Origin of the sequence: Gordonia sputi NBRC 100414, from assembly GCF_000248055.1 — a bacterium.
Classification (GTDB): Bacteria; Actinomycetota; Actinomycetes; order Mycobacteriales; family Mycobacteriaceae; genus Gordonia; species Gordonia sputi.
Genome location: NZ_BAFC01000005.1, coordinates 1 through 45,605, shown reverse-complemented (window position 1 = coordinate 45,605; position 45,605 = coordinate 1). Strand labels below are relative to the sequence as shown.

Sequence of the window (45,605 nt, the reverse complement as noted above, 5' to 3'; positions counted from 1 at the left end):
CTAGGCACCTTCTCAACAGTCTTGATCCTGAGTGCGGATGCCGCCACCGGCTCACCGGTCTCATTGTCCACCCACCCGACCGACCATTCGGAATGCAGCAAGTCGTTGCGGAAAGCCACCTGATCGGCGACGTCCCGGCGAAGCGCGTTAAGTATTCGCTGCTCATCAGCGTCGAGCGACGCGACGTGCATCGCCAACCCGAAGAACGCGTCGCTCATCGGCTTCGCTGTCATGGTCGCGAGCAGGATGTCGAGCCGGTCATCACCCATAACTATCGGCTTGTCGACTGGAGCAAGAAAGGCATGAATGGCGGTCCGCATTGTCGATATCAACTCCGAGAAAACCGTCACGTAACCGCCGATGGCCCGATGAAGCTGCATCACATCTGGCAGCTCGTGATACGGCGTCGATCCGCGCTTATGAATCTCGACTTCGTGGTCGTCAGACACCGGCCACTCCCAAGCGAATCAGACCCGTTGGTGCACGGTTAGGGCACGCTGGCCAGCAATAACGCTCTGACCTGGTGGTCCCGGCTGGGATCGAACCAGCGACCTTCCCGGTGTGAACGGGACGCTCTTCCACTGAGCCACGGGACCGCGCGCGACGCGCAAAGGCGTCGGTGCACGAGGGCAAAGACTACACGGATCGACGCCGGGAACCCAAATCGCGGCCCAAGGGTGCGTCTTGGTGCCATCGCGACACTCTCCGCCTGCACACTTCCCACTTTCCGAGGCTCTGACCAGGCGATTTGTTAGAAGCGTGTCGGTCGGATAATGTTCTGCATCGCATCGCGAGCAACAAATGGTCCACAAGATCTGCTCGCGAAGCATGCGGATGTAGCGCAGCTGGTAGCGCATCACCTTGCCAAGGTGAGGGTCGCGGGTTCGAATCCCGTCATCCGCTCGGCGCGAGTCGACTCGCATCTGGTGGTGTGGCCGAGTGGTGAGGCAACGGCCTGCAAAGCCGTGTACACGGGTTCGATTCCCGTCGCCACCTCCAAACCACCAATTTCATACCCGCGCGATTAGCTCAGCGGGAGAGCGCTTCCCTGACACGGAAGAGGTCACTGGTTCAATCCCAGTATCGCGCACCATCAGATCCCGCTGTTCGCAGCGGGATCTTTTCGTTCCCCGGCCCCTTGGCGCAGTTGTGTGGGATCCACGGGTACAAAAATGCCCCCGAGGATCCCACGCAACTCTAAGCGGTGCTTGCGTTCGCCACCCGAGTGCGGTCTGATTGCCAGACTGACACGGGGTGCCGACACAAGGTCGGCTGAGATCAGACCCGCAGAACCTGCTCCAGTTAGCACTGGCGAAGGGATGGTCCGAAAATGCCTGCAGCGCTGCCTCTTTCCGAGCACGTCATTCTGATCACCGGCGCGGGCCGCGGACTGGGCGCAACGCTCGCACGCGCCGCGGCGCGTGAGGGTGCGCGTGTGGTCGTCAACTATCGACGCAGCGCCGACGCGGCCGTTGCGCTGGCAGCAGAGTTCGGCGACCGAGCACTCGCCGTCGAAGCCGACGTGACCGACCCCGACGCGGTTCAGACGATGATCGACACTGCGACAACCTATTTCGGCGCGCCTATCTCGGCGGTGGTGAACAACGCCCTGCCCGACTATTCGTTCAACGGCGACGCCCGCTCAACCGCCGACACCATCAGCACCGCAGAACTCGACGCGCAGTTTCGCGGAATCGTCGGTGGCGCACTGACAGTCGTACAGGCGGCGCTTCCGGGCATGCGCGAAGCCGGTACAGGGCGCATTGTCAACATCGGCACCAACCTCGTGCAGAATCCCGTTGTCCCCTACCACGACTACACAGCCGCCAAGGCCGCACTCCTGGCGCTGACTCGCACGCTGGCCGCCGACCTCGGCCCGGACAACATCACCGTCAACATGGTCTCCGGCGGACTCCTGCGCACCACAGACGCGAGCGCAGCGACACCCCCTGAGATCTTCGACGCCATCGCCGCGTCCACTCCCCTGCGGTCGGTCACCACACCAGAGGAATTCGCCGACGCCACAATGTTTTTCCTCTCACCGTGGTCGCGGGCGGTCACCGGACAGAACCTCGTCGTCGACGGCGGCCTCGTCAAGGACTGAACACCGGCAGGCACACTGCGAACATGAACATCGACTACCGCCCGGGCAGCTTCACCGTCGTCGACTCATCAGGTCGCGAGGCCGCATTCGACGGGGACCAGTACAAGTGGGAGATCACCGACGGCATGCTCATCGTCAACGCCATCACCACCGAGGGCCACTTTGCTGCCTACATCGCCAGCGACGAGAGCGACGTGTTGATCGCACGCACATCCGACGGCACGACGGTGGGCTATTCGCTCGTGCACCACCGGCCATCGACCGACCCCGACGTCGCAGCGGTGGTCGTCGAGACACCGTCGTCCGAGCTGTCGAAGATGTACGTACTCCCCGACCATCACTCACGCGGTCGCACCGAGCCGCCTGCACAGTTGCTGATGCGCGCCGCGATCGAGACCGCCCGTGATCGCGGCAGCGTGCTCGTCTGGCTCGGCGTCAACCAGGAAAACGTTCGCGCGCAACGCTTTTACACGAAGATGGGATTCGAGCGTGCCGGGGTCAAGACGTTCGACCTCAACGGCAGCATCGAGCACGACTTCATCCTGACCCGACGCCTTTAGACTGAGCGCGCCGGGACCTAGTCAGCGCACGGGAACGTCGAGTGCCTTCGCGATGGTCGGCCATTCGCGGTGCAGATCCTGGTTCCAGTAGCCCCAGGAGTGCAGACCCTGCCGGAAGTTGTAGGTGATCTTCACGCCCGCCTGATCGGCCTTCTGCTTGAATGCCGTCGTGCACTCGAGCGCGGCACGCTCGAGTGCGCCACCGACCGGCGAGGCGATCCCAGCGAGGCCCAGCGAGAGGTCAGGAAGTCCGTCGCCCACAGCGACATAGATCGGCTTTCCGCGCAGTGCTGCGATGTGTTCTGCGGGGTCGTGTTCGGTCCACAGCGGGTCGGTGATCGGTCCCCACATGTTGTCCGGGTTGCCGCCGCGCGTCTGTACCGTCGCCGCTGTCGCGCGACGGAAATCCGGCGTCCCCTGATCGAGGCATCCGCTGAATGCCGCGACGCCCGAATACATCTCGGGGTTGCGAACCGCGATCGACATCGCGCCGAGTGCGCCCATCGACAGCCCACCGATCGCGTTCACACCGTTGGTGTCGAAGCGCTTCGCGATCAGCGGCGGGAGTTCTTTGGTCAGGAATGTCTCCCACCGGTTGTTCTTGAGGATGGGGTCGTTCGACCGCCAATCGGTGTAATACGAGCCCGTGCCTCCGATCGGGAGCACCACATTGACCTGCTTGTCGGCCATGAACTTTTCGATGTCTGTCTGATAGGTCCAGCCGCTCTCGGTGTAGTTGGTGTAGACACCGCCGTCGATCCCGTCGAGAAGATACAGAGTCGGACGCGGCGTCGACCGATCCCGAGGCAACAGCACGCTGACTGTGATCCGCCTCTTCATCGCTGCGGAGTACGTCGTCACCTGAGCGCGCGTGGCGCTCGCCATGCTCACCGCTTCAATGCGTGACGCGTCGGTCGAGCTTAGGGGTTCCGCAGAGGCCGGAGCCGAAATCGCCACTCCCACAAAGAGTGCCGCGACCAACGCAGCAGCCGCCGTCATCACGATCCGCACAATTACCCCCAGGGTCGAGTCATACGAGACGCCGACGCACCCCGCTCATGAGCGCAGATTCCCGTCCCCCGACACCGACTACACTACTGAGGAGTAAGTAAAGCACGACTGACTTCAGTGAACACTCGAACACTGGAAATCGGCTGACAGTCGGTGCTAGCCGATCGCCGTTTCCGACGACCGCGACAGCGCGAGAAGTCGCGACGTCGCACGGAGATACTTCTTGCGGTACCCGCCGGCAAGCATCTCGTCGGTGAAGATCTCGTCGAGCTTCCCACCCGACACCGTCACGGGGATGTCGGCGTCGTAGAGCCGGTCGGCGAGAACGACCAGGCGCAGCGCCACCGATTGATCCTTGGCCGGATGCACGTCACGGATACCGACAAGGGACACACCGTCGACCAGCGCTTTGTACTTCGACGGATGCAAAGTACTCAGGTGCTCGCAGAGGGCGTCGAAATCGTCGAGGGTCGCGCCGGGCGTCGACTCTACGAGAGCGACGAGGTCGGCGTCGCTGCGCGGGTCGGGTGCAGGCGGTAGGTCGCGATGACGGTAGTCGGGTCCGTCGACGCGGATGGTGTCGAAGACGGATGCGAGCTTGCGGATCTCCCGCAGGAAGTCCTGTGCCGCGAAGCGCCCCTCACCGAGTTGCCCGGGCAACGTGTTCGACGTCGCGGCGATCGACACACCCTGCGCGGTGAGTTCGGCGAGCAGTCGCGAGATCAGCATGGTGTCGCCGGGGTCGTCGAGTTCGAACTCGTCGATGCACAGCACCGAGTGGTCGGACAACCGCTCGACGGCCTGCATGAATCCGAGCGCGCCGACGAGGTGCGTCACCTCGACGAACGTCGCGAACGACTTGGGTTCTGGCATCGCGTGGTAGATCGACGCCAACAGGTGCGTCTTGCCGACGCCGAACCCGCCGTCGAGGTAGAGCCCGACGCCCTGCTGTTGCTTGTTGCGGGAGAACAGTCCCTTCTTACCGCCCCTGACCTTGCGTGCGCGCGTCACGAAGTCGCGAGCGGCGTCGACGGCCTGCGACTGCGTAGGCTCGTTCGGGTCGGGGATGTAGGTGTCGAAGCTGACCTCGTCAAAGGTCGGTGGCGGCACCATCTCATCGATAAGAGCGTCGGGAGACACGACCGGATTGCGGTCGACAAGACTGGCCACCATACCGGGAGCCTAGCGATAACCATCGGAGGGACGAGATGCTCTACCTGCAGAAAGCGACCCAGGTCACATTATCTCCCGACGACGACCTCGACGGGATCGCCGATCTGTACGCCTATCCCACCGACCTCGACGGCCCGTGGCTCAGAGCCAACATGATCTCCACGCTCGACGGCGCGGCGTCGTTTCAGGACAAGTCCGGGGGGCTCGGCGGCGCGGGCGACAAAGCCGTCTTCCGGGTCCTTCGTGGATTGTGCGACGTCGTCCTCGTGGGCGCCAGAACAGCGATCGACGAGGGCTACGGCCAACCACAACCCGACGCTTCGTTCGCCGCGCGCCGATCAGCCGCGGGCCAGACGCCCGCTCCTCGGCTCGCCCTGGTCACCCGGTCGCTGACGGTCGACCCCGACTTCGCGCCGCTGAGCGACCCCGCCACCGTCGTCATCACCACATCCCAGGCCGACGCCACCCGTCGCGCTCGCCTGGTCGAGGCGGGTGCGACTGTCGTCGATTGCGGTGACGACGCCCTCGATCTCCACCAGGTGACCGACTACCTCACGGCGACCGGAAGCCCACGCATTCTGTGCGAGGGCGGCCCCAGCTTGCTCGGTTCGTTCGTCGACGCCGATCTCGTCGACGAACTGTGTCTCACTGTCAGCCCCAACCTGGTATCCGGCGACGCCCCACGTATCTCACACAGCGATCGCGACGCCGCGACGCTGCACCATCTGCGGCTCGTGCACCTCCTCACCGACAACGACGGCTACGTCTTCAGCCGGTGGAGCCGTTGACTACGCTCGCCCACATGCGATCTGCGCGAGGCCGACACGGACACCCCCGGCGACCCCGTCACTCCTGGAAAGTCGTGATCGGTGTCGTCTCCGCACTCGTAACGGTGCTCGTCGTGTCGTCATGCGCAGTCGGCCCCGACACCGGACCGGGGTTGGTGCCCGCGGGCGATGGCGGGGGCAACCAGTCTCCGGCGTCGTCGAGTGCCGCGCCACAGATCCCCGCACTGCAGAAGCCGCGCAACGAATTCGATTGGCGCGAGTGCGGCAGCCGGGTCGCGCGGGACTACTCGACGTCTGCGCCGAGTGGCGTGACCATCGAGTGCGCCACTCTGCCCTCGCCCATTGATCCCGACCGGCCCGGCGACACCATCGAAGTCGCGTTGACGCGCGCCCGGGCAGCCTATACGCCCGCCGACGCTGCGCCTCTGGTGTTGACGTCGGGCTCCGACGTCCCGTCGTCGCGCACACTGCTGCTCCTCGCGGGCGGCGCGGGCAAGAAGCTCCTCGCCAGCAATCCGGTGGTCGCAGTCGACAGGCGCGGGATCGAACGCAGCGGGGCACTCGACTGCCTGACGCGCGACGAACGTTCGACGATCCGGAACAACGGCCTCGAGGGTGGGTCGTCGGACACGTCTGCGCGGCTGACGCGACTCTCCGCCGCAGCGTCGTCCGCGGCCGATGGCTGCACCGAGACGCTGACCCCCAACCAACTGCACTTCGGCATCTCCTACGCCGCCTCCGATCTGGAGTCGCTGCGCGAGCGATGGGGAGTCGACAGGCTCGGGCTGATCGGCGTGGGCGAAGGGTCCGATGTGGTCATCGCGTACACCGCCCAATACGGCGGCCGGACCGGGCGCATCATCCTCGATACGCCGACACCCTTCGGTGCGAATGCTCGTGACACCGCTGCCAGCGGGGCGACCGGAGTCCAGGCCGCGTTGCGAACCTTCGCCCAGCGCTGTTCCTCGTTGCCCTCCTGCGCCTTCGGGGCCAACGGAACCCAGACGATGCAGAGCGTGCTCGACAAGGGACGCAACGGTCAGCTGGGCGGCATATCCGACACCGATGCGCTCGCCGCGATCACCACGGCACTCGCACTCGCACCCAACACCCCCGACGGAATCAACTCGGTGGCATCGGCCATCGCCTCCGCCGACCGCGGCGACACCCGCGCGCTAGCCGGATTCGCCGACGACGCCGCCTCGTTGCGCGAGTCCGACGGGCAGCTCGTCGCAGCCTGCAACGACGTCTCCGGACCGATCGGCCAGAACGAGATCCCGGGCCTCGCAACGACCTGGAGCAAACAGAATCCGCTCACCGGTAACAACTGGGCACTGTCGCTCGGTAGGTGCCTCGGCTGGGCGTCGACGCCCGTGGTCAATCCGCCGAACTCATACCCGGTCCCGCCGCTGCTGCTCAACGGCACCGGCGACCCGGTCAATGGTGGCGGCGGCATCGCGACGGTCAACACGTTGCTGACCAAGGCGGGCGCAGACTCGGTCAGTGTGACGTGGGAGGGGCTCGGCTACTCGGTGCTCGCCCGCAGCGACTGCGCAGCTGACGCGGTCTCCGACTACATCAAGCAGGCACCGCTGAGCGGACCGTCGGAACGCGGCTGCCCGACCTGACCGAGTCCTGCCGAACCCATCACAGGATTCCGCCGCAGGCACGGCGGGGCCGACGCGGTGTCGGGCACCACTCGTAGTACGGTTCGCGGGTGGCCTCTCTCGACAGGATTCTCTACCCGCAGATGACGGTGCAGCGGATCATCCCGCTGGTGCTGTGGCCGCTCACGATCATGACGGCGATTCATCGGTCGGTGATTCTCGCCATCAACGGCGACCGGACCGACGACTTCACGCCCGTCTACCAGGCCGCGTTGCGGTTCATGAACAACCAGCCGGTTTACAACGAAAACCTCAACACCGTCGATCCGCACTATCTGTATCCGCCGTCCGGGACGTTGTTGATGGCACCGATCTCGGTGCTCGACCCGCAGACCGCGCGCTGGACCTTCATCGGGGTCAGTGTGCTTGCACTGGTGATCTCGGCGCTTCTTCTCACCAAGCTCTTCGGCTACTCACTCAAGTCGTGGGTCTTGCCGACCATCCTGTTCTTCTTCTTCATGACGGAGTCGACGGCCCACACTCTGATCTTCACCAACTTCAATGCCTTTGTGCTGCTCGGCATGTCGGCGTTCATGCTCCTGATGATGAAGCGTCAGGATTGGTGGGCCGGTGTACCGATCGGGCTGACGATCGCCGTCAAACCGGTGCTCGCCCCCCTCCTGCTGCTCCCGCTGCTCAACCGCCAGTGGCGCATCCTGGTCACCGGAATCGGCGTCCCGCTGGTCCTGACGATCATCGCGTGGCCGCTGTCCGCGGATCCGGGAGCCTTCATCGACCGAACCCTCCCCTACCTCGGCGAGGCGCGTGACTACTACAACAGCTCGATCGCGGGCAACGGCGCCTACTTCGGTGTGGCGCCGTGGCTGGTCCTCGTTCTTCGTATCGCGTTCGTCCTGATGGCCGTGTTCTCGCTGTGGTTCCTGTACCGCTACTACCGCACGACCAACGAACTGCTGTGGCTGACCACATCGTCGGGCGTGCTGCTGACCACCACGTTCCTCGTGGGCGCGCTCGGTCAGGGCTACTACTCGATGCTGCTGTTCCCGTTGATCATGACCGTCCTGATCCCGGGCTCGACCATCCGCAACTGGCCGGCATGGCTCGGAATATACGGCTGCATGACCTTCGACTCGTTCTACTCGCGCGAATGGACGGCCTTCGGCTGGATGCTCGAGTACAACAAGGTCACCTACGGCTGGTCTCTGCTGATGATCGCCGTGTTCTGCTCACTGCTGTTCCGCTATCTCGACGTGCGAGGGCAAGGCGAGGGGTCGCTCCAGCGGCAACCGGAGGTTCGGGCCGCGGAGTCGCCGGCGTCGACGGATTCCGCAGCCGACCGCACCGTCAGCCAACCTCGCTGAGGGGTTGGTGGCACGGCCACAGCGACACTCGTACCGTTGAGTCATGACATCTGAGACTTCTGGAAAGTCGGCATCCGAGAGCCCCGAGCAACTGGCGAACCTCACCGACGACCAATGGCGTGAGCGCCTGACCCCACAGGAGTTCCGCGTGCTGCGGCAGGCGGGCACCGAAGCGCCATTCGTCGGCGAGTACACCGACACCAAGACCACCGGCGTGTACCGCTGCCGGGCGTGCGGTGCCGAATTGTTCCGCAGCGACCAGAAATTCGATTCCCACTGCGGCTGGCCGTCGTTCTTCTCACCGTTGGCGGGCGACGCGATCATCGAGCGATCCGACGACTCGCTCGGAATGCGACGCACCGAGGTGCTGTGTGCCACCTGCGGCTCGCACCTCGGCCATGTCTTCGCCGGCGAGGGCTACGACACCCCGACCGACCTGCGGTACTGCATCAACTCGATCAGCATGACGTTGGAGCCGGACGAGGGTTGACCGGTCGGGCCGATCAGCAACCGAGTTGATCGGCCAGGTCGTCGAATCCGGTGGCACGGAAGTCGTCGAGGGGATTCGGGGTTTCGTCCTTGTGTACCGGACCCCACTCGCGGGGACGTTCGATATAGGCGGTGCGCAGTCCGCACGCGCGAGCCGCGTCGAGATCCCACGCGTGCGTCGCGACCATCAGGACGTCCGACGGCTCCACCTGCATGAGGCGCGCGATCCCGAGGTAGACCTCTGGCGACGGTTTGTAGTGCCGCCACAGATCGGCGCCACCCAGGAAGTCCCAGTCGAATCCGTTGTGCTTGGCCATCTCGGCGAGTAGCGCCACGTTTCCGTTGCTCAACGCGGAAACGACGAACTTCGACGTCAGGCGGCGAATCCCGTCCGCGGCGTCGGGCCAGCCCGGAATGACGTGCCAGGCATGTACGGCCGTGTCCAACTGCGTCGAAGTCGCCGTGATGTCGTACGAGTCCCGCAGCAATGCGTCCAATGACTCGCGGTGCAGATCGTCCAGCAGTGTCCACTGCCTGGCACCCGATTCGATCTGCTCCAGCGCCGGCGCGTAGGTGTCTCGCCAGTCGTTCGCGAGCTGTGAGGCGTCGACAGTCGGAAACTGTTCGGCCAGAACAGTACTCACACCTGTATGCCAATCGGTGACGGTGCCGAACGTGTCGACGGCCAGGACCTTGACCACGTGCCCTCCTCGTTCGTGAACTAAGGCAGCGCGTCGACGAGGTCGACGACCTCGACGCGTGGTCCCGTGAAGAACGGAATCTCCTCGCGCACGTGACGGCGAGCCTCGGTGGCGCGCAGATCGCGCATCAGGTCGACGATCCGGTGCAACTCCTGAGCCTCGAAGGCGAGTAGCCACTCGTAGTCTCCGAGCGCGAACGAAGCAACCGTGTTGGCCCTGACGTCCTTGTAACCACGAGCAGCCTTGCCGTGTTCCGCGAGGATCGTCCGACGCTCCTCGTCGGGAAGCAGATACCAGTCGTAGGAGCGCACGAACGGGTAGACGCAGATGTACTTTCCTGCCTCTTCACCGGCGAGGAACGCGGGCACGTGGCTCTTGTTGAACTCTGCGGGCCGATGCAGCGCCGCTGCGCTCCACACCGGATCGCACGCCTGGCCGAGCACAGTCTCGCGGCGGAATCGGCTGTAGGCGGCCTGCAACTGCTCGATGTGCTCGGCGTGCCACCAAATCATGAAGTCGGCATCTGCACGCAGGCCCGACACGTCGTACACGCCGCGCACGACCACGCCCTCGTCCTCCAGCGACTTGAAGAAGTCGGTGGCGTCCGACTTGGCCTGGTCACGGTCGTCACCGAGCTCGCCAGGGCGCACGGAAAATACCGAGAACATCAGGTAGCGGATCGTCGAGTTCAGGGCGGAATAGTCGAGGCGGCTCATGAGATCAATGGTGCCACCGGCGCGCGTCCGCGAACCGGGCAGGGTGGTCTCGACTCGGGTGCTCGCTGACGCTCGCGCCCGCTCGACCAGCGAAGTTGGGCACGGTGGTCTCGACTCGGGAGCTCGCTGGCGCTCGCGCCCGCTCGACCAGCGGAGTTCGGCTCGCGCCCGCTCGACCAGCGGAATTGGACAGGGTGGTCTCGACTCGGGTGCTCGCTGGCGCTCACGCCCGCTCGACCAGCGGGGTTGGGCGCTCCGGCTCACGCCACTCGACCAGCGAAGTTGGGCGCACGTCCGCTCGACCAGCGGGGTTAGGCCCCCAGGTCGCCGAGCAGGCGTTCGACGGCCCTGCCTGCCTGGCCGATGCACGCGGGTACCCCGACGCCTCGCACCGCGTTGCCCGCAAGGGCCAGCCCGGCAGGCAGCGACTCTTCTACCTTCGCCATCGTCGCGAGATGCCCTGGCGCGTAACGCGGTAGCGTCCATCGCTGCACGAAGGTCTCGACGACGCGTCCCGTCAACGGCTCGATGCCTGCCGCCGCGCACACTCGATCGAGATCGGCCAGCGCCCACTCGCGCAGTCGGTCGTCGATTCCTGGCTCGAGATCCTCGCCGGGAATCGGCTGCCCGTATCGGCCGAAGGACGCACGCACCGACAACGCCCCGCCGGGTTCGCCGAGATGCGCCCACTTGCGCGAGCTGAGCGTGAAAGCCTTGGCGCGCAGGTCTTCTCCCGTGGCGACGAGCACCCCGGAGTTATCGGGAAGTGCGGTGTCGGGCGCCAGCGTGATGGACACGACCACCGACCCCGCCCGCTCGACCGCCAGCAACGTCGACGCGGCGTCGGGCACCTCACGGCGGAGCATGTGTCCCGTCGTCCACGCCGGCGTCGACAAGACGACGCCGTCGTAGCTCGCGCCGGCACCGGCCGGGCGATCGCCCGTGAACAGTGCCCATCGCGAGCCGTCGCGTCGGATATCGGTCACCGCCGCGCAGGGGCGGAGGTCGGGTCGCGCGGCGTCGAGCAGCGCTTCGACGAGGACTCGATACCCGCCGACCAACGTTCCGAAGACCGGCCCGGTCGCGGTCGGGTTGGCCAGCAGGGCGCCGACCGCGGCCGTCAGACTCGGCGCACCCGCGTCCAGCTGTGCCGCCAGAGCCGGAAGCGCCTCGCGCACACCGATATCCGCGGCCAGGCTCGAATACACCCCGCCGAGCATCGGGTCGACGCTGCGCGACACCACCGACGGACCGAACCGGTCGGCGACAAGATCTCCCACCGAGACGTCGGTACCGGGAGCCCATTCCAACCGACGGTCGGGTTCGGTACGCATTCGCTCGAGATCTGGCCGATCGACCAGGCCGGCGACCGCGTCGGGCGTTGCGGGAATCCCCATCAGCGCAGGGCGGGGCATGTCGTGCAATCGGCCAGACGCCCACAATGCGGGTCGACGCCCGGTCGGCGACACCACCCGATCAGCCAGACCGAGCTCGGTGACCAAGCCGAGCGCCTCCGGTCGTCGCACGATGAACGCCTCGGCGCCCACGTCAACGAGCACAGACCCCCGACCGTCAGCACCGACGTCGACCGTCTTGAGGATTCCGCCCGTCCGCTCCCCCGCGTCGTAGAGGTCGATACGTGCGTCGGGACCGAGTCGCTGCCGCAGCCGGAACGCCGCGGTGAGACCCGAGATGCCCGCTCCGACAACGGCGACGTCGATGGTCATGTCCTCACCTCGCGAGCGTTCAGATCGAATGGACCAGTTCGACGGTCCGCGTGATCACATCCGGATCGGTTCCCGGCAGCACACCGTGCCCCAGGTTGAAGATGTGCCCTGCAGCGCCGTGCACGACAGCACGCTCACCCTCGGCGACGATGCGTCGAACATGTTCGTCGATCGCTGCCTCGCCTGCGAAAAGCACTGTCGGATCGAGGTTTCCCTGCACTGCGACGCCTCCGCCGACGCGGCGCGCGGCATCGTCGAGTGGCACGCGCCAGTCGACGCCGATCACGTCGGCTCCGACCTTGGTCATGGATTCGAGCAACTCCCCTGTTCCGACACCGAAGTGGATGCGGGGCACACCGAAATCGGAGACCTCAGCCAGCACGCGCGCACTGTGCGGCGCGACGAACGTCCGGTAGTCGGCATCCGAGAGCGCACCGGCCCACGAGTCAAAGAGCTGGATCGCGTCGACTCCGGCGTCGAGCTGGGTGCGTAAGAAGGTGATGGTGATGTCGGCGAGACGACCCATCAACGCATGCCAGAGCTCCGGATCGGAGTACATCATCGACTTGGTGATGGTGTAGTTGCGGCTCGGCCCGCCCTCGATCAGATACGAGGCGAGGGTGAACGGCGCACCCGCGAATCCGATGAGTGCGGTCTCGTCGTCGAGTTCGTCGAGGATCAGTCCGATGGCACGCGCGATCGCGCCCACCGATTGGGGGTCGAGCGCCGGGAGCTGCGCGACGTCGTCGGCGGTACGCACCGGATGCGCGATGACCGGGCCGGTACCCGCGACGATGTCGAGGTCGACGCCTGCGGCCTTGAGCGGCACGACGATGTCGGAGAAGAGGATTGCGGCATCGACGTCGTGGCGCCGCACCGGTTGCATCGTGATCTCACAGACCATCGCCGGATCGAAGCACGACTCGAGCATCCCGTGATCGGCGCGAATGGCGCGGTATTCGGGCAGGGAGCGACCTGCCTGCCGCATGAACCACACCGGACGTCGTGTGGGTGCGCCGCCGGTCGCGGCAGCGATGAGCGGCATCTGGGCATGATTTCGGCGCGTGCGGGCAGGGTGTGACATCACCGATCACTCTGCCATGTGGGACAAAGACGCAGGCCGACCAGGTCGGCCTTGCTCGCCGAGCTCCCCCGCCCGCCTCGACACGCCGACGACCGAGGGCCTACCTGCCCGGCGCGCCTCCCGTCGGCCACGCCTACCTCACTCTACCGTCGAGATGTGACCTCCTCTGGAGCTCCGACGGAGCCTGCTGACTTCCGCACCGCGGTCGAGTCGCTGCACACCGCCCAGATCCGGCGCGATATCGAGGTCGGGCCGATCCGTCCGCCGCAGCGACTCGCCCCGTACAGCTATGCCGTGGGCGCCGAAGTACGCGTACCCGATATCGACGACGACGTGCCGGTCGACTCGTCGGGAAGCGCATTCGGCCGATTGGTCCTGCTCTACGACCCGGCAGGCCAGGACGCCTGGAACGGCACCATGCGCCTCGTCGCCTACATTCAAGCCGAGGTCGAAGCCGCGCTGGCAATGGATCCCCTCCTGCCCGAGGTGGCGTGGAGTTGGCTGTCCGACGCGCTGGGCGCCGAGGTGGGTTCGACGTCGAGCGACGGCTCGCAGACATCGCGGACCGGCGAACCGATCGTCGTCACCGCACTCGGCGGCACCGTCACGTCGACGACGTCGGTGCGCTACGGAGACATCGCCGGACCACCCAGGGCGCATCAACTCGAACTGCGAGCCTCGTGGACCGCACCCACCTCCGACGGCCTCGGTGGCCATCTCGAGGCGTTCTGCGACGTCCTGTCGTCGGCTGCGGGCCTCCCCCCGGTCGGGGTCACCGAGCTCGGTTCGGTGTGAGTCCATCGGTATGAGCACATCCGACGAGCGGCCCGCCGACTCCGGCAGTGAGGTCGTCGCCGAACCATTACTCGCACCCGCCGACGGTGTTCCACCCGTGCTGTCCCGCGCGGCGGAATTCGCCGAGGCCGCTGAACGCCTTGCCGCCGGAACCGGCCCAGTCGCCGTGGATACCGAACGCGCCTCGGGATATCGATACTCGCAACGGGCATACCTCGTTCAGTTGCGTCGCACCGGCTCCGGCTCCTTTCTGCTCGACCCGATCAGCGAGCCAGAGACACTGGCCCCGGTGATCGAGGCGCTCGACGGCCCGGAGTGGGTGTTGCACGCCGCCGATCAGGACCTGCCCTGCCTGCGCGAACTCGGCTTCCGCTGCGAGACGGTCTTCGATACCGAACTGGCCGGGCGGCTACTCGGAGAACCCAAGGTCAATCTCGCGGCAATGGTTGCCACCTACCTAGAACTCGGCCTGCAGAAGGGCCACGGGGCCGCTGACTGGTCGCGGCGACCGCTCCCCGACGACTGGCTCAATTACGCAGCGCTCGACGTCGAGGTGCTCGTCGAATTGCGCGACGCCGTGCAACAGGCGCTGGTGGAGCAGGGTAAGGACGAGTGGGCACGCCAGGAGTTCCGCTACGTTCTCGACCGTCCGGCGCCTGCCCCACGCGTCGACAAATGGCGCAGGACCGCCAACGTGCACACCGTGAAGAACAGCCGATCGTTGGCTGCGGTCCGCGAGCTGTGGGCTGCGCGTGAAGAGCTCGCCCAGCGACGCGATGTCGCGCCCGGCCGGATTCTGCCGGATTCGGCCATCGTCACCGCGGCCAACGCCATGCCGACATCGCAGGCGGAGCTGACCCGACTACCCGTCTTCGGCGGCCCACGGCAACGTCGTCAGGCCGGCATCTGGCTCGGCGCGATCGATCGTGCACGCAGCCTCCCCGAATCCCAACTGCCGTCGAAACGCGGTCCGACAGTAGGACTCCCGCCGATCAGCAGGTGGGAGCAGCGCAACCCCGACGCCGCGAAGCGCATCGCGCAGGTCCGTCCGATCGTCAAAGAGATCGCCGAGAACAACAACCTGCCCCTCGAGAATCTGCTCGCGCCCGACCTGGTACGCCAACTCGCCTGGGACGGAGTCGATCTACCTGCGACACCCGACGTCGTCGACGCATACCTCGCGGCGGGCGGTGCGCGGCCGTGGCAGCGCGAACTGACTGACATCGCTCTTGCTGACGGGCTGAATGCCGCTGCGAAAGCGCCTGCGGCCGAGCCGGATTCGACGAGCTGACCGCGAGCGTCAGCCCCGGTCGCTCTCCGGCGTGTCGACGCCGGCGCCATCACGCGCCACGTCGACTGCCTCGTCGGCGTGCTCGAGCTCTGGCACCGTTTCCATCCCCGACACCGTGGCCGTGATCGACCGCGCGAGATCCTGAGCCGTCAGCCCGAGCTCGGCCAAGATCTCGCCACGCGACGCATGTTCGATGAAACGCTGCGGAATCCCGCGAAGTTGGACGGGCACAGGCACTTCCGCGTCGGAGAGCGCGGCGCTGACGGCAGCACCGACTCCCCCGCTCACACCGCTGTCCTCGAGCGTTACCACCAGCCGATGTCGGCGCGCGAGGTCGACGATCGACTCGGCGACGGGAAGCACCCACCGCGGGTCGACGACCGTCGCGTCGATGCCCTGTTTGGCCAGCCGGTCCGCGGTGTCGACAGCGAGACCACAGAACGCGCCGACGGCGACGATGAGTACGTCGCCCGACGCTTTTCCGACGCCGGGTGACGACCGACGCAGGATGTCGACGCCGTCGTCGAGACGCTCCACCGCGCGAATGTCTTCGGGCACAGCGCCTTTTGAGAAGCGCAGTGCGGTCGGGCCGTCGTCGACGGCAAGCGCTTCGTCGAATTCTTCGCGAAGGCGGACGGCGTCGCGCGGTGCGGCGACGCGCAGACCGGGAACCATCGCCATCAGCGACAGATCCCACATGCCGTGGTGACTGGGGCCGTCAGGCCCGGTGATCCCTGCACGGTCGAGGACGAGGGTGACCGGCTGGCGCAGCAACGCGACGTCCATGAGGAGCTGGTCGAATGCGCGGTTGAGGAATGTCGAGTAGATCGCGACGACGGGGTGCATGCCGCCGAGCGCGAGACCCGCCGCCGAGGTGAGCGCGTGCTGTTCGGCGATGCCGACGTCGAACATCCGATCGGGATACTTCTCGCCGAACGGTGCGAGCCCGGTCGGGCCGGGCATCGCAGCGGTGATCGCGACCACGTCGGGACGCGTCGCACCGGCTTCGAGGAGTGCCGCGGAGAACACCGAAGTCCAGTCCTGCGCCGACACCGACTTCGCGCGGCCGGTCTTGGGATCGATCACACCGGTCGAGTGCATCTGATCCGCGACGTGATTCTCGGCGTGAATGTAGCCGTTGCCCTTGCGGGTGACGGCATGCACAATCACCGGACCACCGAACGATCGTGCCCGCGCAAACGCTGCCTCGAGCGCGTCGACATCATGGCCGTCGACCGGCCCGACGTACTTGAGCCCGAGGTCGGTGAACATCTGCTGGGGCGCAAGGAGGTCTTTGATCCCGCTCTTCATGCCGTGCAGCACCGCGTACGCGGGTCCGCCCACAACGGGCAACATCTGCATCACACGACGGCTCTCGTCGAGGAAGCGTTCGTATCCGGGCTGGAGTCGCAGACCCGACAGGTGCGCCGCGACGCCGCCGATGGTCGGTGCGTAGGAGCGCCCGTTGTCGTTGACGACAATGACCACCGAGCGGTCGGAATCGGCGATGTTGTTGATCGCCTCCCAACACATTCCGCCGGTGAGCGCGCCGTCGCCGACGATAGCGACGACCGTGCGGTCCTGACCGGTCAGAGCGAACGACTTCGCCAGTCCGTCGGCGTAACTCAGCGCTGCCGATGCGTGCGAGGACTCGACCCAGTCGTGCTCACTCTCGGCGCGATCCTGATACCCGGTGAGTCCGTCGCGTTGACGCAACTCGTCGAAGCCCGCGGCACGTCCGGTGACGATCTTGTGCACGTACGACTGGTGGCCGGTGTCGAAGATCACGGGATCGACAGGCGAATCGAAGACGCGGTGGAGCGCAAGCGTCAGCTCGACGACCCCCAGGTTGGGGCCGAGGTGGCCACCAGTGGCCGACACCTTCTCGATGAGGAATTCACGGATCTCACCGGCGAGTACCACGACCTCATCCGGCGACAACGCCTTGAGATCGGCCGGGGAAGAGATCCGCTCGAGCACACTCATCGAGTCCTCCTACTACGCACACCGGCCGCGCGGGCTTGTCGCGGTCGTGTCGAACAGTCTACGGACCTCGCGGCAGTGCCCTGGGTCACCACAACCGCGAGCTGGTCACACACCGGCGGCCGCGATCGGCACCAGCACGGCGATCGCCTCGACGTGGTGCGTCAGCGGGAAGGCGTCGAATGCCCGCATCCTGGTGACCGCGTATCCGCGTTCGGTGAACAACGCGAGGTCGCGTGCGAACCGCGCGGCGTCGCAGCCGACGTGCACGACGACCTCGGGCGACGCGGCGACGATCCTGTCGATCACGCGGGTGCCTGCGCCGGTTCGCGGCGGGTCGAGCACGACGACCTCCGGTGACGGCAACGACTCGATCACGTCGGCGACCTCGCCACGATGAGTGGTCACCGACGTGTCCTCCTCGTCGAACACCGCATCAGCCGCGGCCAGTGCGGCGGCGTCGGAGTCGACGATGTGGACCTCACGGGCGTCGAGAGTGTCGACGAGGGCGCCCGCGAACACACCGGCACCGCCGTAGAGATCCCAACAGGTCGCGGGCCGCGAGACGTCCGTCGAAGCGACGAACTCGGCGACGGTCTGCGCGTAGACGGTCGGCGCCATTCGGTGCGCCTGCCAGAAGCCGATCACCGGAATCGACCACTCCCGCTCACCCACGCGGTGGCGGGCGGCGGCGTCGCCTTCGAGTACCGTTGTGGCCCTGCGTGATTCGACGCTACGTCGACGACGCTGCGCGGCACTCCTGCCACGATCACGACGAGAATGTCGCCGCGGCGCCGCGGCCGGCGCGAGTTCGGTGATGTGCCTGCGGCCGACGTCGTCGGCGACGATCGCCAACTCCGCACCGGGAGTGAAGCGGCGGTCGTCGAGTCCGTCGAGCAGACCTGCGACCGGCTGCACACAGTCGACGCCGACGACGAGGTCGCCGCTGTGGAAGCGGTGCTGTCCGCTTCGGCCTGCGTCGTCCACCGCGAGACGCGTCCGCACACGCCAGCCGGTGGCGTCGTCGGACAAGGAGCGGATGCCGATCGCGGGTGGCGCATCGGGGTCGGCGTCGTCGGCACACCAGTCGTGGACGCGATCGGCGGTGAAGTGACCGACCCGCACGAGAACGTCCTCGAGCGCCTGCGCCTTCAACGTCCGCGCGTGGCCCGGTTCGATGAAGGCGAGGTCGCAGCAGCCCGCACCGTGCGCGGCCGCCGGGCAGATCATGTCGACGCGATGTGGCGAGGGGTCGAGGATCTCTATCGCCTCCGCGCGCCAGAACGAGTCCGCTCGGGCGTCGACGACCCGCGCCGTGACCGTCTCCCCGGGAATGGCTCCACGCACGAACACCACACGTCCGTCGTCGAGTCGTCCGACGGCATCTCCCCCGTTGGCCGGGCGATCAACCCGCACGGTGACGACGGGTGCGGTCACGGGTCGTTGCGGCGTGGAGCTCACTGGCCACCCAGCGCTCGTCGGGTGTCGCCTGGGGCGTTGTACTCGAGGTCGTCGCGTCGTCGGTCCGACGACGTGAGCTGCCAGGGCACCGACGTGACCATGACGCCCGGCTCGAACAGCAGGCGCGTTTTGAGTCGCAGTGCCGACTGGTTGTGCAGAATCTGCTCCCACCAGTGACCGACGACGTATTCGGGGATGAAGACGGTGATCACGTCGCGCGGATGCTCGCGGCGCACCCGACGCACGTACTCGATCACCGGGCGCGTGATCTCACGGTACGGCGACGCAATCACCTTGAGCGGCACCTTGATGTCGCTTTCCTCCCACTGCGACACCAGTATTCGCGTGTCGCGGTCGTCGACGTTGACCGTGATGGCCTCGAGGACGTCCGGCCGCGTGGCGCGGGCGTAGAGCAACGCACGCTTGGTCGCCAGGTGCAGCGTGGAAATCAACACGATCGAGTGCGTGCGGCTCGGAAGAACCTGATCTTCCTCGGCTTCGACACGCTCGAGTTCGCGCTGCACCGATGCGTAGTGATGGTGGATCAGCTTCATCAGCACGAACAGGATCACCATCGCGAGGATGGCGATCCATGCGCCCGCGGTGAACTTGGTGATGAGCACCACCACCAAGACCGTCGCCGTCATCACGAGGCCAACCGAGTTGATGACCCTGGACTGCTTCATTCGACGCCTGGCACGCGGATCGGTCTCGTGTCGCAACAGACGCGTCCAGTGACGCACCATGCCCGCCTGGCTCAGCGTGAACGAGACGAACACGCCGACGATGTAGAGCTGGATGAGCGCGGTGACCTCACCGCCGAATGCGACGACGAATGCGATCGCCGCGACAGCGAGGAAGATGATGCCGTTGCTGAAGGCGAGGCGATCGCCACGAGTGTGCAACTGTCGGGGCAGGAACCGGTCCTGCGCGAGAACCGAACCGAGCACCGGGAATCCGTTGAACGCGGTGTTGGCCGCGAGCATCAGGATGAGGGCGGTGGCGACGGCCACGAAGTAGAAGCCCACCGGGAAACTCTCGAAGACGGCCTGCGCGAGCTGCGCGATGAGCGCCTCCTGCTGAAAGCCGGGTGGCGCGCCGATCAGGTCGCGCGCAGGGTCGGAGACGTACTTGGCGCCGACTCGCTCGGCGAGCCAGACGATCCCGAGCAGCAGCACGATCGCGATCGTTCCCAGCATGAGCAGCGTCGTGGCTGCGTTGCGCGACTTCGGTTTCTGGAAGGCGGGCACGCCGTTGCTGATGGCCTCGACACCGGTCAGTGCCGCCGAACCCGACGAAAACGCTCGCGCGATGAGGAAGATGAATGCCACACCGGCGAGATGCGTGTTCTCCGCGCGGATACCGAAGTCGGCGGTCTCGGCGCGGACGTCACGACCGAGGACGAAGATCTCGGTCGCGCCCCACAGGAGCATCGCGATGACCCCGATGATGAACGCGTAGGTGGGAATGGCCAGCACCGAGCCGGATTCCTTGATGCCGCGCAGGTTGACCGCGGCGAGCACGACGATCGCCGCCACACAGAACCACACCCGATGCTCGTGCACGAACGGGATGGCGGAACCGATGTTCTCCGCGGCCGACGAGATCGAGACCGCGACGGTCAGCACGTAGTCGACGAGCAGTGCGCTGCCGACGACCAGACCCGCCGTCGGTCCGAGATTGACGGTTGCCACCTCGTAGTCGCCGCCGCCGGACGGATAGGCATGGACGTTCTGTCGGTAGCTCGCGACGACCACCGCCATCACGACAGCGACAGCGATCGCGATCCAGGGCGCCAGGGTCATGGCGCTGAGGCCTGCGACCGAGAGCACCAGGAAGATCTCCTGCGGCGCGTAGGCGACAGACGACATCGCGTCAGAGGCGAACACGGGCAGCGCGATCCGCTTGGGCAGCAGTGTGTGGCCCAATTTGTCACTACGGAACGGCCTGCCGAGGAGCAGTCGTTTCGTCGCAACAGACGCCTTTGACACGGTGGACACCACGCAACACTAAGACCTAGCGCTCGTGTTGGGCCACTACGGCCCCGGCAAGGTCTATCAAGCGGCAGTGATCTCCGCGTGTGGGCCAGTTCGCATGGCCCGATGTCGCCGGGGTCATCGGGCGGGTAGGTTCAAGTCGCGCGGACAATCGGCGGCAACCGCCTGCGTCGACGCTCCACCGCGCCCGACGAGCAGTGAACCCACGAGAGGATCGATGTGCGGGTAGTCATCATGGGGTGCGGACGAGTGGGATCGTCCCTGGCGATGGCCATGCAGAAGCGCGGTCACCAGGTGGCCATCATCGACCGCGATCCGGCGGCGTTCACACGACTGTCCGACGACTTCACCGGTGAGCAGATCGTCGGGGTCGGGTTCGATCGCGACGTACTCGCCCGCGCCGGGATCGACCAGGCCGACTCGTTCGCCGCGGTGTCCTCGGGCGACAACTCCAACATCATCGCCGCGCGCGTCGCGCGCGAGACTTTCGACGTCCCTCGCGTCGTCGCCAGAATCTACGACGCCAAGCGCGCCCAGGTCTATGAGCGACTCGGGATTCCCACCGTCGCGACGGTGCCGTGGACGACCGAGCGATTCGTCTCGGCACTCGGCGAGACGTCGACGACGACGGAGTGGCGCGATCCGTCGGGAACCATCGCGATCGCCCAGCTCGACATCCACGAGTCGTGGATCGGCATCACGTCGGTGAAGTTCCAAGAGCTCTCAGGGGCCCGCCTGTCATTTCTGAACCGCCACGGCAAACCGATCCTCCCCGAAGCCAAAACCGTTCTGCAACAAGACGACATCGTGTTCGCATCGGTCCGCCTCGACGATCTCGCCGGTGTGCGCGCACTCGTCGCAGCGCCGCTGGCCCATGCCGATTAGAGGAGAGAGATGAAAGTCGCCATCGCCGGTGCAGGCGCAGTCGGTCGTTCGATCGCCCGTGAACTCATCGCGGCAGGCCACGAGGTCACCCTGTTCGAACGCCTCGCAAGCCACATCGACGTCGAGGCGGTCCGCGGAGCGAACTGGCTGCTCGCGGATGCGTGCGAGCTGGCCAACCTCGAACGAGCCGGGTTGCAATCCTACGATGTGATGATCGCCGCCACCGGCGACGACAAGGCCAATCTCGTGGTCAGCCTGCTGGCGAAGACCGAGTTCGCGGTGAGCAGGGTCGTCGCCCGCGTGAACGATCCGCGCAACGAGTGGCTGTTCGGAGAGGACTGGGGCGTCGACGTCGCGGTGTCGACACCTCGACTACTGGCCTCGCTGGTCGAAGAGGCGGTGTCGGTCGGTGATCTGGTGCGGCTCATGACATTTCGTCAGGGTCAGGCAAACCTCGTCGAACTCACACTGCCGCCCGACACCCCGCTGGCGGGCAAGCCGGTCCGCAAGATCGATCTGCCGCGCGACGCCGCGCTGGTGGCCATCATCCGTGGCGGCCGCGTGATCGTGCCCGAGCGCGACGATCCGCTCGAGGGTGGCGACGAACTCGTCTTCGTCGCCGCAGTCGACGTCGAACCGGCGCTACACGCGGCGATCCACGGCAGCTGAGGCCCCGTCGGCGCGCGACGCGCGTCGGACGAGCACCATGGTCACCACGACTGCGAGCGCGGTGAGTGGCCAGCCCATCCCGATCCGGGCGACGGCCAGCCAACCGGTATCGCCGCTGTCGTAGAGCGACGACTGTGCGAGATAGCGCCCCGCGAACACGAGCGCCCAGAATGCCGTGGCGACGTCGTAGGCGATCAATGTCCTGCGGTCGCGACGCCACTGCGTTCCTGCGCCGTTGACGTAATTCCAGGCCACGCCGATCAGCGGCCATCGAAGCAGGATCGAAGCGACCAGGACACCCGCGTACAGCAGCGACGTCCAGATGCCGAACAGAAAGTAGCCTTTCGCGTCGCCGACGCGATGGGCGATGAACGCGCAGATCGCCACGCCGAGAAAGCCGGAGATCGCCGGTGCGAGTCCGTCGTGACGGAACAGACGGACGGCCGCGACCACTGCTGCCGTAGCCAGTGCCGCGATGATCGCCGCCGTCACACCGAATGCGGCGTTGACGGCCACGAATACGATGACCGGGATCGTCGACGAGATCAGGCCGGATACTCCGCCGAGCTGCTCGAGAACCGTCGGCGTCGGCCGTTCGCCTGCCTGGGCTGCGTCGATGTCCGACGCGGCGTCGGGACTGTCAGTCTTCTCCGTCGCCATGCAATTCGTAATCGGGGTTGTAGATCACCTTGGTGCCGTTGTGTTCGCCGAGACGCCCACTCACGGTGATCTTCCGACCCGGCTCGATACCCGGGATGCGGTTACGTCCCATCCATTTCAGAAAGACGACGTCGCTTCCGTCGAAGAACTCGGCCTTGACCCCACTCTTGGCGGTGCGTGAACAGGTCTCGACCGCGCGCAACTCGCCATGCATAGTGACCTCGTCGCCGCGCGAACACTCCACCGCGCGCTGGGCGCCGGTGGCCGCCGACTCCGCCGCGATCTTCTCCGCGTCGGCTTCTCCGAGATCTTCGGTGAGCCGCCTGGTCAGTCGCTTGAGATAACCGGCTGTGGGCATCCCAACCTCCAAATAGCGATGTGGGCACGATCAGTGTTTCGGGCGCGGTGTATCGGGCTGAACCAACCGAGCCGCACTCGGTCAGCCTAGACCCCTGCGCTCACCAGTTACAACGGACGGCATCATCGGTTCATGCCCTCGGCTGACACCGCGCCCCCACCAGCACCGACCGCGTTGATCGCCATGCCCGGCACAGGGTCGGACGACGACTACGTTCGACGGGCATTCGGGGCGGCCGCCCGACTTCTCGACGTCGAGCTCATCGCTGTGGAACCGACCGCCGACCTCATCCCCGGATTCATCCGCGCACTCGACGCCGCGGCGCGCGAGCATGCGGTCGTCCTGGTCGGCGGCGTGTCCATCGGCGCGGTGACCGCACTGCGGTGGGCGCTGGACCGACAGGCCGCACACACCGGAACCTGTGCCGGCGTCCTGGCTGCGCTACCGCCGTGGAGCGGCGAACCGTCGGGATCGCTTGCCGCGGCGAGCGCCCGCCTCACCGCCGACTCCATCGAACGCGACGGACTCGACGCAACGATCGCGGCGATGGTCTCGACGAGTCCCGAGTGGCTCGGCGTCGAGCTGAGTCGGTCGTGGCGCGCGCAGTCCCGCGACCTGGTCGCACAACTGCGCGCGGCGGCGGAGTGCGCGGCTCCAACCTCGGACGACATCTCCAAACTCGCTGTGCCACTTGCGCTCACCGCCACGCTCGACGATCCACTACATCCCCGCACAATCGCCGAGGAGTGGTCGGCCGCTGCACCGCGCGCGGAGATCGTCGACGTCGAATTGACTCAGTGGGGCACAGATCCCTCGGTGCTCGGGACATCGTGCGCGCGAGCCTGGCTGCGCCTGAGTGCGGCGCAGGAGTCGGAGCCTGCCCGGCGCCTATGAGAGCGAGGTCAGCGGCGTCGACGAAAACGCTGCATTGCCGAGCCCGCCGAGCGGGTCTGATCGTCGGAGGAGTCGACGTCCCCACCGGCCGTGAACTCGGCGTCGTCGGCGGCGTCGCCCGTGTCCGTGCCACCCGTCTGCTGCGCAGTCGGATCGTCACCCGAGCCTGCAACGGCTCCGTCGGGTACGACGACGCCGGGCGGGACATCGCCACCCTCGGCCGACGCGCCCTCGAACATCTGCTGTTGTGCTGCGGCGACCTGCTCGGCCAAGACCGGCGGCAGGACAAGAGGCAGCATCTCGCGGGGAGGTGCGGGCTCGGCGCCTCGACGCACCACCGACTCCGCGAGCACGGCACGAGACAGCTGGGACAGTTCGGACGCGGTTTCGTTCGGTCCGCTCGCCACCAGGCGAACCATCCAGCGCGGGCCGTCGACGCCGATGAAACGATGACAGCCGCCCGGAACCTCTGCGACGATTTCGCGGCCCCAATGACCGTCTTCGATGCTCGTGGTCGCTCCGTCGTTCTTCAATGAGTCGACGAGTTCACCGACCACCTCGCGCCACAGTCCCGGCGACTTCGGCGCCGCGAAAGCAGCGACGGTGATCCGGCCGTAGGGAGTCACCAGGTAGACGGCCTCTGGTTGATGGTCGGCGGTCATCTCGACGGTGACCTGGCCGCCTTCGACAACAGGCACCAGCACGGCACCGAGGTCGAGGTGCGATTTCTCGAGATCCTCTGCCGGGGTGTCGAGTTCGGTGATGTCGTAGGGTCCGCGCGCCTGCCCGATGAGCAGCGGCTGGTCGGCAGTGTCCGACGCCGACTCGGGGTCTCGTGCCATCACGTGGGGTTCTCCTCGTTCGCGTTGTCGCCTGCGGTATCCGAGCCGTTGGCCGGGTCGACAGTGCCCGGATCGACGGATCCCCCACCCGTCAGTATGGCGTGTCCGCCGCTCGATCCGTAGCCACCCTCGCCGCGAGCTGTCTCGTCGAGCTCGTCGACCTCGGTGAAGTCGGCGAGTTCGATCCTCTGGATCAGCAACTGCGCGATGCGATCCCCGCGCACGATGCTGATCGTCTCCGACGGGTCGAGGTTGATCAGACACACCTTGATCTCCCCGCGGTACCCGGCGTCGATGGTTCCGGGCGCGTTGACGATCGACAATCCGGCGCGCGCGGCGAGTCCCGACCGCGGATGGATCAGCCCGACCGTTCCGAATGGCAGCGCCACGGCGATCCCCGTTCCGACGAGCTGTCGACGGCCTGGCGGCAGTTCGACATCAATGGTGGAACAGAGGTCGACACCCGCATCGCCGGCATGAGCCCGAGTCGGCAGTGGAATGTCCGGATCGAGTCGCTTCACCGGGATCTGACCGATCGGTGCAGCGCCGGGGGTGGATTCTACGGTCACGAACGCAGACTACGCTGAGCTTTGTGAGTTCATCCGAACGCCCCGAGGAGACCGGGGTCCGGTCGTCAGGACCGACTGATCCGGCAGCAGACCGCTACAGCGAACGGCTGCGTGTGCCCCTGTGGTGGTGGCCTGCCGCGGCAGTGGTGACCGCGGTCGCCGGATACGAGATAGAGCTCTCGGCGCATCGCTCGTCGTGGAGTTTCGTCGGATACATCGCCGTCGGGCTGCTGTGTGCATTCATGCTGTGGTCGATGGGCCGTACCCAGATCAGGGTCAGCGCCGACGGGGTCTTGCACGCGGGCAAGGCGCAATTGCCGAGCTCTGTCATCGCGCGCGGGGCGAGTATCCCTGCGTCGGCCAAGAGTGCGGCGCTCGGTCGGCAGCTCGATCCGGCTGCCTTCCTCATGCACCACGCGTGGATCAAGACGATGGTGTTGTTGGTGTTGGACGATCCCGATGACCCGACGCCCTACTGGCTGGTGTCAACGCGTCATCCCGAAAAGGTGCTCGCCGCACTGGGCATTCCCGATGCCAGCACGACGCATACGGTGAGTCCTGAGCACTCGGACCGCGACCAGGGCTGAAGCGACCTGGGCTGAAGCGACCAGGAGTGGGGACGACCAAGGCTGGGGGCCCACGGTCGGTCCGAGACTCACGAGCAGACGCAAGCGGCGCAGCGGTGCCGGATACCGGCACGCTGCGCGCCGCTCAGGCGCAGTCGACGCAGATGAGCGAGCTGCCGTTCTCCCGAGCCAATCGGCTGCGGTGATAAACGAGGAAGCAGCTGCTGCAGGTGAACTCGTCGGCCTGCTTGGGGATCACGCGGACGGAGAGCTCTTCACCCGAGAGATCAGCGCCGGGCAGCTCGAAAGACTCGGCCGTGTCGGTCTCGTCGACGTCAACCGCAGACGACTGGGCTTCGCTGCGACGAGCCTTCAACTCTTCGAGCGAATCCTCATTCAGGTCTTCGGTCTCCGTACGCCGTGGCGCGTCGTAATCAGTAGCCATTGTGTGCCTTACTTGGTTGGAGTTGGAGCCGAGGAGGACTGGCTTGTGGCCAGTCGACCAATGAGCACGATGCCTGTCGGGGGTTGGATTTCACCGACGTCACAACAACTCGTGGCGCCTGCAATTCGTTACCCCCAACCAAACAGATTTATGTGATGTGCATCACATATTCTGCAGACTGGTCCGCCCTTGTCTAGGACGGGGCGCCCGAACTGTAGTGCATCGCTTGTCCGCGGTCAACATCACGCGTACGCCGATTCATTCCCGAGTGTCGGTCGACTCAGACGCACACCCGGAGTGAACCAGGACTCGTGCGCAGACCGGACCGACTCACACGCACAGGGACCGACTCGCATACACAGTGCTTGACCCACACCCGCGCACGAACCCTCTACAGTGAACCTCGTCCTGCTCGCTGGGCTCCCGGCGTCGGCAGGCGCAGGTATGCGTGGATGCGAGAAGGAGCAGGGTCAACGGTGGTCTCGAGGATTACGGTCGGTTACCCCACCGATGACAAGGGACGCCCCTATCGACGTCGGCGTGCGCGGCCCGCCATCATCGTCGCGGTCATCCTGCTCGTCGTGGGTGTGATCGCATGGGCTGTCGCGCTTTCCAACTCGACGGCCGACGCAACGCCCACGAGTTGCAACCAGCCCACACCGGCCAGTTCATCGGTGGCGGCACCCCCGGTCGCCAATGCCCCAGCGGCCGCGTCGGCGAAGACACCGAAGCTGACCGTCGTCAGCCGTGACGACATGCTGAAGGTCGCACCCGCCGCACTGTCGACGTTCCAGGTGCGTGTGCTCAACGCGTCGACTCAGCGCGGCGAAGCCCAGACGGTCTCAGACGATCTGACCGCGCAGGGATTCAATCCCGTTCCCGACGGTGCATACGCCGACGACGCCCTCTACCCCAACCACGACCTCGACTGCGTGGCGCAGATCCGCTTCGGGCCCGCAGGAAAGGCTGCCGCAGCGTCGGTCTGGGTCGCGATCCCGTGTGCAGAACTCGTCGACGACGGCCGCACCGGTACCTCAGTCGACGTCGCGCTCGGCGAGCACTACAAGGCACGTGAGCAGTCGCAGGACACACAGGCCGCGCTCGAAGCCCTTCGCTCGGCGGACCCGCACAACCCCAAGACCGGAGCCGACCCGGGAGTGGTGCGGGCGGTTCACGCCCAATCCTGTTGATCGACAGCCTGATTGATCCCTCAGGAGATCGGCGACAGCGCGCCGATCTCATCGAGCAACGCGAAGAACTCATCAGCGATACCAGGCGCGACGGCAACCGTGGCGTCGCCGGCTGCTGAGCGCGAATCCGGTGGCGGAGTCCGCACAATCGCACCCGCCTCTGCTGCGATGAGGGCACCGGCCGCCCAATCCCAGGGACTCAATCCGTGCTCGATGTGCGCATCAACCGCGCCGGAGGCAACCATGCACAGGTCGAGCGCCGCGGCACCTATCCGACGTAGATCCCGAACCCGCGGAAGAAGCCGGGACATCAGCTCGCCCTGTGCGCGTCGGCGTTCGACGTCGTAGCCGAAGCCGGTCGCGACCAGAGCGAGGTCGACGCGCGAGATCGGGTTGGCACGAAGCCTCGTACGCACACCGTCGCGGACTTCATATGCGCCACCCGACAGCGTCGCCGTGTAGACGACGTCGCGCGCGACGTCGACCACAGCACCGGCAACCGACCTGCCGTCGACCTGGGCGGCCACGGAGACCGCATACGCGGGGATGCCGTAGAGGAAGTTGACGGTCCCATCGATGGGATCGATCACCCAGCGCACACCGGACGGGACCTCGACGGTGCCGCCCTCTTCCTCACCGAGCACGGCATCGTCGGGACGCAGGCGCTTGAGCAGCCCGCGGATGAGTTCCTCGGACTCGGTGTCGGCGAGCGTCACAGGGTCGGTCGGCGTCGATTTCGTCGACACTGCCGACGGGGCAACGTCATTGCCTGTTCCCGGTGCCGTTCCGGTGTGACCGAACAGCTCCGGCCGCCGCCTGCGGACATGGCGAGCCGCTTCGGTGGCCACCTCGAATGCCACCTCACCAAGCCGCTCCACATCGACGCCGGCGATAGTCGGAGCCGTATCGACCTTCTCGCGGGGGATGTTCACCAGACCATCATGTCAGTTGACCTTCGCCCGACCCTCTCGGTGACCTCTACTCGACCTGTGGGCGGCACGCAATCACCCGACGGGTACGCGATCGTCACCGTGCGACACGATTTCCGACAAGGTCCGCCCGTTGCACGTCACGCCTCGATAGCCTGAATATCGCACGGTCGCGGACACCGCGATCCCCGAGAGAGGAAGCCGCCATGACCGACTCATCCACCTCTGCGAGCGATTCCGCCGGACCACGCGCGTTCGGCGTCGACGTCGGGGGGTCGGGGATCAAGGGCGGAATCGTGGACCTCACGACCGGCAAGCTGGTCGGCGAACGCTACAAGGTGCTCACCCCCAAACCGGCGACACCCGAAGCGGTCTCGCGAGGCGTTGCCGAGGTCGTCGGCCACTTCAACTGGGATGGGCCCGTTGGCATCACACTTCCCGGAGTCATCACCGGCGGAACCATGCGCACCGCGGCGAACATCGACAAGGGCTGGATCGGCACGAATACCTACGAGCTCTTCGCCAAGGATCTCGGGGGGCGTGCTCTGTCGGTCGTCAACGACGCGGACGCAGCCGGAATGGCCGAGGACGCGCACGGCGCCGGACGTGGCGTCGACGGGGTGGTCATGCTGCTGACGTTCGGCACCGGCATCGGATCGGCGATCCTGGTGAATGGCACGCTCGTACCGAACACCGAGCTCGGCCACCTGATCGTCGGAAAGAAGGAAGCCGAGCATCAGGCGTCCTCGCGCGTGAAGGAAGAAAAGGGCTGGTCGTACAAGAAATGGTCCAAGAAGGTCAGCAAGGTCCTCGATGAGTACGAGGCACTGTTCTGGCCGTCGTTGTTCATCGCGGGCGGCGGCATCAGCTGCAAGGCCGACAAGTGGATTCCGTACCTCACGAACGAGACCAAAGTGGTTCCGGCGACCCTGCAGAACACGGCCGGAATCGTGGGAGCCGCGATGGCCGTCGATCAGGGTCTCAAGCCCTGATCCCGTCGACGTCGCAGCGATCTCGTAGCGCCCGCCGTCGGCGATCCCCAGGGGTCGCCGACGGCGCGCTACCGAGATTGCGACAACCGGCCTGACCTGGCATTTGTCACATTCGGGGTGATGTTGTCGTTACAATGGCTTCCACCGGTGACGATGCACCGAGAAACCAGCCCGATCCGCAGCGGTTCTCCGCTGTGAATCAGCGTGTCAGATTGTGTTCGGAAAGGTTGTACGTGGCAGCCACCCAGACCCGCCAGAGCGACGCCGAAGCCGAGGATTCGACGACGACGTCGGCCCCGGCTGCAGATAAGCCAACGGCAAAGAAGACCGCCAAGAAGGCGGCCAAGAAGGCCACAGCTCGCAAGGCCCCCGCCAAGAAGGCGGCCAAGAAAGCCGCTCCGAAGAAGGCGGCCAAGAAGGCCGCGAGTCCTGCCGACGGGGCAGAAGAAGCCAACGAAGCAGAAGAACTCGACGGCGGCTCGATCGACGACATCGACGGCCCCGACGCGGAACTCGACGAAGACGTCGAGATCGACGACGACGATCTCGAGGTCGACGACGAGGAAGCCGAAGATACGGCCGACGACGACGCCGAAGAGGAGTCCGAGACTCCCGCGAAGACGACCGCCGGAGCCACTCCCCCGGTCGCGCCGCCCGCCGACAAGGCGTCGAAGGACGCCGACGCGAAGACCGCAGGAGACTTCGTCTGGGACGAGGAAGAGTCAGAGGCTCTTCGTCAGGCCCGCAAAGACGCAGAGCTCACCGCGTCCGCCGACTCGGTTCGTGCCTACCTCAAGCAGATCGGCAAGGTCGCCCTCCTCAACGCAGAAGAGGAAGTCGAACTCGCCAAGCGCATCGAAGCAGGCCTGTACGCCACCGAGCGTCTGCGTCGGATCATGGAATCCGGCGAGAAGATCTCGACCGCACAGAAGCGCGACCTGAACTGGATCTCCCGCGACGGCAACCGCGCCAAGAACCACCTTCTCGAGGCCAACCTGCGTCTCGTCGTCTCCCTCGCCAAGCGCTACACCGGCCGCGGCATGGCGTTCCTGGACCTGATCCAGGAGGGCAACCTCGGCCTGATCCGCGCTGTCGAGAAGTTCGACTACACCAAGGGTTACAAGTTCTCGACGTATGCCACCTGGTGGATCCGTCAGGCGATCACCCGCGCGATGGCCGATCAGGCCCGCACCATCCGTATCCCGGTGCACATGGTCGAGGTCATCAACAAGCTCGGCCGCATCCAGCGTGAGCTGCTCCAGGACCTCGGCCGTGAGCCGACTCCCGAAGAGCTCGCGAAGGAAATGGACATCACGCCCGATAAGGTGCTGGAGATCCAGCAGTACGCGCGTGAGCCCATCTCGCTGGACCAGACGATCGGCGACGAGGGCGACAGCCAGCTCGGCGACTTCATCGAGGACTCAGAGGCCGTGGTTGCGGTCGACGCGGTCAGCTTCACGCTGCTCCAGGATCAGCTGCAGTCGGTGCTCGAGACGCTGTCCGAGCGCGAAGCCGGCGTCGTCCGACTCCGCTTCGGACTCACCGACGGTCAGCCGCGCACACTCGACGAGATCGGCCAGGTCTACGGCGTGACGCGTGAGCGCATCCGTCAGATCGAGTCGAAGACCATGTCGAAGCTTCGGCACCCGAGCCGCTCGCAGGTTCTGCGCGACTACCTCGACTGACCGTCGATACGGCCGCGGTTCAGGTACCTGATTCGTCGAACGGCGCGAACGTGCCGTCCGCTTGCTGCGGGTAGCTCGTGACGTCGACCACCGCGCTCAGCGGTAGCGGGCCGTAGAGGTGCGGGAACAGCATCGATTCCGGATCGCCGGCGACGCCGGGTTCCCAGCGGATCTCGGCGTCGAGTCGTGTCGGCTCGACGTGCAACGCAAGCAGGTCGTGCTCACCGGAGTAGAACCGGTTGGCCGGCAGGTGCACCTGCTGCGGAGTCGAGAGGTGGATGAACCCGACGTCGGCGAGCGACGACGGCCGCAGCTCCGATTCGTGTCGGACTGCGTCCCAGTCCGCATTCGACATCAGATGAATGAGGTGTTCGACGGTCCGTCCGTCGGTTGGTGACGTCACTGCAGCACCATAGCCACCAGAGGTCTCACCACCATCGAAATGTGAGCCAGATCGCCTCTCGCGTAACGGGATCGTGTAGTTGTGTTGCACCTCGGCGAACCGATGTAAACGGTGAGTGACGACACACCCGGGAAACCGGCGGAACAATACGAGGCCCCGAAACGTCTGACACAGTGAGGTTGACGCATCGTCCGGATGCGTTGGCTCTGAAGGGAAGGCGACCACACCGGCGCCGGACCGGGACGGAGGAAAATGTCTGACATCGCCACCACAACCCCGATCTCCATACCGCTCACCGCTGCCGATCGCTGTGATCGCTGTGGCGCAGCCGCAAAGGTTCGTGCCGTCCTGCCCAAGGGCGGCGAGCTTCTCTTCTGCCGCCACCACTTCAACGAGCACGAGGCCCGACTCGTCGAGCTCAGTGCCACCGTCGAAGAGTCTGCGGGAGAGCTGGTCTAGAGACCGATACACGTAGCGAACGCCCCGACCACTCGTATGTGGCCGGGGCGTTCTGCTATTCAGATCTTGTGCGCTCGCGTCACCGCCACGCGCGCAGCGCCTTGATGCGCTCGCGGAGTTGGTCGGCTGTGGCCATCGCCGTCGGCGGGCCGCCGAGTTTGCTGCGTAGTTCGTTGTGGACCATGCCGTGCGGCTTACCGGTGCGATGGTGGTGCATCGCGACCAGCCCGTTGAGTTCTTTTCGTAGCGCGTGGAGGTTCTCGCCCGTCGCCTGCTGTGTCGGCACCTTGTCTGCCGCCGGAACGATCCGCGTCACCGCCGATCGCTGCGCAACCTGGTCGGCCTGCTTCTTGCGCAGCAGTGCGCGCACCTGGTCGGCGTCGAGCAGCCCTGGAAGTCCCAGGTAGTCCGATTCCTCGTCGCTGCCCGCAAACGTCGCGGTACCGAACGATGAACCGTCGAAGATCACCTGGTCGAGCTCGGCGTCGGCATGCAGCGATTGGAAGCTCTTTTCCTCCTCGCCCGCCTCGTCCTTCTGCTTGTTGGCATCGATCAGCAGCGCGTCGTCGAGGCCGTCGCTGTCGCGATGAGGTTTGCCGAGCACGTGGTCGCGCTCTGCTTCCATCTGGCTCGCCAGGTTCAATAGCACCGGGACTGAGGGCAAGAACACGCTCGCGGTCTCGCCCGGGCGTCTCGAGCGCACGAAACGCCCGATTGCCTGCGCAAAGAACAGCGGCGTCGACGCACTTGTCGCGTACACGCCGACCGCCAGGCGCGGAACGTCGACGCCCTCGGACACCATGCGGACCGCGATCATCCATTCGTCGTCGGATTCGGCGAACTGCGAGATGCGCGACGTCGACTTCGGGTCGTCGGAGAGGACGAGGACCGGTTTGCGGCCGGTGATCGACTCGAGGAGTTCGGCATAGTCGCGGGCAACGGTCTGATCGGTGGCGATGACCAGGCCGCCTGCGTCGGGAACGCCTGCCGCACGCAACTGGCCGAGTCGTGTGTGTGCGGCCTGGAGCACGGACGGAATCCAGTCACCGTGCGCGTCGAGCGCGGTTCGCCAGGCTCGCGCCGTCTGCTCGGCGGACAGTGGCTCTCCCAGTCGGGCGGTGTACTCCTCCCCCGCCGACGTACGCCAACTCGCCTGCCCCGAGTACGCGAGGAACACGACAGGCCGCACGACGCCGTCGGAGAGTGCGTCGGCGTAGCCGTAGGTGTGGTCGGCACGCGATCGCAGCACGCCACCCTCTTCCGGCTCGTACGTGACGAACGGGATGGGTGAGTCGTCGGAGCGGAACGGCGTTCCTGTCAGGGACAACCTTCGCACGGCGTCGGAAAACGCCTCACGGATCGCGTCGCCCCACGATTTCGCGTCGCCACCGTGATGGATCTCGTCGAGGATCACGAGGGTTCGACGATTCTCGGTGCGCACCCGGTGCCGGGACGGGTGCGCGGCCACCTGCGCGTAGGTCAGGGCGACACCGTTGTAGTCGGAGCTGGTTTGACCGTCGGAGTTGCGGAACCGGGAGTCCAGAGCGATGCCGACGCGCGCGGCGGCCTGCGCCCACTGATGCTTGAGATGTTCGGTCGGGGTGACAACGGTGACCTGTTCGATCGTGCGATCGTCGAGCAGTTCCCGCGCGACCCGAAGTCCGAACGTCGTCTTTCCCGCACCCGGCGTTGCGACCGCGAGAAAGTCTGTCGGCCTGGTCGCGAGGTACTTCGTGAGCGCTCGTCGCTGCCAGGCGCGTAGCGGCGGACCGGCGGGCGTTGCGGGCGATTGGGCAGAAGTCACGTAATCAAAGCTCCCGACGGCGCGAAGGCAAGAAACAACCCCTCGGCCAGATGGACCGTGCCGGAACACATTCACTCATCCGAGGGGACTTCTCGATCTTAGCGGCTCGCGCCGACGCCGCTTTCGCCAGACACGGGTGATCGACGCGAGCGCCGCAATGGGGTCTGTGACACGCGGCAAGGGGTGTGTCGCACGCAACCTGCGCCGATCAGGGATGCTGGACCCATAGCCACGACACGCCGCAACCCTGTTCCGATGACCGACGACGCCACCCCGTCGCCGGCTCTCGGAGAACGCGCGCGCAGACCTCCGCGCCGGCCGGCACCCGTGTCGATGGACCTTCCGATGGGAAACGACGGGCGGCCGCTCGATTCCCCAACACTCGACACTCCTGCCCTCGACTCTCCTGCCCTCGATGCCGCTGCGGCCCCGCGTGGCTCTCCGCCGACGCGTGACACCGACGACGCCGCGTCGGAAGGAACCGACGATCCGCAGGCGCACCAGCCGTCTGCCCCCGGGCCGCCTGTGCTGCCGAACATCCATCGGGTTGTCTGGCGCACGATCAAGAAGGCATGGGACGACGGAATCGTCGGCTGGGCCGCACAGGCCGCGTTCTGGCAGGCGTTGTCGCTGCCTCCGCTGCTTCTCGGGCTCCTCGGCAGCGTCGGCTACGTCGCCGGGTGGTTCGGTCCCGACACCGTCGAAGTGATCTCGTCGCGGATCATCAGCTTCGCGGAACGCACGTTCTCGACGAGCGTCGTCAACGATCTCATCACCCCGACCGTCGACAACGTCCTCGGTCGCGGACGGGTCGGAGTGATTTCGATCGGCTTCATCCTGTCGCTGTGGGCCGGGTCGTCGGCCGTGTCGTGTTTCGTCGCGTCGATCGTTCGGGCGCACGACCAGCACGAGGTACGCAATCCGGTGTGGCAGCGAATCTTCGCGCTCCTGCTGTACGTGTGCTTCCTGCTCGTGTCGGTGTTCCTGCTGCCACTGGTTGCACTCGGCCCGAACTACCTGCACGAGATCGTGCCCGACTCGTGGGACCGAGGTGTGAGCGCGCTGATCGACTACGGATACTTCCCGTTCGTCGCGCTGCTGCTCCTCGGGGTCCTCACGACGCTCTATCACCTGGCGCTGCCGAATCCGCTGCCCTGGCATCGGCTCGTCGGCGGCGCGGTGGTCGCCGGGATCTTCTTCTGGATCGCCAGCTACGTGCTGCGTATCTACCTCGCCGCGATCACACGCGCCGGATACACCTACGGCGCACTGGCGACGCCGATCGCCTTTTTGCTGTTCACGTTCTTCCTCGGCTTCGCGATCGTGATCGGCGCCGAGTTCAATGCCGCGGTGCAATCACTGTGGCCGGCCAAACCCCCTGCCACCGCGCACGTCCGACACTGGGTACACGAGCAGACCTCCGACATCACCGGCCACATCAAGTCGATTCCCGAGCGACTGGCCACCGGGCCGATCCGCAAGTCCCCTCAGCAGCCCGACGACGCTACGCGCGACTCGGGCTCCGAGGCCGACACGGACGTCCACGCGTATGACACCCCGACCGATGGCATGCAGACTCCCCGGGACCGGTCGTCACCTCAACGGCAACCGCCGCCCGGCAAACGTCGTTAGCGGGCGGCGGTGGCTGCGGCAGGAAACGTCACTCTTTGCGCATCCGGTTGTAGATCTTCTTGCACTTGGGGCAGACGGGCGATCCCGGCTTGGCCGAGCGCGTCACCGGGAACGTCTCGCCGCACAGCGCCACCACGTGATTGCCCATGACCGCGCTCTCGGCGATCTTGTTTTTCTTGACGTAGTGGAAGAACTTGGGTTTGTCGTCGTCTCCCCGATCCGTCGCGTCGGCGTCGGGCCGCTCGTCGGTCTTGGTGTCCGACCATTCGTCGAGGTCGGGACGCTCGATAGTTTCGGTAGCCATGCGCTCTATTGTGCTCCTCACTGCCCGATTCCGACACGGTGACCCACGACGCCCGACGACCAGGGCCACCAGCGCGGCCTGAGACACGCCCGAGCGCGTCACACGACGGTTGCCCCGTCGGTGCAATCAGGAACCGAAAGTGGAACAGTGGAGACATGGGATTCGACGGAACGAAGCGCAGTCATGGTGGGTACTGAGGGGCCACGCCGCGATCATGTGTCGCCCGAGGCCTTCCTCATCACCGACGCGCAGGAATCCCTCGACGAGCAGCACAGGGCGCGCGTACGCAAATATCTGACGCTGATGTCGTTTCGTGTTCCCGCGCTGATCATCGCGGGCATCGTCTACAGCATGACCGGATCGGGCTGGTGGGCGCTCGGCATCGTCGCACTGTCGATCCCGCTCCCCTGGGTCGCCGTCCTGATCGCCAACGATCGACCGCCTCGCAAGCGCGGAGAGGTAGCCCACTACAAATACGGCCCCGACCACCACGTCGTCGGCCCACAGGCTCTCGGCGGCGAGTCGAACGTCATCGACTCCACCGTCGCCGACGACCGACATCGAAACTGACGGCATCGACACCCGGTTTGAGTGGACCCAGTCGCGTCAGCTGGACCAGATCTCAGCCGATTCTCAGTCGCTCTCTCGTACCAGATCGAGCGTTCATGCAGCTCAGGAGCCAGTAGACCGAATCAGCCCCCGGGGAACTTTCACGGAGTGCATGTCGTTGCACCCTATGAACGCACTCGATTAGGAGGCCAGATGTCACGCTCCACCGTCACACGCTCCACATCCACCGTCGCTTCTGGCGACACCACCCCCTCACGCCCGGCGATGACGGAACAAGATCTCGACGCACAGTCACCTGCGGCAGATCTGGTCCGTGTCTACCTCAACGGCATCGGCCGCACGGCGCTGCTCAACGCAGAGCAGGAGGTCGAGCTCGCCAAGCAGATCGAAGCCGGCCTCTACGCCAAGCACGTTCTGGCGACCCGCAAGCGGCTGTCCGCTGCCAAGAAGCGTGATCTCACGATCGTCGTTCGTGAGGGCGAGGTCGCACGAGCTCACCTACTCGAGGCCAACCTCCGCCTCGTCGTCTCGCTGGCCAAGCGCTATACCGGCCGCGGAATGCCACTCCTCGACCTCATCCAGGAGGGCAATCTCGGCCTGATCCGCGCGATGGAGAAGTTCGACTACGCCAAGGGCTTCAAGTTCTCAACGTACGCGACCTGGTGGATCCGTCAGGCCATCACGCGAGGCATGGCAGACCAGAGCCGCACCATCCGTCTGCCTGTCCATCTCGTCGAGCAGGTCAACAAGCTGGCCCGCATCAAGCGTGAGCTGCACCAGCAACTCGGCCGCGAGGCCACCGACGACGAGCTCGCCAACGAATCGGGCATCCCGGCGGAGAAGATCGCAGATCTGCTCGACCACAGCCGCGACCCGGTGAGCCTCGACATGCCGGTGGGCAGCGACGAGGAGGCACCGCTCGGCGACTTCATCGAAGACGCGGAGGCGACCTCCGCGGAGAGCGCCGTCATCGCCGGACTCATGCACACCGACGTCCGCGCGGTGCTTGCCACGCTCGACGAGCGTGAGCAGCAGGTGATCCGTATGCGCTACGGCCTCGACGACGGACAGCCACGCACACTCGACCAGATCGGCCGCATGTTCGGGCTCTCGCGCGAACGCGTCCGTCAGATCGAGCGTGAGGTGATGGGCAAGCTCCGCCAGGGCGAGCGCGCCGAGCGTCTGCGCGCCTACGCGAGCTGACTCGCCACCGCTAACTCAATCGTCCAATCAGCTCAATCGTCTCGGTCCGGTATCCGCCTTGGTGGGCACCGGGCCGATTCGTATGCGGGCGTTGAGGATTGCTGCGCCCTCCGGCGAACACAGCACGGGGTCGACGAAGATCTCGCGGATCTCCGGGATGTCGTCGGCCATCGTCGAGATGCGGATGAGCAGGTCGACCAGAGCTTCCCGATCGACAGGGGCCTCTCCCCGATAGCCGTAGAGAAGCGGGGCCGATCGTGGCTCGTCGATCAGTTCGTCGGCGTCGAGGGCGGTGATCGGGATCGCGCGATACCCGTCGTCGCCGAGTAGCTCGAACGTCCTGCCCGACAAGCCGAACGAGATCAGTGGCCCGAACGACGGGTCGTCGCGCATGCGCACCATGGTGCCGACGCCCTTGGGCGCCATCTTCTGCACGTGGAGCACCTTGTCACCGGTCAGCTCCGAGATCTCGGCGAACGCGGTCACCACGGCGGTGGCGTCGGGAAGGTCGAGTCGTGCGCCTTCACGGTCGAGTCGGCCGCGCCACGACGGCGACGTTGCTTTGACGGCCACGGGAAATCCCAGGTCACGCGCCGCGGCCGACGCCTCGTGCATCGTCGAGACCTCGCGGAAGGGAACCACCCGGACGCCGTACCACTCCAGCAGGCGTGCCGAGTCGACGTCGCCGAGTACCGTCACCTCATCGGCGCCTGCGGCCGTGGAGCCACCTGACTCATCCGACTCATCGTCAGAAGGTCCGCACATCGCTTCGCGCACCCATGTCCGCGCCGCCTCGGGGTCGATACCGTCGGGCCTTTCGACGGGGACTTCCGGTCGCGCGCACCAACGCGCGTACTGCCACGCGCGTGCCAGCGCGGCCGCTGCCCGTTCAGGAGACGAATACGACGGAATCGAGCCGCGGGCAGGTAACCCCGACGGCCCGGGCTTCATCAGGCCCGGCGGGATGCCCTCGACGGCGAGGAAGGTGGTCACGATCGGTTTGTCGGCATCGGCGTCCGGTGTGTTCGCGCCTGCGATCAGTGCGCGGGCATGCCAGCCGAGGTCGACGGCGACGGGTGGCACGAAGACGACGATCACGCTGTCGACCCCCGGATCGGCCATCGCCTGCGCGACGGCGCCCTCGAAATCGTCCTCCGAGGCTCCTGCGCCGAGGTCTATGGTCGACTCCACTTCCAGACCACCCGAGCGCGCGGTATCAGCGGCGAGGCTGCCGAGCACCGACGAGTTGCCGATGATGCGGGTCCGGGGGCCGCGAGGTAGGGGTTGGTACGCGAAAAGCGATGCGCAGTCGAACAATTCGGGAATGGTGTCGACCTGGATGACGCCTGCTTGCTCGAGCATCATCTGCGCGATGCGATCGTCGAGGCTCGCCGCAGCGGTCCGTGCGGCACGCACCGGGCTCATCGCCCCCTTACCGGACTTCACCGCGACGATCGGCTTCGACCGCGACACCCTGCGGGCGATGCGCGAGAACTTCCGCGGGTTACCGAAGCTCTCCAGGTACAGCAGCACGACGTCGGTGGCGGTATCGGAATCCCAGTACTGCAGCAGGTCATTGCCCGAGACGTCGGCGCGGTTGCCCGCCGAGACGAATGTCGACAGTCCGATCTGTCGATGGGCGGCCGTGTCGAGGATCGCGATGCCGAGCGCACCGGACTGACAGAAGAATCCGACGCGGCCCAGCGGCGGGATACGCGGCGCGAGAGTGGCATTCAGCGCGATCGACGGGTCGTTGTTCGCGACGCCGAGGGCATTGGGCCCGACCAGGCGCATGCCGTGCTCGCGGACCTGCTGAACGAGGCGATGTTCGCTCTCCAGACCCGCCTCACCGCTCTCCCCGAAGCCGGACGACACGATCACCAGCGCACGCACGCCCTTGACCATGCAGTCGTCGAGCACCTCGTCGACGCTCGCCGCGGGCACCGCGACCACGGCGAGATCGACCGGGTCGGGGATGTCGCGCACCGTCGGGTACGCGCGGATTCCCCTCACCGATGGCGGTCGCACGCGGGGCGCACGCGCCGGGCCGCGATGACGTCGCTGTGGTGTGCGCGTGGCCCCGGCGCGCGCCGCGTCGTGGGCCGATTCGCCCTGCTCATCGTCGGGCTCACCGTCACGGTCGGGACCATTCACCGGGAACACCGGTCCGGTGAATCCGGCCGCAATGATGTTGGCCAGCAGTGCGTTTCCCACCTTTTTGGGATCGGTCGACGCACCGATCACGGCGACGGACGCCGGCCGCAGCAGGTTGGCGACGCTGCGCGCCTCGGAGGCGCGCTCACGGTCGTTGCGCACGGAGAGCATCGCCTCGGTGGGATCGATCGTGAACTCGACGTGCACCGTCGAGCCGTCGAATGCGCGCGAGATCTGGTAGCCGGCGTCGCGGAAGACGGCGACCATGTTGGGATTCTCGCTGAGCACCTCGGCCTCGAAGCGGGTGAATCCGTTCTCGGCAGCTGCACCGGCGAGATGTTCGAGGAGAATGGGTCCGAGTCCCCGGCCCTGGTGTTCGTCGGCGACGACGAAGGCGACCTCTGCGGATTCGGGCTTGCCATCGGCGGCGAGTCCCTCGTAGATGCCGATCGCGATGATCTCCCCACCGAGCACCGCGACGATCGCAACCCGGTTGTGGTGGTCGACCGTGGTCATGCGTGCGACCTCACGCGGCGGAAGAGTCGGCGTCGGACCGAAGTAGCGCATGTACCTGGTGCGTTCTGACAAGCCCGAGTGGAATCGGACGACGCGGTCGGCATCGTCGGGAACGATCGGACGCAGATGCACCACACCGCCGTCGGACGCGAGGACGTCGGCGATCCAGTGTCGGGGGTAGTCCCACGGACCGCGCGGGCGCTCGCCCTCTGCGTGATCATCCCGGTGACCGGCCTGTACGGCTGAATCGGTCGCTGGAGTATCAGTCGCTGGGGTATCAGTCCCGGTTGAATCAGTTGCGGTCGAATCAGTCACGGGGGAATCAGTCACGGGGGTCCTCCGGGTCGAGTCCGTGTAGCGGATACACCGCACGGCGAGTGGCCATGATGGCGCGATCTGTTTGTCGTTGGGCGCTCTCGTCGATGCCGGGCGGCGGTTGTTGGCCCGTGTCGCCATCCCACTCGACGAAGTCGACGTCGCCGCCGTCGCCCATGACATGCACGGGCGCCTGCGAGTACTCCGAGTGCACCTGCGTGGCGATTTGTTCTGCTGTGGCACACCATGATTCGTTGATCGGTGTCGACACGTCGACGTCACGATCGAGCACAACGCCGAGCAGATGCGACCAACTGCGCGGCACGACATTCACCACGCCGTAGCCGCCTCCACCGACAGCTATCCACCTGCCGTCGCAATACTTCTCGGCTAGGTCACGCATCGCGATCATTGCCGCGCGCTGCCCGTCGACGGTCAATGAGAGATCGGTCAACGGATCGGCGCGATGACTGTCGGCGCCGCACTGGCTGATGATGATCTGCGGCTTGAACTCGGCGATCAACGACGGAACGACAGCGTGGAATGCGCGCAGCCACAACCGATCCTGAGTGTCGGGCATCAGCGCGATGTTGACCGCGGAACCCTCGGCGGCATCCTCACCGACCTCGGTCGGCCAGCCGGTTCCCGGCCACAGTGTCGCGGGATGCTGGTGCAGCGACACCGTCATCACGCGCGGGTCGGATGCGAACGCCACCTGCACGCCATCACCGTGGTGTGCGTCGATGTCGATGTAGGCGATGCGGTCGAAACCGTTCTCGAGCAGCCAGTGGATCGCGACGGCGCAATCGTTGTAGATGCAGAATCCCGCTGCACGCGACCGCATGGCGTGGTGCATTCCGCCACCGATGTTGACCGCCCGACGCACCGCTCCGGAACCGACCGCCTGCGCTGCCGCCAGCGTTCCACCGACCAGCAGCCGCGCCGCCTCGTGCATTCCGTCGAACACGGGATTGTCGGAGTCGCCGAGTCCGAACAGACGCTCGAGAAGCGGGCCCGACAACGACGCCGTTCCCGATCCGACGGCACGCACCGCGTCGATGTAGTCCCGACTGTGGACGACGGTCAGAGCATCGTCGCCGATAGCGAGCGGTTCGGAGACGTCGACGTCGTCGAGCACTCCGAGGCTCTGTGCGAGGGTCATCGTCAGCGCCAAGCGCACGGGATTCATCGGGTGGGTGTGTGCCCAGCGATACGAGAGGAACTCCTCGCTCCAGATCACTGCCGCGCTCATCGATGTCTCCACGCACTACGCACACAACCAAGGCTAGTGCCTCACCGCGCGGGCCGGACGCGTTCGGCATGTGACGAGGCAGTCTCGGAAGCAGGTCAAGGTACTCTTGTAAAGACGGAAGGGACTGGCTCAAGTGAACGATCTGGTTGATACCACCGAGATGTACCTCCGGACGATCTACGACCTCGAAGAAGAGGGAATCGTCCCACTGCGCGCACGCATCGCCGAACGACTCGAGCAGAGCGGACCGACCGTGTCTCAGACGGTCGCGCGTATGGAACGTGACGGATTGTTGCGCGTCGCGGGCGACCGCCACCTCGAACTGACCGACAAGGGTCGTGCCCTCGCGGTCGCCGTCATGCGCAAGCACCGTCTCGCCGAGCGGCTGCTCGTCGATGTCATCGGCATGCCCTGGGACCAGGTCCACGAGGAAGCGTGCCGCTGGGAGCATGTCATGAGCGAGAACGTCGAGCGCCGGCTCCTCGCCGTGCTCGACAACCCGACGACCTCGCCATACGGCAATCCGATTCCCGGCCTGGCAGAACTCGGCGTCGAGACGCCGACGTCCACGGGAGAGGCCGCTCGCCTGTCCGATCTCCCGCAGGGTGAGGCGGTCGCGGTGATCGTCCGCCGACTCTCCGAGCACGCCCAGTCCGATACCGAGCTGATCGCTGCGCTGCGCGACGCGGGAGTCGTCCCGAACGCACGCGTGACAGTGACCTGCACCCCGCAGAAGGTGGAGATCAGTACTCCCGGTCACGCCGGACTGACCCTGTCTCCCGAGATGGCCCACTCGCTGTTCGTCGAAAAGGTCTGAGCGACACCGCAATCCGGCGCCACCGGTCAACTCGCATTACGCAGAGTGGCGCCGGGGAGCGTTACGCCGAGTTGTGCTGCCGCGTCGTACGAGTCACCGATGAGGTGCCAGAGGTTGTCCGGGCGTAGCCCGTTGCGCAGCGAGTGGTCGAGGAGCTGTGCGAGTTTCCACGTGCGGTCGGCCTCGCGCGCGACGTCGAGCGCCACGCCCGCAAAGCTCCCCTCACCTGCGATGTAGTGCAGATGCGCGAGGAGCGTCGCGGCGCTGGCTCGTCCGGTACCCGTCAACCGTCGGGTCAGTTCACGCCACAACACCTCGGCGCCTGCACGAAGATCGGTGACCGCGAAGCCCAGCGCGGCATCGCGAACCTGAACGTCGCAGATCGCGCGTTCGAGTTCGGCAACCCGCTCGCACGAGAAGCGGTCGGGCTCCATCACGACCGCCTCGTAGATCGCTGCCATGAGTTCGTGTGGTGGCTCGTCGTCGAAGCTGCCTCCGCCAGCCCCTGCGTGGCAGGAGCCGTCGTCGCAATGAGGCGCCGGGGCGAGCATCGATGCGATCTCCGCGCGGCTTGCCAGGAGCAACCGCCCCGAATGAACTGCATCGGACACAGCGGTCGGCGAGGTCCGCGGATCCGTGAGCACTCCGCGTTGCAGCGACGACCGCGACGTGAGTGCAGCGCTGTGCTCCCAGATCTGCATCCAGTGCTCGCCCTCCGCGAAGCGACCGCACACGTAGCCGCGACCGATACCGCCGCACCGTCGCATCCGCCGATCCACTATCGACAGAATCTCCTCATACGTCCGGGAATCGAGGTCGAAGCGGTCGTCACCGATCACCGCGATGAGGTCGGCACTGCCGTAGCCCCGCAGTATTCGCGCCAGATTGTCGATCTCGTTGAGCATCGGCCGCGCAGGGGTGTCGTCAGCGGCAAGGTCGAGATCCAGCCGTACGGACGCCTGGACCGTGCGCGCGTCCGGTGCCAGCGCCAGGAGAATGAGTGAGCGCTCCGGAATGAAGCCGAAGAAGCCAGGGATGGCGGTGAGCAGCGCAGAGACGGTCCGGATGGGCCCGTGCGGCGATTCTTTTCGAAGTGACATGTCGAACATCTTGGGTTCGTCTGCGGACGACAGAACCCGCCAACTGCCCCGATGACCCACCTTGTGCACATCCTCGGACGGATGCACAGATTCACGAACCGAATGCCGCCCGCAGCGCCTTCTCGAAGAGGGCACCGAGCTGACCACTGGCCTCGGTGCTGATGTCACCAGCTGATGGCCATCGGTACTGGCAATACACGCGCACTGTGCCCCGCTGTCCGATATAGGTCATCGTGCGCGTCAGGAGCGGCGCCTGGTCGCCACCGGTCTCGACCGTCCGCAGGACGGCTGCGGTGTCGACACCCGCAGGGTGTGCGGGAGCGTCGGACACCCTTGTCTGCACCTTGCTCGTCGCCGTCGTCTCGTTGCCGGTGGTCGCTCGAGGACACGCACGCGCCTGATCGACCACCGCGCTCAACGCGTCATCGACTCCGACGACGGCGGAGGTGAAGGACGCACGGTCGGCTTCGACGATTCCCAGATAGACGACGGCTCCATCGGAGCCAACCGCCGCGGGCTGACACTCGGGTGGATCGTAGGGCGAGTTGGCTGGTCGGCCGATGAGGTCACCGATGGCATATGCGACCGAGTTCTGCGGAACGCGGGTCGCACCCGGCACTGGGAAATCGGCTGCGGTCACCGACCGCGAGGAGAGATCGGAGGTGTTCTGCGTCGCATCACCATCGACCGAACACGACGCCACGAGAAAAGCCGCGGCCAACCCCATCACCAGACCGACACTGCGTACACCCACGAACTTCGACTGTGCCACCGCAAGGCCGAGGCACCGGTCACGACACTCCGGCGGTCCCCAGATCATCTCGGGGAATCGAGAGGTGGGCGCGGTTGTTGAACACACAAAGATCCGCTAACACACAAGGATCCGCTGCAAGAACAACACAGATGCGCCACGCGGACGCTCGACGAGCGACACCGATTGGTCACGAGTGGTGTGGATGCGGGACAATTCGACGAACAGGTAGGACAGGCACGTGCCGATCTTCAAGAGGAGGGACGACATGGATTCCAATCCGGACGAGGGCCGTCAGCTCTTCGAGCTCGCCTTCCCCGCTCCCCAGGTCTCCGACGCCACGGGGACCGGCCCCGTACTTATTCACGCACTCGACGGCTTCGCCGACGCGGGACATGCCGTGGCACTCGCCGCGCAGAACCTTCGCGACTCGCTCGAGTCCGAGGTGGTGGCGACCTTCGACAACGACGAGCTGATGGACTATCGCTCGCGCCGACCGACGATCACCTTCAGCGGCGAGACCTTCACCGACGTGGAGATGCCCACCCTGACGCTGCACGCGATCCGCGACAATGCCGGTAAGCCGTTCCTGCTGCTCTCCGGCTCGGAGCCGGACCTGCGGTGGGAACAGTTCACCGAGGCCATTCGACGCCTCGCCGACCATTTCCGGGTGACCGACGTGATCGGTCTCAACGCCATCCCGATGGCCGTTCCGCACACCCGGCCATCGTCGTTGACCGCGCACGGCAACGAGCCCGAATCGTTGGGCGAT

The 45,605-nt window shown here is 66.0% G+C and carries 43 protein-coding genes, 4 tRNA genes, 1 pseudogene and 1 riboswitch; of the genes and pseudogenes, 24 read left to right on the top strand and 24 right to left on the bottom strand.

Going from position 1 to position 45,605, the window contains the following annotated elements; all coding sequences use genetic code 11:
• Window positions 1–449: hypothetical protein (locus GOSPT_RS00750; RefSeq protein WP_005201909.1), on the bottom strand; the 449-nt coding region annotated here is incomplete at its 3' end.
• A 72-nt stretch (window positions 450–521) separates the two neighbouring features.
• Window positions 522–596: transfer RNA gene (locus tag GOSPT_RS00745), tRNA-Val, on the bottom strand.
• 234 nt (window positions 597–830) lie between these two features.
• On the opposite strand from GOSPT_RS00745, the gene GOSPT_RS00740 reads away from it, so the two are divergent.
• From GOSPT_RS00740 to GOSPT_RS00720, 5 genes are all read left to right on the top strand, one after another.
• Window positions 831–903, top strand: a tRNA-Gly gene (locus GOSPT_RS00740).
• Between the two features lie 22 nt (window positions 904–925).
• Window positions 926–999: transfer RNA gene (locus tag GOSPT_RS00735), tRNA-Cys, on the top strand.
• A 19-nt stretch (window positions 1,000–1,018) separates the two neighbouring features.
• Window positions 1,019–1,093: transfer RNA gene (locus GOSPT_RS00730), tRNA-Val, on the top strand.
• A 147-nt stretch (window positions 1,094–1,240) separates the two neighbouring features.
• A riboswitch (TPP riboswitch) is annotated at window positions 1,241–1,337 on the top strand.
• On the top strand, window positions 1,331–2,104 hold the full coding sequence (locus tag GOSPT_RS00725) for a 3-oxoacyl-ACP reductase (RefSeq protein WP_005201908.1): 774 nt from the start codon (window positions 1,331–1,333) through the stop codon (window positions 2,102–2,104). Its footprint overlaps the riboswitch before it by 7 nt.
• A gap of 23 nt (window positions 2,105–2,127) precedes the next feature.
• Entirely contained in the window at window positions 2,128–2,664 is a 537-nt protein-coding gene (locus GOSPT_RS00720; protein WP_005201907.1) for a GNAT family N-acetyltransferase, read from the top strand.
• Between the two features lie 21 nt (window positions 2,665–2,685).
• Here the strand turns inward: GOSPT_RS00720 and GOSPT_RS00715 are convergent, their stop codons facing one another.
• Together GOSPT_RS00715 and zapE are read right to left on the bottom strand one after the other, a co-directional pair.
• Window positions 2,686–3,663 carry an alpha/beta hydrolase gene (locus GOSPT_RS00715; protein WP_039854172.1) on the bottom strand — a complete coding sequence of 326 codons (978 nt, stop codon included), beginning with the start codon at window positions 3,661–3,663 and terminating at the stop codon, window positions 2,686–2,688.
• A gap of 168 nt (window positions 3,664–3,831) precedes the next feature.
• The gene (gene zapE / locus GOSPT_RS00710) at window positions 3,832–4,848 is read right to left on the bottom strand and encodes a cell division protein ZapE (RefSeq protein WP_005201904.1); all 1,017 of its coding nucleotides are present in this window, start codon (window positions 4,846–4,848) and stop codon (window positions 3,832–3,834) included.
• 35 nt (window positions 4,849–4,883) lie between these two features.
• On the opposite strand from zapE, the gene GOSPT_RS00705 reads away from it, so the two are divergent.
• From GOSPT_RS00705 to msrB, 4 genes are all read left to right on the top strand, one after another.
• Window positions 4,884–5,636, top strand: a complete 753-nt coding sequence (locus GOSPT_RS00705; protein WP_005201903.1) for a pyrimidine reductase family protein — start codon at window positions 4,884–4,886, stop codon at window positions 5,634–5,636.
• A gap of 14 nt (window positions 5,637–5,650) precedes the next feature.
• On the top strand, window positions 5,651–7,264 hold the full coding sequence (locus tag GOSPT_RS00700; protein ID WP_245548669.1) for an alpha/beta hydrolase: 1,614 nt from the start codon (window positions 5,651–5,653) through the stop codon (window positions 7,262–7,264).
• Window positions 7,265–7,353: 89 nt separating this feature from the next.
• A complete protein-coding gene (locus GOSPT_RS00695) occupies window positions 7,354–8,625 on the top strand; it encodes a glycosyltransferase family 87 protein (protein ID WP_005201901.1) in 1,272 nt (423 codons plus the stop codon).
• Window positions 8,626–8,668: 43 nt separating this feature from the next.
• On the top strand, window positions 8,669–9,115 hold the full coding sequence (gene msrB, locus GOSPT_RS00690; protein WP_005201900.1) for a peptide-methionine (R)-S-oxide reductase MsrB: 447 nt from the start codon (window positions 8,669–8,671) through the stop codon (window positions 9,113–9,115).
• Window positions 9,116–9,128: 13 nt separating this feature from the next.
• Here msrB and GOSPT_RS00685 read toward each other — a convergent pair whose 3' ends face one another.
• The 4 genes from GOSPT_RS00685 to hemE form a co-directional block, all read right to left on the bottom strand.
• Window positions 9,129–9,815, bottom strand: a complete 687-nt coding sequence (locus GOSPT_RS00685; protein ID WP_005201899.1) for a haloacid dehalogenase type II — start codon at window positions 9,813–9,815, stop codon at window positions 9,129–9,131.
• Window positions 9,816–9,835: 20 nt separating this feature from the next.
• Window positions 9,836–10,531, bottom strand: a complete 696-nt coding sequence (gene hemQ, locus GOSPT_RS00680) for a hydrogen peroxide-dependent heme synthase (RefSeq protein WP_005201898.1) — start codon at window positions 10,529–10,531, stop codon at window positions 9,836–9,838.
• Between the two features lie 311 nt (window positions 10,532–10,842).
• The gene (gene hemG / locus GOSPT_RS00675) at window positions 10,843–12,258 is read right to left on the bottom strand and encodes a protoporphyrinogen oxidase (protein WP_005201897.1); all 1,416 of its coding nucleotides are present in this window, start codon (window positions 12,256–12,258) and stop codon (window positions 10,843–10,845) included.
• A 19-nt stretch (window positions 12,259–12,277) separates the two neighbouring features.
• Complete coding sequence (gene hemE, locus GOSPT_RS00670; protein WP_005201896.1) at window positions 12,278–13,303, bottom strand: uroporphyrinogen decarboxylase; 1,026 nt, start codon at window positions 13,301–13,303, stop codon at window positions 12,278–12,280.
• Between the two features lie 195 nt (window positions 13,304–13,498).
• On the opposite strand from hemE, the gene GOSPT_RS00665 reads away from it, so the two are divergent.
• Together GOSPT_RS00665 and GOSPT_RS00660 are read left to right on the top strand one after the other, a co-directional pair.
• Complete coding sequence (locus tag GOSPT_RS00665) at window positions 13,499–14,137, top strand: DUF3000 domain-containing protein (RefSeq protein WP_005201895.1); 639 nt, start codon at window positions 13,499–13,501, stop codon at window positions 14,135–14,137.
• A 10-nt stretch (window positions 14,138–14,147) separates the two neighbouring features.
• A complete protein-coding gene (locus tag GOSPT_RS00660; RefSeq protein WP_005201894.1) occupies window positions 14,148–15,428 on the top strand; it encodes an HRDC domain-containing protein in 1,281 nt (426 codons plus the stop codon).
• 9 nt (window positions 15,429–15,437) lie between these two features.
• On the opposite strand, the gene dxs is transcribed toward GOSPT_RS00660, so the two are convergent.
• The 3 genes from dxs to GOSPT_RS00645 form a co-directional block, all read right to left on the bottom strand.
• Window positions 15,438–17,414 (bottom strand): 1-deoxy-D-xylulose-5-phosphate synthase, encoded by a 1,977-nt coding sequence (gene dxs / locus GOSPT_RS00655; protein WP_005201893.1) that lies wholly within the window; start codon window positions 17,412–17,414, stop codon window positions 15,438–15,440.
• Between the two features lie 105 nt (window positions 17,415–17,519).
• Window positions 17,520–18,848, bottom strand: coding sequence for a class I SAM-dependent RNA methyltransferase (locus tag GOSPT_RS00650; RefSeq protein WP_005201892.1), 1,329 nt, complete (start codon window positions 18,846–18,848; stop codon window positions 17,520–17,522).
• Window positions 18,849–18,868: 20 nt separating this feature from the next.
• Window positions 18,869–20,872, bottom strand: a complete 2,004-nt coding sequence (locus GOSPT_RS00645; protein WP_174273017.1) for an APC family permease — start codon at window positions 20,870–20,872, stop codon at window positions 18,869–18,871.
• 216 nt (window positions 20,873–21,088) lie between these two features.
• Here GOSPT_RS00645 and GOSPT_RS00640 point away from each other — a divergent pair, with 216 nt between their 5' ends.
• Together GOSPT_RS00640 and GOSPT_RS00635 are read left to right on the top strand one after the other, a co-directional pair.
• A complete protein-coding gene (locus GOSPT_RS00640) occupies window positions 21,089–21,754 on the top strand; it encodes a potassium channel family protein (RefSeq protein WP_039854159.1) in 666 nt (221 codons plus the stop codon).
• Window positions 21,755–21,763: 9 nt separating this feature from the next.
• Window positions 21,764–22,423, top strand: a complete 660-nt coding sequence (locus GOSPT_RS00635; RefSeq protein ID WP_005201889.1) for a potassium channel family protein — start codon at window positions 21,764–21,766, stop codon at window positions 22,421–22,423.
• On the opposite strand, the gene GOSPT_RS00630 is transcribed toward GOSPT_RS00635, so the two are convergent.
• Window positions 22,397–23,083: a DUF3159 domain-containing protein gene (locus GOSPT_RS00630; protein ID WP_005201888.1), complete on the bottom strand. Its 687-nt coding sequence runs from the start codon at window positions 23,081–23,083 to the stop codon at window positions 22,397–22,399. The two genes, GOSPT_RS00635 and GOSPT_RS00630, sit on opposite strands and share 27 nt — an antisense overlap.
• On the bottom strand, window positions 23,064–23,441 hold the full coding sequence (locus GOSPT_RS00625; protein WP_005201887.1) for an OB-fold nucleic acid binding domain-containing protein: 378 nt from the start codon (window positions 23,439–23,441) through the stop codon (window positions 23,064–23,066). The genes GOSPT_RS00630 and GOSPT_RS00625 overlap by 20 nt, the downstream gene beginning before the upstream one ends.
• A gap of 132 nt (window positions 23,442–23,573) precedes the next feature.
• Between GOSPT_RS00625 and GOSPT_RS00620 the strand changes: the two genes are divergently transcribed.
• Complete coding sequence (locus tag GOSPT_RS00620) at window positions 23,574–24,335, top strand: alpha/beta hydrolase (RefSeq protein WP_039854156.1); 762 nt, start codon at window positions 23,574–23,576, stop codon at window positions 24,333–24,335.
• A gap of 8 nt (window positions 24,336–24,343) precedes the next feature.
• On the opposite strand, the gene GOSPT_RS00615 is transcribed toward GOSPT_RS00620, so the two are convergent.
• Both GOSPT_RS00615 and dut read right to left on the bottom strand, forming a co-directional pair.
• Window positions 24,344–25,177, bottom strand: a complete 834-nt coding sequence (locus tag GOSPT_RS00615; RefSeq protein ID WP_005201885.1) for a DUF3710 domain-containing protein — start codon at window positions 25,175–25,177, stop codon at window positions 24,344–24,346.
• 92 nt (window positions 25,178–25,269) lie between these two features.
• Window positions 25,270–25,746: pseudogene (dut, locus tag GOSPT_RS00610) on the bottom strand (dUTP diphosphatase); the annotation flags it as partial.
• A gap of 23 nt (window positions 25,747–25,769) precedes the next feature.
• Here dut and GOSPT_RS00605 point away from each other — a divergent pair.
• A complete protein-coding gene (locus tag GOSPT_RS00605; protein ID WP_005201882.1) occupies window positions 25,770–26,333 on the top strand; it encodes a DUF3093 domain-containing protein in 564 nt (187 codons plus the stop codon).
• A 124-nt stretch (window positions 26,334–26,457) separates the two neighbouring features.
• Here GOSPT_RS00605 and GOSPT_RS00600 read toward each other — a convergent pair whose 3' ends face one another.
• The gene (locus GOSPT_RS00600; RefSeq protein WP_005173015.1) at window positions 26,458–26,757 is read right to left on the bottom strand and encodes a DUF4193 domain-containing protein; all 300 of its coding nucleotides are present in this window, start codon (window positions 26,755–26,757) and stop codon (window positions 26,458–26,460) included.
• 476 nt (window positions 26,758–27,233) lie between these two features.
• Here GOSPT_RS00600 and cei point away from each other — a divergent pair, with 476 nt between their 5' ends.
• A complete protein-coding gene (gene cei, locus GOSPT_RS00595; RefSeq protein ID WP_005201881.1) occupies window positions 27,234–27,947 on the top strand; it encodes an envelope integrity protein Cei in 714 nt (237 codons plus the stop codon).
• Between the two features lie 20 nt (window positions 27,948–27,967).
• On the opposite strand, the gene GOSPT_RS00590 is transcribed toward cei, so the two are convergent.
• The gene (locus GOSPT_RS00590; protein WP_005201880.1) at window positions 27,968–28,879 is read right to left on the bottom strand and encodes an inositol monophosphatase family protein; all 912 of its coding nucleotides are present in this window, start codon (window positions 28,877–28,879) and stop codon (window positions 27,968–27,970) included.
• Window positions 28,880–29,082: 203 nt separating this feature from the next.
• On the opposite strand from GOSPT_RS00590, the gene ppgK reads away from it, so the two are divergent.
• Window positions 29,083–29,868 (top strand): polyphosphate--glucose phosphotransferase, encoded by a 786-nt coding sequence (ppgK, locus tag GOSPT_RS00585; RefSeq protein ID WP_005201879.1) that lies wholly within the window; start codon window positions 29,083–29,085, stop codon window positions 29,866–29,868.
• A 233-nt stretch (window positions 29,869–30,101) separates the two neighbouring features.
• Entirely contained in the window at window positions 30,102–31,553 is a 1,452-nt protein-coding gene (locus GOSPT_RS00580) for an RNA polymerase sigma factor (RefSeq protein WP_005201878.1), read from the top strand.
• A gap of 19 nt (window positions 31,554–31,572) precedes the next feature.
• Here the strand turns inward: GOSPT_RS00580 and GOSPT_RS00575 are convergent, their stop codons facing one another.
• Window positions 31,573–31,908, bottom strand: coding sequence for a DUF952 domain-containing protein (locus GOSPT_RS00575; protein ID WP_005201877.1), 336 nt, complete (start codon window positions 31,906–31,908; stop codon window positions 31,573–31,575).
• A gap of 300 nt (window positions 31,909–32,208) precedes the next feature.
• On the opposite strand from GOSPT_RS00575, the gene GOSPT_RS00570 reads away from it, so the two are divergent.
• Entirely contained in the window at window positions 32,209–32,415 is a 207-nt protein-coding gene (locus GOSPT_RS00570; protein WP_005173003.1) for a DUF7455 domain-containing protein, read from the top strand.
• 79 nt (window positions 32,416–32,494) lie between these two features.
• Here the strand turns inward: GOSPT_RS00570 and GOSPT_RS00565 are convergent, their stop codons facing one another.
• Complete coding sequence (locus GOSPT_RS00565) at window positions 32,495–34,219, bottom strand: DEAD/DEAH box helicase (protein WP_005201876.1); 1,725 nt, start codon at window positions 34,217–34,219, stop codon at window positions 32,495–32,497.
• A 345-nt stretch (window positions 34,220–34,564) separates the two neighbouring features.
• Here GOSPT_RS00565 and GOSPT_RS00560 point away from each other — a divergent pair, with 345 nt between their 5' ends.
• Complete coding sequence (locus GOSPT_RS00560; protein WP_005201875.1) at window positions 34,565–35,851, top strand: YihY/virulence factor BrkB family protein; 1,287 nt, start codon at window positions 34,565–34,567, stop codon at window positions 35,849–35,851.
• A 28-nt stretch (window positions 35,852–35,879) separates the two neighbouring features.
• Here the strand turns inward: GOSPT_RS00560 and GOSPT_RS00555 are convergent, their stop codons facing one another.
• Window positions 35,880–36,155 carry a DUF3039 domain-containing protein gene (locus GOSPT_RS00555; protein WP_005201874.1) on the bottom strand — a complete coding sequence of 92 codons (276 nt, stop codon included), beginning with the start codon at window positions 36,153–36,155 and terminating at the stop codon, window positions 35,880–35,882.
• 183 nt (window positions 36,156–36,338) lie between these two features.
• On the opposite strand from GOSPT_RS00555, the gene GOSPT_RS00550 reads away from it, so the two are divergent.
• The gene (locus GOSPT_RS00550; protein ID WP_005201873.1) at window positions 36,339–36,725 is read left to right on the top strand and encodes a DUF3099 domain-containing protein; all 387 of its coding nucleotides are present in this window, start codon (window positions 36,339–36,341) and stop codon (window positions 36,723–36,725) included.
• A gap of 192 nt (window positions 36,726–36,917) precedes the next feature.
• A complete protein-coding gene (locus tag GOSPT_RS00545) occupies window positions 36,918–37,928 on the top strand; it encodes a sigma-70 family RNA polymerase sigma factor (RefSeq protein WP_005201872.1) in 1,011 nt (336 codons plus the stop codon).
• 27 nt (window positions 37,929–37,955) lie between these two features.
• On the opposite strand, the gene GOSPT_RS00540 is transcribed toward GOSPT_RS00545, so the two are convergent.
• Together GOSPT_RS00540 and GOSPT_RS00535 are read right to left on the bottom strand one after the other, a co-directional pair.
• Window positions 37,956–40,763, bottom strand: coding sequence for a bifunctional acetate--CoA ligase family protein/GNAT family N-acetyltransferase (locus GOSPT_RS00540; protein WP_231894753.1), 2,808 nt, complete (start codon window positions 40,761–40,763; stop codon window positions 37,956–37,958).
• Between the two features lie 157 nt (window positions 40,764–40,920).
• Window positions 40,921–42,165, bottom strand: a complete 1,245-nt coding sequence (locus GOSPT_RS00535) for an acetoin utilization protein AcuC (RefSeq protein WP_005201869.1) — start codon at window positions 42,163–42,165, stop codon at window positions 40,921–40,923.
• 133 nt (window positions 42,166–42,298) lie between these two features.
• On the opposite strand from GOSPT_RS00535, the gene GOSPT_RS00530 reads away from it, so the two are divergent.
• Window positions 42,299–42,982, top strand: a complete 684-nt coding sequence (locus GOSPT_RS00530; RefSeq protein WP_005201868.1) for an iron-dependent transcriptional repressor DtxR — start codon at window positions 42,299–42,301, stop codon at window positions 42,980–42,982.
• A gap of 26 nt (window positions 42,983–43,008) precedes the next feature.
• Here GOSPT_RS00530 and GOSPT_RS00525 read toward each other — a convergent pair whose 3' ends face one another.
• Both GOSPT_RS00525 and GOSPT_RS00520 read right to left on the bottom strand, forming a co-directional pair.
• Complete coding sequence (locus tag GOSPT_RS00525) at window positions 43,009–44,091, bottom strand: DUF4192 domain-containing protein (RefSeq protein ID WP_141630764.1); 1,083 nt, start codon at window positions 44,089–44,091, stop codon at window positions 43,009–43,011.
• 82 nt (window positions 44,092–44,173) lie between these two features.
• Window positions 44,174–44,836, bottom strand: coding sequence for a hypothetical protein (locus GOSPT_RS00520; protein WP_231894750.1), 663 nt, complete (start codon window positions 44,834–44,836; stop codon window positions 44,174–44,176).
• Between the two features lie 265 nt (window positions 44,837–45,101).
• Between GOSPT_RS00520 and GOSPT_RS00515 the strand changes: the two genes are divergently transcribed.
• A partial coding sequence (locus GOSPT_RS00515; RefSeq protein WP_005201864.1) for a PAC2 family protein occupies window positions 45,102–45,605 on the top strand: 504 nt, incomplete at its 3' end.

What these genes read in the sequence shown, in the direction of transcription:
- GOSPT_RS00700 (WP_245548669.1), top strand. Translation starts at nt 5,651, where the DNA reads ATGCGATCTGCGCGAGGCCGACACGGACACCCCCGGCGACCCCGTCAC.
- GOSPT_RS00600 (WP_005173015.1), bottom strand. Translation starts at nt 26,757, where the DNA reads ATGGCTACTGATTACGACGCGCCACGGCGTACGGAGACCGAAGACCTG.
- GOSPT_RS00720 (WP_005201907.1), top strand. Translation starts at nt 2,128, where the DNA reads ATGAACATCGACTACCGCCCGGGCAGCTTCACCGTCGTCGACTCATCA.
- GOSPT_RS00545 (WP_005201872.1), top strand. Translation starts at nt 36,918, where the DNA reads ATGTCACGCTCCACCGTCACACGCTCCACATCCACCGTCGCTTCTGGC.
- GOSPT_RS00575 (WP_005201877.1), bottom strand. Translation starts at nt 31,908, where the DNA reads ATGTCGAATGCGGACTGGGACGCAGTCCGACACGAATCGGAGCTGCGG.
- GOSPT_RS00535 (WP_005201869.1), bottom strand. Translation starts at nt 42,165, where the DNA reads ATGAGCGCGGCAGTGATCTGGAGCGAGGAGTTCCTCTCGTATCGCTGG.
- GOSPT_RS00560 (WP_005201875.1), top strand. Translation starts at nt 34,565, where the DNA reads ATGGGAAACGACGGGCGGCCGCTCGATTCCCCAACACTCGACACTCCT.
- GOSPT_RS00615 (WP_005201885.1), bottom strand. Translation starts at nt 25,177, where the DNA reads ATGGCACGAGACCCCGAGTCGGCGTCGGACACTGCCGACCAGCCGCTG.
- GOSPT_RS00705 (WP_005201903.1), top strand. Translation starts at nt 4,884, where the DNA reads ATGCTCTACCTGCAGAAAGCGACCCAGGTCACATTATCTCCCGACGAC.
- zapE (WP_005201904.1), bottom strand. Translation starts at nt 4,848, where the DNA reads ATGGTGGCCAGTCTTGTCGACCGCAATCCGGTCGTGTCTCCCGACGCT.
- GOSPT_RS00525 (WP_141630764.1), bottom strand. Translation starts at nt 44,091, where the DNA reads ATGTTCGACATGTCACTTCGAAAAGAATCGCCGCACGGGCCCATCCGG.
- msrB (WP_005201900.1), top strand. Translation starts at nt 8,669, where the DNA reads ATGACATCTGAGACTTCTGGAAAGTCGGCATCCGAGAGCCCCGAGCAA.
- GOSPT_RS00635 (WP_005201889.1), top strand. Translation starts at nt 21,764, where the DNA reads ATGAAAGTCGCCATCGCCGGTGCAGGCGCAGTCGGTCGTTCGATCGCC.
- GOSPT_RS00630 (WP_005201888.1), bottom strand. Translation starts at nt 23,083, where the DNA reads ATGGCGACGGAGAAGACTGACAGTCCCGACGCCGCGTCGGACATCGAC.
- GOSPT_RS00555 (WP_005201874.1), bottom strand. Translation starts at nt 36,155, where the DNA reads ATGGCTACCGAAACTATCGAGCGTCCCGACCTCGACGAATGGTCGGAC.
- GOSPT_RS00660 (WP_005201894.1), top strand. Translation starts at nt 14,148, where the DNA reads ATGAGCACATCCGACGAGCGGCCCGCCGACTCCGGCAGTGAGGTCGTC.
- GOSPT_RS00725 (WP_005201908.1), top strand. Translation starts at nt 1,331, where the DNA reads ATGCCTGCAGCGCTGCCTCTTTCCGAGCACGTCATTCTGATCACCGGC.
- GOSPT_RS00570 (WP_005173003.1), top strand. Translation starts at nt 32,209, where the DNA reads ATGTCTGACATCGCCACCACAACCCCGATCTCCATACCGCTCACCGCT.
- hemE (WP_005201896.1), bottom strand. Translation starts at nt 13,303, where the DNA reads ATGCCGCTCATCGCTGCCGCGACCGGCGGCGCACCCACACGACGTCCG.
- GOSPT_RS00550 (WP_005201873.1), top strand. Translation starts at nt 36,339, where the DNA reads ATGGTGGGTACTGAGGGGCCACGCCGCGATCATGTGTCGCCCGAGGCC.
- GOSPT_RS00715 (WP_039854172.1), bottom strand. Translation starts at nt 3,663, where the DNA reads ATGACGGCGGCTGCTGCGTTGGTCGCGGCACTCTTTGTGGGAGTGGCG.
- GOSPT_RS00620 (WP_039854156.1), top strand. Translation starts at nt 23,574, where the DNA reads ATGCCCTCGGCTGACACCGCGCCCCCACCAGCACCGACCGCGTTGATC.
- ppgK (WP_005201879.1), top strand. Translation starts at nt 29,083, where the DNA reads ATGACCGACTCATCCACCTCTGCGAGCGATTCCGCCGGACCACGCGCG.
- GOSPT_RS00625 (WP_005201887.1), bottom strand. Translation starts at nt 23,441, where the DNA reads ATGCCCACAGCCGGTTATCTCAAGCGACTGACCAGGCGGCTCACCGAA.
- hemG (WP_005201897.1), bottom strand. Translation starts at nt 12,258, where the DNA reads ATGACCATCGACGTCGCCGTTGTCGGAGCGGGCATCTCGGGTCTCACC.
- hemQ (WP_005201898.1), bottom strand. Translation starts at nt 10,531, where the DNA reads ATGAGCCGCCTCGACTATTCCGCCCTGAACTCGACGATCCGCTACCTG.
- dxs (WP_005201893.1), bottom strand. Translation starts at nt 17,414, where the DNA reads ATGAGTGTGCTCGAGCGGATCTCTTCCCCGGCCGATCTCAAGGCGTTG.